Genomic DNA, 55565 nt, shown 5'->3' with positions numbered 1-55565 from the left:
ATCGCCAGCCACATGGGCGGCGGAGCGACGCTCAACCTCAACACGGCGCGTCCGCCGTTCGACGACGTCCGCGCCCGCCAGGCGCTGTACTACGCCCTCGATCGCAGCCTGCTCGCCGAGGCCTCCACGCCGAACACGCCGGTGGTCACCAACCTGTTCCCCGCGTCGTCACCCTTCTACGACGCCGCCTACGACCTTCCGGCCCAGAACCCCGAGGAGGCGCAGCGCCTGTTCGACGAACTGGCGGCCGAGGGCAAGCCGCTCGAATGGACGCTGACGGTGACGCCGTCGCCGTCGGAGACGGCGCTCGTCGACACGATCATCGCCCAGCTCGCCGAGTACGAGAACGTCTCGTTCGAAGCCCTCTTCCTGCAGCCGACGGAGCAGATCGCGGCGTCGACGTCGGGCGAGTACCAGGCGCTCAGCTGGGCCATGCAGGTCGTCAGCCCGATCCCGTCCGTGTACCAAGCGGTCCATCCCGAGGGTTACCTGAACCCGGGCAAGTGGAGCAACGACACCGTCGCCGGGGCCCTCGAGAACCTGCAGAGCGCCACGACGGTCGAGGAGCAGAAGGCGGTCTGGGACGTCGTCCAGGAGCAGATCATCGCCGACGTTCCCGTGATCTTCACCGGCCAGCAGATCAACACCGTCGGCTTCAGCGACGACTTCATCGTCCCCCGGACGATCAACATCGGAGCGTTCCCACTGTGGGAAGAGGTCGGCTACCGGTGACGTCGTAGGGTGGGGCCGGCCGCGGCCGGCCCCGTCCTCGTCACGTCACGGGCACCTCGGGTTCTCCCGACCGCGGTCCGGCTGCGAGACTCGGCGGATGCCCCGTGCCACCGTGACCTCGACTCGTACCGGCAACGACGCCGGCACGATCGACCTCGAGTACGACACGTTCGGATCGCCGGACGACCCTGCCTTGCTCCTCGTCATGGGTTTCACGGCCCAGATGACGGCGTGGGAGCCGGCGTTCTGCGAACGGCTGGCGGCCGCCGGCCGTCACGTGATCCGCTTCGACAACCGTGACTGCGGACTGTCGGGGAAGCTCGACGGCGTGACCGTCGACAGCGGCGCCGTGCTGAGCGCGTCGCTCAGCGGCTCGCCCGTCCCGGAGGTGCCGTACGACCTCTCGGACATGGCCAACGACGCCGTGGGGCTCCTCGACGTGCTCGGCATCGACAAGGCTCACGTCGCCGGGGCGTCGATGGGTGGCATGATCGCCCAGACCATCGCCATCGACCATCCCGACCGGGTGCTGTCGCTGACGTCGATCATGAGCGCGCCCGGCGACCAGCGCGTCGGCAAGCCGTCGCCGGAAGCGCTCGAGGTACTGCTGTCGCCTCCGCCGGCCGACCGCGACGCCTACATCGCCAACTCCGAGCGCACCACCGTGTGGTGCTCGAAGCGGTACGCCGACGTCGACCGCATCCGCGAGCGGGCCGCCGCGGCCTACGACCGCTCGTTCTACCCCGAGGGTGCGCCCCGCCAGCTGGCCGCCATCTACGCCAGCGGCGATCGAGCCACCGCGCTGGCCGGGCTCGACGTGCCCGCGCTCGTCGTCCACGGCCGCGACGACACGCTGATCACGCCCGACGGCGGCGAGGCGACGGCGGCGGCGATCCCCGGCTCGGCGCTCCTCTACCTCAGCGACATGGGCCACGACCTTCCCGAACCCCTCTGGCCGGTGATCACTGCGGCGATGCTCGCCCTCTGACGCCCCGGCACCCCCTGACCTCACGTTCTTCCCCCCGCTCCCGAAAGGAACCGCTTCCCATGACCGCCAACGTCACACGCACGGGCCCCCTCGCCGGCTACAAGGTGATCGAGATCGCCGGCATCGGACCCGGCCCCTTCGCCGCCATGCTGCTCGCCGACATGGGCGCCGAGGTGGTCCGGGTCGAGCGCGCCCAGGCCGTCGCCAGCGAGCTCCCTGATGGTCCCGGCGCCGACATCTCGGCCCGAGGCCGCCGCAGCATCGGCATCGATCTCAAACAGCCCGACGGCGTTGCGGCCCTCCTCGACCTGGTCGAGTCGGCCGACGCCCTCACCGAGGGTTTCCGGCCCGGCGTGATGGAGCGTCTCGGCGTCGGGCCCGACGAGTGCCTCGCCCGGAACCCGAAGCTCGTCTACGGCCGGATGACGGGCTGGGGCCAGGACGGTCCGTACGCGCAGGCCGCCGGGCACGACATCAACTACATCTCCCTGGCTGGTGCGCTGGCGCACATCCGGCGCGAGGGGCAGGCGCCGGTGCCGCCGCTGAACCTCGTCGGCGACTTCGGCGGCGGCGGGATGTTCCTCGCCTTCGGCGTGGTCTGCGGCATCCTCGAGGCTCAGCGCAGCGGCAAGGGCCAGGTCATCGACACGGCGATGGTGGACGGCACGGCGGCGCTGATGACGATGTTCTGGTCGTTCCGCGGCTCGGCGTTCTTCGACGACAACGCCCCCGGGACCAACGTCCTCGACACCGGCGCGCCGTACTACGACGTGTACGAGTGCAGCGACGGGCTCTACGTGTCGATCGGCTCGATCGAGCCGCAGTTCTACGCCGAGCTGCTCGAACGGACGGGACTCGGCTCCGACCCCGCGTTCGCCGCCCAGAACGATCGCTCGGGCTGGCCGGCCCTCAAGCAGAAGGTGCGCGACCTGTTCCTCACCAAGACCCGCGCCGAGTGGTGCGAACTGCTGGAGATGACCGACGTGTGCTTCGCCCCGGTGCTGTCGATGGGCGACGCCGCAGCCCACCCGCACAACCAGGCGCGGGGCACGTTCGTGGAGTATGCCGGTCGGCTGCAGCCGGCGCCGGCGCCGCGGTTCAGCCGCACGAAGGCCGAGATCGACGCGCCCCCGCCGCATCCCGGTCAGGACACCCGTGACGTCCTCGCCGACTGGGGGTTCGCCGCCGACCGCATCGACGCCTTGGTGGCGTCAGGGGCCGTCGTCCAGGCGGGGTGACCCGCCGCCACCGTGAGCGGCGCGCCGGGTCCCGGGTCGGGCGCGGGTCGTCGGGGCAGAATGGACGCCGTTCACGACAGATCGGCGGACCCCCCATGGAAGCGACCAACCCACCCCGACTCCCTCGACGACCTCGCCGGCGCTGGCCGGTGGGTGTCGCCGTCACGCTGGGTGCCATCGTCGGCGCCGGTGCGCTCACCTCGGCGAGCGCACCGCCCGACGCCCCGACTGCGTCGACGGTGGCTCCGACGGCCGAGGCGGTCATCGACACGGCCGCCCCCGACGGCGCCACCGAGACGTCGGCACCTCCGGCATGTGTGGTGGGTGGCGGTGACACGGCACCCACCGACGCCGGGTCGGAGCCAGCGCCCGCGACCACGTCGACGGTCGCCCCGACGACGGCGGCTCCCACGACCGCCGCGCCGACGACGATTGCTCCGAGTAGCTCTGCGGCGCCGACGATCGACGTGCCGCTGCCCGCCGCGTCGCCGCCCGCCGACGGGTCGGTGCCGACCCCGCCGCCCGGGTCGGTCACGCCCGATCAGCAGATCGTCCTCGGCCGCGACGGCATCGGCCTCGGCCGCTTCTGCGACGACGCCGACACCGTGATCGCCGCCGTGACCGGCGTGCTCGGCGAGCCATCGGACGACACCGGCTGGTCCGATCCCCTCGCCGTCAGCAGCTGCGCCGGGACCGAGGTGCGCCGGGTCACCTGGGGTTCGCTCGACCTGTACTTCGGCGACACGTCCCGATTCGCCGAGGGTGTCCGCCACTTCTTCGGCTACGTCTACGGCAACCGCGACAGCCTCGAGGTCACGCCGCAGGGCCTCGCCACGCCCGAGGGCATCGGCGTCGGGAGCACCGTGCAGTACCTGCTGGCCAACTATCCCGACGCCCAGGTGTTCCCCGGCGAGGAGGGCATCGCCGATCCGGCGTTCTTCGTCGACGAGAACCTCGGCGGGTTTCTCACCGATCATGCGGCCGACGGCGTGGTCACCGTGCTGTTCGGCGGGGAGGACTGCGGGGTGTGATCGCCGCCCTCGTCGTCGCGCAGTGGCACGAGGTGCTGGCGTGGGTGCTCGTCGGCACCAACGCCGCAGCCGGAGCCTGGGCGCTCGCCGCCCACCAGTGGCCCCGGCTCCGCGGACGGCCGCTCTGGGCGGCGGTCATCGTCGCCCAGCTGATGACGTTCGCCCAGGCGATCACCGGGACGATCCTGATGGCGCGCTACGACATCGAGCCGGCGCGCCTGCACGCCCTGTACGGGTTCTCGGCCGTGATCGCCGTCGGCATCCTCTACAGCTACCGCACGAGCTCGTGGATGAAGGGCAAGGAGTACCTGCTCTATGGCGGCGGCTGCCTGTTCATCATGGGCCTCGGCCTCCGCGAGACCCTCGCCTTGGCGTAGTTTCGACCGCTTCCGTTCGCTCGTTCCTCGCTCACTGCAGCGGTCGAGTTTCGAAGAGCGGCTTCGCCGCACCCAGTTGCAGGCGGCGGCCGGCAAAGCCGGCCGTCCGCCGCATTGGGGGGCTACCGCCCCCCAAACCCCCCGACCTAGCCGTACCGCGACACGGAGGCCCACCGGATCCGGCCGCCGCGCGGTCGGTTGCTCAGTCCTCAGCGCGCCACGGATCGATGGGGGTGTCGAGGCCGCAGGCGGCCTCGATCGCCTCGGCGACGTCGAGGGCGAGGTCGTCGCGATGGCGGTCGGCGTTGACGAGCACGCCGACGGGCAGGCCGCCCACGAGACCGGCGGGCACGCAGACCGACGGGATGCCGAGCAGGTTGCCGGGGAGGACCGAGCGGGCCATCACGGTGATCGACGCCGAGGCCTCGGGCGACGAGATGTCGAATCCGTGCTCGAAGGGCAGTTCCGTCCACGTCGGGGTGAGAAGGACGTCGGCGGTGCCGGCGAACCACATCGCCCAATCACGCATCAGCGACTGCCGGGCCATCGCCGTCTGCAGCATCGCCGACAGATCGAGCGGCGTCACGAAGTCGGCACCGAGCGTGAGGAAGGTGCGGGCGTCGTCGGAGAGCATCGGCAGGAGCAGCTCGGCCACCGGAAACAGGTCGGCCATGAGCAGTCCCAGCCACACCGACCAGATCTCTTCGAATCGCGGGGGAGTGGCGTCGAACACGTCGTAGCCCGCCGCGACGAGGGCGTCGCCCGCACCGCGGACCACGCCGGCGACGCGCGGATCGGTGGTGCTCCCCGGCGGCTCGGCCAGCACGGCGACGCGGATCGGCCGGTCCGTCGGTCGCGGCGCCGGAGGGACCACCGGGATCGAGTTGGGATCGCGCGGATCACGCCCGGCGAGGATGCCGAGGGCGGTGCGGACGTCGCCGATGCGGCGTGCCATCGGTCCCTCCGACAGCATCGTCTGGCTGCCGAAGCCGCTGTCGGGTACGGGGATCGACGTGAAGAACGGCACGCTCGACTGCGTCGGCTTGATCGACGCGATGCCACAGCACGTGGCCGGGTTGCGCAGGGACCCGCCGATGTCGTTGCCGAGACCGAGCGGGCTCATCCCGCTCGCCAGCGCCGAGCCCTCACCGCCTGACGAGCCGCCGGTCGTACGGTCGGGGTGCCAGGGATTGCGGGTGAGGCCGAACAGGCCCGAGTCGGTGTGCAGGCGCAGGCCCATGTCGGGGCAGTTGGTGCGCCCGATCGGGATCGCACCGGCGGCCTTCATGCGTTCGGCGACGGGGGAGTCGGCCGTTGGGAGCGCATCGGCCAGGGCCACCATGCCCTGGTTGGTCGCCGACCCGACGAGGTCGATGTTCTGCTTCACCGTGATCGGCACGCCGTGCAACGGGCCGAGCGCGCCCCCACCCGCCGTCGTCCGGTCGGCGTCGGCGGCCGCCTCCAGCGCCGACTCGGCGAGCAGGGTGGTGATCGCGTTGAGCTGGGGATTGACCGCGGCGATGCGATCGAGATGGGCCTGGACCACCTCGGTGGACGAGACCTCCTTGCCAGCGATCATCGCCGCCAGTTCGTCCGAACCCTTCCGCCACAGATCGTCAATCATGGGCGGGCAGTCTCGCGCGGGCCGGAACCGGGCGATCACCCGGAGTTCCTGTACTGATCCCTCCTCGCCCGTGAGGAGGAATCAGTACAAGAAGATGACGATCAGCCGAGGCGGGAGGCGAGGGTGTCGACGGCGTCGGCGAGCTGCGCCGGGATGGCGTCGCCGAACTGGGCGTAGTGCTCGCGGATCTGCGGCAACGCCGCCTGCCAACCGGCCACGTCGACCGACAGGAGCGTGTCGAGGTCGTCGTCACTCACGTCGAGGCCGGTCGTGTCGAGGGCGTCGGCGGTCGGCAGTAGGCCGATCGGGGTCTCGGTGGCGCCGGTCGATCCGTTGACCCGCTCGAACACCCACTTGAGCACACGGCTGTTCTCGCCGTAGCCGGGCCAGAGGAAGCGGCCGTCCTCGTCGCGGCGGAACCAGTTGACGAAGAAGATCTGCGGGAGCTTCTCGGCGTCGGTGTTCTTGCCGACGCTGAGCCAGTGCGAGAAATAGTCGGCCATGTTGTACCCGCAGAACGGCAACATCGCCATCGGGTCGAAGCGCAGCTTGCCGACGGCGCCCTGCTGGGCCGCCGTGGTCTCCGACGCCATGATCGAACCGAGGAACACGCCGTGCTCCCAGTCGTAGGCCTGCGTCACCAGCGGCACCGTCGTGCGACGGCGACCGCCGAAGAGGATCGCCGAGATCGGCACGCCGGCCGGATCCTCCCACTCGGGGGCGATCGACGGGCACTGCGCGGCCGGTGCCGTGAAGCGGGCGTTCGGATGGGCGGCGGGGGTGTCCACCTCGGGCGTCCACGGGTTGCCGCGCCAGTCGGTGGCCCGGGCCGGAGCCTTGTCGGTCATGCCCTCCCACCAGACGTCAGCGTCGTCGGTGAGCGCCGTGTTGGTGAAGATCGAGTTGCCCCACAAGGTCTCCATGGCGTTGGCATTGGTGTCGTAACCGGTGCCGGGGGCGACACCGAAGAATCCGGCCTCCGGATTGATGGCGTACAGGCGGCCGTCGGCACCGAACTTCATCCAGCAGATGTCGTCACCGATCGTCTCGGCCTTCCAGCCGGGGATCGTCGGCACGAGCATCGCCAGGTTGGTCTTGCCGCACGCCGACGGGAACGCCGCAGCGATGTACTTCGACTCGCCCTCGGGATTGGTGAGCTTGAGGATGAGCATGTGCTCGGCCAGCCAGCCGTCGTCACGGGCCATCACCGAGGCGATGCGCAGGGCGAAGCACTTCTTGCCGAGGAGGGCGTTGCCGCCGTAGCCGGAGCCGTACGACATGATCTCGCGCGTCTCGGGGAAGTGGACGATGTACTTGTTGTCGGGGTTGCACGGCCATGCGACGTCGGCCTGGCCGGGCTCGAGGGGTGCGCCCACCGAGTGGACGCACGGGACGAACTTGCCGTCGGTGCCGATGACGTCGAGCGCGCCCTGACCCATGCGCGTCATGATCCGCATGTTGGTGGCCACGTAGGCAGAGTCGGTGAGCTGCACGCCGACGTGGGCGATGGGCGATCCGAGGGGGCCCATCGAGAACGGCACGACGTAGAGCGTGCGACCCTTCATCGCCCCGGTGTAGAGGCGGGTGAGCTCGGCGCGCATCTCGGCCGGGTCGCGCCAGTTGTTGGTCGGGCCGGCGTCGGCCTCGTTCGCCGAGCAGATGAACGTGCGGTCCTCCACGCGGGCCACGTCGCCGGGATCGGAGTGGGCCCAGTAGCTGTTCGGGCGCTTCTCGGCGTCCAGGGCAGTGAACGTCCCGGAAGCCACCAACTCACCGCACAGCCGCTCGTACTCCTCTGCGGAGCCGTCGCACCAGTAGACCGAGTCGGGCTCGAGCACCGCTGCCCACTCGTCGACCCAGGCCTGGAGCTTGCTGTGGCTGGTATGAGCACTCATCGCGTTTTGAACCCCGTCTCCGTTGACGTCTGTCCCACACCTTGGGACGACTACGGAAATCCTGCCGCGGATCGCCCCATGTTTGCGAATCCTTCCCGGGCGGGCAAGCTGCGCGTGACGAACGACCGGACCGCGCAGGACGTCGCGCTGAGCGCTCAGTCCTCGCCGGGTGTCTTCATGTCGACCTCGGACCCGAGGCGCAGCGCCGTGGCGCGACCGGCCTCGTCCAGGTCGAAGATCACTCGTTGGCCCTGGCGCAGCATCCGCAGCACCGAGCCGTCGAGGGCGTTGGGGCTCATCTCGTAGTCGGCGAGGTCGGTGTCACACATCAGCACACCGCTCCCGCTCACGGGGTCGTACGCCTTGACGACGCCTTGCATGGTGGATGCGCTCAGCTCGCCTTGACGATCTTGCCCGACTTGATGCAGCCGGTGCAGACGTTGACTCGCTTGGTGGAGCCGCTCACGATCGCGCGGACCCGCTGGATGTTCGGGTTCCAGCGCCGCTTCGTGCGCCGGTGCGAGTGCGACACCGACATACCCCACGAGGGCTTCTTGCCGCACACTTCACACACTGAGGCCATGGTCTTGGTTCTCCGTCACGAGTCCGGCCACTAGCCGGGCGATCACATTCGCTCGCCGGACGCCGGACCGACCCGGCGCAGCCGGGACGACGACGTGGTCGAACAGTCATCAGACGATATCGAAACGGAGCGCTGATACCACCTGCGCGACGCTGGCGCCATGTTCGCACGCACGCCGCAGCCTCCGTACGTGGCCGTCATCTTCTCGTCGTTGCGCACCGTCGACGACGACGCCGGGTACGCCGCCACGGCCGAGCGGATGGAGGAGCTCGCCGCCGGTCAACCCGGCTACCTGGGGATCGAGTCGAGCCGCGACCCCGCGACCCGCTTCGGGATCACTGTGTCGTACTGGCGCACGGAGGCCGACGCCCGCGCGTGGAAGGCCGTGGCCGAGCACGCCACCGCCCGGCGCATCGGACGGGAGCGGTGGTACGAGCACTACGAGACGCGCGTCGCCAGTGTCGAGCGCGCCTACGGGCCGGGGCCCGTCGGGACCGAGCCGCCGGGCGACTGAACCCGATCACTACGCTGTCGGGGTGCCCGTCGATCGCATCCCCGGCGCCGTCCCCACCAGCTCTTCGTCGATTCCGGACGGTCGGGCATGAGCGAGGCTGCGGTCATCGAGCACGTGGACGTCGAGGTCCTCCGCCGAACGATCACCGTGTTCCGCGACCTGCTGAGGACGCATCAGACGGCGATCAATCGCCTCAACGTCTACCCCGTCCCCGATGGGGACACCGGCACCAACATGTCCCGTACGCTCGATGCCGTCGTCACCGAGATGGACGGCGCCCGCGAGGGGATGGCCGCCACGTGCGACGCCATCAGCCACGGCGCGTTGATGGGCGCCCGCGGCAACAGCGGCGTCATCGTGTCGCAGATCCTCCGTGGGCTGGCCGCGACGTTCAAGCAGCACGAGGCGGCCGACGCGAAGGGGGCCGCGAGCGCCCTGAGGGCGGCCTCCGACGCGGCCTACCTCGCCGTGCTCAAGCCGGTCGAAGGGACCATCCTCACCGTCGTGCGGGAGAGCGCGGAGGCGGCCGAGGCGGCGGCAGCCAACGGCGCGCCGTCCTTGACCGCCGTGCTTCGCGCGGCGCGAGACGCCGGACGCGCGGCACTCGCCTCGACGCCCGAGCTGCTCCCCGTGCTCAAGGACGCCGGCGTCGTCGACGCCGGAGGAGCAGGGCTTCTGCTGCTCCTCGACGCCGCGCTCCACGTGGTGGACGGCGAGCCCCTACCCGCACCCGACCCGTCGCTGGAGGGTCTCGCCGCTGAGTCGTTCGAGGCCGTGGCCAGACGCTCGTCGGGGGTCGACGGGGAGCTGGACGTCAGCGAGCAGCGCTACGAGGTGATGTTCCTGTGCCACCTCGCCGACGAACAGATCGACACGTTCAAACACCGGTGGGGCGAGATCGGCGACTCGATCGTCGTGGTCGGCGGCGACGGCACGTGGAACTGCCACGTCCACACCAACGACATCGGGGCGGCGATCGAGGTGCCGCTCGCCCTCGACGGGCGGCCGTTCCAGATCCGCGTCACCGACCTCTTCGAAGAGGTGGCCGTCGAGCACGCTCAGCGCGAGGCAGCGATCACGGCGTCGGCGAACGGTGCCGGGGACACACCGCCGAGCGAGCTGCCCGCCGTCACGTGCGCCGTCGTCGCCGTGAGCAGCGGGAACGGCATCTCGGCGCTGTTCCGTGATCTGGGCGTGCAGGTCGTGGTGAAGGGTGGCCAGACGCTGAACCCATCGACGGCCGAGCTCCTCGAGGCCGTCGAGCGGGCCAACGCCCAGCACGTGATCCTCCTGCCTGGCAACAAGAACATCATCCCGGTGGCCGAGCAGGTCGACGCCCTCACCGCCAAGACCGTCCGTGTCGTGCCCACCAGGTCGATGCCCGAGGGGCTCGCCGCGCTGATCGCCTACGACCCCGAGCTCGACGCCCCGGGCAACGTGCTGCCGATGCGCCACGCCGCCGAGGCGATCGAGACCGGCGAGGTCACGCAGGCTGTGCGGGCCTCGAACACCGACGCCGGCCCGATCGCCGAGGGTGACTGGATGGGCATCGTCCGCGGTGAGGGCATCGTCGCCATCGCCCCCGACGCCGTCGCCGCCGCCAAGGCGCTGCTCGAGCATCTCGTCGGCGAGGGACGCGAACTGGTCACCGTGATCACGGGCGCCGGCGCCGTCGACGACGAGACAGCGGCGCTCGAGGAGTGGTTCGCCGGGCGCTTCCCCGACGTCGAGATGGAACACCACGAGGGCGGTCAACCGCTGTACCCCTACCTGTTCGGCGTCGAGTAGGCGTGGCCCGCGGATGTCGGAAACCGCTGCCGTGACGGCCCCGCTCACGCTCCGCGACTTCGCCGACATCGGCGTCGCCACGTTGAAGGGCGTCGGGCCGGTGAAGGCCAAGGCGCTGCACAGCATCGGCATCGACACCGTGCTCGACCTGCTGTCGACGTACCCGCGTCGCTGGGTCGACCGCACCAACGAAGCCCGCGTCGCCGATCTGCGCGTCGGTGAAGAGGCCCTCGTGCTCGTCACCGTGCGCCGGGTCTCCAGCCGCCGCACCCGCAATCGCCGGTCGCTTGTCGAGGCGGTGGTCGGCGACGGCACGGGTCGCATGCAGATCACGTTCTTCAACCAGCCGTGGCGGGAGCGGCAGCTCACGCCCGATCTCAACGTCGCGCTGTTCGGCAAGGTCGACGAGTTCCGCGGCGGCCTGCAGATGACGAACCCGATCGTCGACCTCATCGGCGACCGCACGGGGCGCATCGTGCCGATCTACCCGCAGAGCGAGAAGGCGCAGATCAACACGTGGGAGATCGCCGCGTGGGTCGAGGAGGCGCTGCGACGCTCGGCGCCGCGCGGCATCAGCGACCCGGTCCCGGCGTCGATCCGCGAGCGCCACGACCTCGTCGGCCGGGGCGAGGCACTTCACGACATCCACCTGCCCGATGCGATGGCCGTCAAGCACCGGGCGCGCCGCAGGCTGGCCTTCGACGAGCTGCTGCGCGTCCAGCTCGTGCTGGTCCGGCGCAAGCGCGAGATCGAGGCCAACTCCGTCGGGATCTCTCATCACGTCGAGGGCGAACTGGTGCGGCGGTTCCACACCGCGCTGCCGTACGAGCTCACCGGGGCCCAACGGCGAGTCATCGGAGAGATCGCCGCCGACCTCGTGTCCACGCAACCGATGCACCGGCTTCTGCAGGGCGACGTCGGGTCGGGCAAAACGGTGGTCGCCCTCACCGCCCTGCTCGCGGCCGTGCAGACCGGAGCGCAGGGAGCCCTCATGGCGCCGACGGAGGTGCTCGCCGAGCAGCACTTCGCCGGGGTCCGGGCACTGGTGGAGGGTCTGCGGGTGCCCGCCGACAACCTGTTCGGCGAACGCCAGCTGCGCGTCGAACTGCTCACGAACCGCGTCACGGGGGCGGCTCGCAAGGAACTCCTCGCCGACCTCGCCAGTGGGGAGATCGACATCGTGATCGGTACCCACGCGCTCATCCAGGGAGCCGTCGGGTTCCACCGCCTCGGCGTGGTCGTCGTCGACGAGCAGCACCGTTTCGGCGTCGAGCAGCGCGCGGCACTTCGGGACAAGGCCGGCGCCGCCGTCCCCGACGTCCTGGTGATGACGGCAACGCCGATCCCTCGCACCGCCGCGATGACCGTGTACGGCGATCTCGACGTGAGCGTCCTCGACGAATTGCCGCCGGGCCGGACACCGATCAAGACCTCGATCGCCAGCGCGCCGCTGGAGGTCGAAGGTGCGTGGGCCGACGTCCGGGAGGAGGTCGCCGCCGGTCGTCAGGCCTACGTGGTGTGCCCGCTGATCGAGGAGTCCGAGAAGCTCGAGGTGGCGTCGGCCGTCGAGACGTACGAGGAGCTGCAGGGCGGGCACCTGTACGGCCTCCGGCTCGGTCTGCTCCACGGCCGCATGGCGAGCGCCGACAAGGACGACGTGATGGGCCAGTTCCGCCGCGGTGAGCTCGACGTGCTCGTCGCGACGACGGTCATCGAGGTCGGTGTCGACGTCCCCAACGCGACCGTGATGGTCATCCTCGACGCCGAGCGGTTCGGGATCGCCCAGCTGCACCAGTTGCGGGGGCGGGTCGGGCGAGGCGCCGCCGAGTCGCGCTGCTGGCTGCTCAGCACGCCGGACGAGGACGGCACCATCAGCGCCAGGGTGGAGGCGATCAAGTCGACGACCGACGGGTTCGAACTGGCCGAGATCGATCTGCACCTGCGGGGTGAGGGCACCATCATGAACTCGGCGCAGAAGGGCCGCAGCGACCTGCGGCTGGCGTCGCTCCGCCACGACGAGGAGCTGATCCGCCTCGCCCGCGAGGCGGCCTTCGAGATCGTCGACGCCGACCCCGATCTGTCCGGTCACCCCGAACTGGCCGACGAGCTCGAGCTGCTGTTCACCGAGCAGGACGCCGAGTTCCTCGCCAGCTCGTAGCCCTCAAAAGCTTGCTGCCAGGACACCCAGCCTGAGGGTTCCGGGGCGTAACAGCCGGGACCGTGTCACCGGCGACGGGTACGATCACGGACAGTGGTGCACCCCCATCCGGTTCAGGGCCAGCCGGGCGAGCGCGGCCCCGACGCGCCCGAGCCGCTCCTCGAGCGAGCTCGGGAGTGGTCGGCGTTGACGTCGGTCCTCGATGCCGTCGGCGAGGGACGGGGCGGCATGATCACGGTCACCGGACCGGCGGGGATCGGCAAGACGCGGCTCGTCGTCGGCGCACTGCGGGAGGCGAAACGGCGTGGTTTCACGGTCCTGTCGGCAGTCGGCGGCAGCCTGGAGCAGGAGTTCGCCTACGGCGCCGTCCGGCAGCTCTTCGACACGTTCGTGGCCCGCTCGCCCGGCGCCGACGCCTTGTTCGCCGACGGTGCGGCGGCCGCCGCCGCCCTGTTCGGCCGGTCGTCCGCGTTCGACGCAGCCGAGGCGGCCGCTCCCGGCGCCGTTCTCCACGGCCTCTACTGGTTGACCGTGGCGATCGCCGAGTCGCCACGGCCGCTCGTGCTCGTGTGCGACGACGTCCACTGGTTCGACCCGCCGTCGCTGCGTTTCCTCAGTCATCTCGCCCCGCGGGCCGCCGAGATCCCGGTGGCGATCGTCGTCGGCTCCCGACCGCCCGTGCCGGGCCCGGACGGTGAGGTGCTCCGCCGCCTGCTCGCCCACCCCGACGTGGTCCCGCTCACCCCGGCGCCGCTGAGTCCCATCGCCGTGGCCGAGTTGGTGGGCACGACGTTGGCGCCGTCGCCCGTGACGCGGCGCGGGGGCAGCGGTGAGACGGCCGACTTCTGCGACGTCGTCGTCGAGCAGACCGGCGGCAACCCGTTCCTCGTCGGGGAGTTGCTGAAGGCGGCGAGCCGAGCCGACGTCACGCCCGACTCGTCGGGTGCCCGCCGCCTGCGCGACATCGACGCCGCTGGGGCGGTCGTGTCGCGCATCGGCAACCTGTCGTCCGACGCCCTCGAGGTCGCCCGATCGGTCGCCGTGCTCGGCGCCGATGCGCACGTGCGGCACGTCGCGGCGCTCACCGGGCGCAGCCCCGATGCGGTCGGCGAGGCAGCCGATGCGCTGCTGATCGCCGACGTGCTGCGAGCCGACCGGCCGCTGGCGTTCGTCCACCCGCTGGTCGAGGACGCTGTGTACCGCGGCATCCTGCCCGGCGACCGGTCGAGCCGTCATCGTGCGGCCGCCCAGTGCCTCCGCGCCGAGGGCGCCGGGCCCGAGCGCATCGCCCGGCACCTCATGGTGGCCGAGCCGGTCGGCGATCCCGACGTCGTCGACGTGCTCGACGCCTCGGCGCGGATCGCCATCGATCAGGGCGCCACCGACGTGGCGATCGCCCAGCTCCGCCGGGCCCTCGCCGAACCGGCGTCCCCGGAGCGTGCGCTCGGGATCGCCCTACGGCTCGGCGCCGCCGAGTCGTTCATCCTCGACCCGGGAGCGATCGAGCATCTCGGCCTCGCCGTGCAACGCCTGACCGACCCCAAGGTGCGCGTCCAGCTGGCGACGGCTCGAGCCGTCACCCAGGCGATGCACGGTCGGGCCGCCGATGCCGTGGCCGACCTCGATGCCCTCGCCGCCGAGCTTCCGAGGGAGCCGGCACTCCATCTGGCGCTCGTCGCCGCTCACGCGTTCGTGGGCACCATCGGCCCCGTCGCTGCCGGCCTGGTGCGCGACCGGGTGGCCGAGCTGATGTCGCTCGTGACGCCTGAGTCCGACGCCGACCCGTCGATCCTCGGGATCCGCGCGTACCACGGTGCGTGCCTCGGTGAGCCGGCGGACGACGTCGCCTATCTCGCCGCTCGCGCCCTCGCCTCGCTCGACAGCGACGGCGGCGCCGACCCGATGCTCCCCGTGTGGTTCCACCTGCCGCTCTGCGCGCTGGTGATGGCCGATCGCGACGACGACGCAGCGACCATCATCGACCGGCACCTCACGGCGGCGCGGCGGCGTGGCGCGCCGGCGCTCGTCGGCATCGTGCTCTTCCTCCGTGCCCTGATCGCCTTCCGGGCCGGCGACCTCGACGACGCCGCCACCGACGCCCAGACGTCGCTCGATCTGGCCATCGCCCACCGCCTCGATCACCTCGTGCCGGGCGCGCTGGCCGTGCTGGTGGACGTGGTGCGTGAGCGCGACGACCTCGGCGGCGCCGAGGCGCTGCTCGCCGACCACGGCTACGACACCGGTGACGGCGACTCTGTGTTCCACCTCTTCCTGCTCTTCGCCCGGGGCCGCCTGCACGGCGCCCGCGAACGGTGGAACGAAGCGTTCGCCGATCTCGAACGGGGCCTCGAACGCTCGCAGGAGGCGGGGATCGTGTCGCCCGGCCTCGTGTCCTGGCGCGTGAACATCGCGTTCGCCTCGTTCTTGGCCGGTCGGCTCGCCGAGGCCCGGGAGCTGGCTCGCGTAGCCCTCGACGAGGCCGAGCGTTTCGGCGCGCCACGGCCCCGCGCCGAAGCCCACCGGCTGCTGGTCACCACGGACGGCACGTCGGGCACCGACGACGGAGCGCTCGTGGTGTCGGAGTTCGCCAAGCTCGGCGCGCGGCTCGAAGAAGCGCGAACCCTGCTGTCGGTCGCCCGGTCCCCGTCCATCCTCGGCACACCGGAGGAGCAGCGCCTCGTCGCCGAGGCCCTGCAGATCGCCGAGCGCTGCGGTGCCACGCGCCTCGTCTCCATCGCGTCGAGCACGCTGCGCGGCCTCGGCGCGTCACGCAAACTGCGGCCGATGAGCGGGGTCGGCGCCCTCACGGCGAGCGAGCGACGCACCTCCATGCTCGCTGCTGCCGGACGGACCAATCGCGAGATCGCCGAGGAACTATTCGTGTCGGTGAAGACGGTCGAGACGCACCTCGCCCACACGTATCAGAAGCTCGGCATCACGTCGCGCAGCGAGCTCTCCTCGGCGCTCCGCGGCTGACGCGTCAGCGCCCGCCGCGCATCTCGGCGTACCTGGCGGTGGCCGCCTCGCCGGCGCCCGACGCCGCCGGATCGTAAGCATCGTCGATGAGCCGTCGCGGGTGGAGCCCGTTGACGTGTCCCATGAAGGGTGGGTGGATGCTGTAGCCGAGCATCGCCTGGAGACGCGGCGAGAAGGCGGCGGCTCCGTCGCCGGTGGCGAGCACGTGCTGCTCCTGCTGGCGCGCCCACGGCTCGCAGTACTGCGGCGTGATCGCCAACCGCGGTCGAGCCGATCGGTTGGCCCCGCCCCGGTGCCAGAGCGTCCCCGAGAACACCACCACCGAGCCGGCCGTCATGACGACGGGGGTCGTCGCGGTGTCGGGGCCGGGCACCTCGTCACCCCAACGATGGCTCCCGGCGATCACCTCGGTGGCCCCGTTCTCCTCGGTGAAGTCGTCGATCGCCCAGATCGCGCTCACGCTGATCGCCGGACGCGGGCGGGGGAGCGGATAGAAGGAGTCGTCGAAGTGCAGTTGCTGGGCGGTCTCGCCGGGCCACAGGTTGATGGCGAGGTTCGCCGACAGCAGGTAGTTGGGCATCAGCAGGCGGTCGAGCATGGCGACCACCCGCTCGTGCTCGACCAGCGTGGCCACCGACGGCGCCTTGGCGAGCAGGGCATAGACCCGGTTCGTCCGGAAGCCTTCGAAGTCGTTGCGCCCGAGCAGCCGGCTCTCGTCGAGATGCGGCTCGAGCTCGGCGCGGATCGTGTCGAGCTCGGCATCGGTGACCGCACCCGGGATCACCACGAAGCCGTCGCGTTCGTACCGCGCCAGATCGTCGGCGAGTTGGCCGGCAGGGTTGCCGGCGCGTTCAGCCGTCATCGCCATCGTGCTCCTCGGGAAGGACGAGGTCCCATCGGTCGAGGCAGTCCTCGCAGCGGTAGGCGACGATGTCGCCGGGCTCCCATGCGGGCGGCTCGGGCCGCGGCTTGGTGAGAAGATGGGCCCGTCCGCCGCAGTCGACGCACACGATCGTCTGCTCCGGTTCGACCATGCCCGGAGCGTAGGCCACGACTGCGTCGTGTCAATGCCGTGTCAAGTGAGCGCACGCGCGCCCGTATCCTGCCGCGGATGCGCATCGTGGCTGGAGAACTGAGGGGCCGCAAGCTCGTGGCCCCCGAGACGGCCCACGGGCAGCCGATCACCACGCGCCCCACCACCGACCGGGTCCGCGAGGCGGTGTTCAACGCGCTCGGCAGCCTCGATGTCGTCGTCGGCGCCACCGTCGTCGACCTCTACGCCGGCAGCGGTGCCCTGGGTATCGAGGCGCTGTCGCGGGGCGCAGCGCACTGCACCTTCGTCGAGAACGACCGGGCCGCGCTGTCGGCGATTCACGCCAACATCGCCGCCCTCGGTCTGGGCGACCGGACCCGCGTCATGAACGGCAATGCAACGGTCATGGCCTCGCGCGTGCGCGCCGACATCGCCTTCGCCGACCCGCCGTACACGTTCGACGAGTGGCCGGCGCTGCTCGACGCCGTGGACGCCGAGCTCCTCGTGGCCGAATCGCCGCGTGTCGTCGACGCAGCGCCCGGTTGGGAACAGGGTCGGACGAAGCGCTACGGACGCACGTGGGTGACCTTCCTCCACCGGGTCGGCGAGGGCTCCGACCGGGTGCGGCCGGACGCAGGCGGCCAACTACCGTAGGCGCCCGATGCTCGCGCTCTATCCGGGAAGCTTCGACCCGATCCACTTGGGCCATCTCGACGTCATCGGACAGGCCGTCGAGCTGTTCGGCGACGTCGTCGTCGCCGTGATGCACAACCACGAGAAGCCGTCGGGGACGTTCCCGGTCGACGAACGCGTCGCGTTGATCGAGGCGAGCGCAGCGGAAGCGGGCATCGCCGACCGCGTCACCGTCACGACACACAGTGGCCTGGCCGTCGACGCGGTCACCGCCGCCGGCGCCGATTTCCTCGTCAAGGGCCTGCGCAACGCGGCCGACTTCGAGATCGAACAGCAGATGGCACTCACCAACTACTCGGTGACCGGCGTCCGTACGGTGTACCTGCCCTGTGGCACGGACAGGGGTTTCATCAGTAGCCGCTTCGTGCGGGAGATTGCGCTGTACGGTGGTGCGATCGGTCATCTCGTGCCCGGCCCCGTCGCCCGCGCGCTGACCGAGCGGTTCCCAGCGAATCGCTGACGTTCCGGTTGAAGGCACCATGAGAAACGACGACGACGACCGCTACTACGACGATTACGACGACATCGACGACGACGACTACCCCGAGCCGGCGCCGGTCGGCTACGTCGGCGATGCCGAGACGTTGATCCGTCGGTGCGTCGACATCATCGCCAACGCACCCAAGATGCCGTTGTCGTCGTCGCCTCGCGTCGACGCCGACGAACTGATCGAGCTGCTCCAGGACGCCCTCGACCGCCTGCCCGACGAGCTGCGTCAGGCCCGTTGGATGCTCAAGGAACGCCAGGAGTTCGTCTCCAAGACCCGCCGCGAGGCCGAGGAGATCCTCGAGGCCGCCCGCGTCCGGGCCGAACGGATGGTGCAGCGCACCGAGGTCGTCCGGGCGGCCGAGCAGCGGGCCCGCCAGGTGATGGAGACGGCCGAGACCGACTCCCGCCGGCTCCGTCACGAGACCGAAGACTTCCTCGACCAGCGGTTGGGCAGCTTCGAGATCCTCCTCGACAAGCTGCAGAAGACCGTCGGCGCCGGTCGCCAGCGACTGTCCATCGGCGCACCGCCCCCGCCGACGGGCGAGGTGGAGATCGACGATCCCACCAAGGGCTTCTTCGACCAGGACGGCTGACGTCGTGCCGGCCCCGCGCCTCCTCATCAACGTCGCCGAGCTGCAGCGAGAGCCGGGCGGCTCCAAGCACGTCGTCGACGCGGTCGACGCCACCGACGTCGACGCCGCGCACCCGGCGATCAGCGGCCCGGTCGGTGTCGACGTGACGATCGAGTCGACCGTCGGCGACCTGCTGCTCCACGGCACGATCGACGTTCCGTGGCTCGGTGTCTGCCGTCGCTGCCTCGAGCCGTTGGCCCGCACCCTGCACGTCGAGGTCGACGAGCGGTACTCCGAGGACCCGGCCCACGTCGAGTCCGGCGAGGCGGCCCCGGTCGTCCGTGGTCAGATCGACCTGCGCGACCTGGTGCGCGACGAGGTGCTGCTCGCCCTCGACGCCGAGCAGGTGTGCCGACCCGATTGCGCCGGCCTGTGCCCGACGTGCGGTCACAACCTCAACGACGGTCCGTGCGGCTGCGACGCCCCCGCGGTCGACGATCGTTGGTCGGCCCTCGATGCCCTCCGCGTGGCCGACGAAACCCCCGATCAGGACCCTGACCCCCGCTCGTAGCCGTTCGGCGAGAGAGCTTGTAGCCTGGCGCAGCCCGATTTCTAGCGCTGGCTGAGACGCCCGGAGACCAAGATGGCCGTTCCCAAGAAGAAGATGTCGAAGTCGAAGAGCCGCAAGCGGCGCGCCAGCGCCTGGAAGCTCGACGTCCCCGCCCGCAGCGTGTGCCCGCGGTGCGGCACCGCCAAGGTCCCCCACACCGTGTGTGGCGCCTGCGGTTGGTACAAGGACCGCGTCGCGGTAGACGTCGCCTGACGTTTCGTCCTCGGCGAGCGTCGTCGCTGCGCTCCTCGCTCGCCTGCGGCGAGTTGATTTGAGCTCGCTTCGCTCGCACCGAAGAATTGAAAGAAGGCGGCGGCGGAGCAAGCTCCGCTCATCGCCGCATCGGAGGGGGAATCCCCCTCCGAACCTCCCCCTTCGGCGCCGGATCGTTGGTCATCTCGCGACCGGTCTCCATCGGCGCGTTGACTGTTCGGGTCCGATGGCTGCTGCTGCGACGTCTGATCGTTCCTGATTGAAATGGCACACTCCTGGGCATGAGTCTTCCGATTGCCGTTGATGCGCTCGGCGGCGACAGGGCGCCCGGCGAGATCCTCGCCGGTGTACGCCGTGCCGTCGACGACGGCATCGCCGTCGTGCTGGTCGGTCCGCCCGACCTCGAACACGACCCCGACATCGAGCTGATCCCGGCCAGCGAGGTGATCTCGATGGACGAGGAGCCCGGCTCGGCCGTCCGCACGAAGAAGGATTCCACGCTCGTCCGCGCCGCCGAGGCGGTGCGTGACGGCAAGGCCTCGGCGATGATCTCGGCCGGCAACACGGGCGCCACGATGGCGTCGGCCCTCCTGCGCATGGGCCGGATCAAGGGGGTCAAGCGTCCCGCCATCGCCACGCCGATCCCCGTTCCCGGCTCGACGCCGACCGTGCTGCTCGACGCCGGTGCCAACGCCGAGGTGCAGCCCGACTGGCTCGTCCAGTTCGCTCAGATGGGCACGGTGTACGCCAGGGAGCGTTTCGGCATCGAGTCGCCCCGCGTCGGCCTGCTGTCGATCGGCGAGGAGCCCGGCAAGGGCGACACGCTCCGCAAGGAGGCCTTCCCGCTGCTCTCGGAAGCCTCGGGCATCAACTTCATCGGCAACGTCGAGGGACGCGACGTGATGAGCGATGCCGTCGACGTCGCCGTGACCGACGGCTTCACCGGCAACGTCACGCTGAAGACCCTCGAGGGCGGGATGAAGGCCGTCATCTCGGCGTTGCTCTCCGCCTTCGCCGAGCCCGCGTATCGCGAGCATGCCGAGGCCCTGCTGCCCGCCCTCGCTCCGCTGTACGAGACCCTCAACCCCGACACCTACGGCGGCGCCGTGCTGCTCGGGGTCGATGGCGTGTGCATCATCTCCCACGGGTCCACGGGAGCGACGGCGATGCGCAACGCCATCGGGGTCGCCGCCGAGATGGTCGCCCACGACATGGTCGGCAAGATCCGCGCCATCACGTCCTGACCGTCAGCCGTCGGCCGCCGGGCCCGACCCCCGCTCGCAACAACCGTGGCGACGTCAGTGCCCGAGTCGTTCGGCCGCAGCCCGCCAGAACGTCTCGAGGAGTCCCACCTCCGTCGGGCCGGAGATCTCCACCTGCATGAGCAGGATGGCGATGCTCCCGTCGGCGGGCACGACATACGCCGAGGTTCCGGTCCCACCGACCCAGCCGAACCGCCCGGGGACGTTCCACGGCGCGCGGCGAGCGATGTCGACGCTGCCGCCGAACCCCCAGGACTGCCCATCGAGGAACGTCGGGTTCGTGGCGCGTACGTCGGCGGTCAGCTGGTCGGACATCATCGCCGCGACCAGGCTGCGAGGCAGGACGGGGTCGCCACCCGCGAGCAGCATGCGCTGGAACGCCAGGAGGTCGCCGGCCGAGGAGATCATCCCGCCCGCACCCGACGCGAAGGCAGGTGGGCTGGCCCACTGTCCGCCGGCATCGTCGACGAGGCCGAGATGGCCGGCCTCGTCGCGGCGGTACAGGCCGGTGACGCGGCCTCCCGCTGCCGCCGGGTACGTGAATCCCGTGTCGCGCATCCCCAGCGGGTCGAGGATCCGCTCGGCGACGTAGTCGGCGAAGGGGCGCCCGGTGGCCCGCTCGGCGAGTATGCCGAGCACGTCGTAGGGAGTGTTGTACGTGAACCCCTCACCTGGCTGGTGGACGAGCGGCAACTGGCCCAGCCGCGCCATCCACTCGTCCGGCGGGGGAAACTCCTGCGGTCGAGGCGGGCCCTGGTGCAGATGTTCGAAGAGCTCGGCGGCGATGGGGACCGACGTGTCCGACGGCAGGCCGTGCCCGTTGGTCGACCGGAGCAGATCGGCGACCGTGATCGCCCGGGAGGCGGGGACGACGTCATCGAGCGGACCCGCCGGCTCACGCAGCACCAGCGGCGCAGCCAGTTCCGGAAGCAGGTCGGCAACGGGATCGGCGAGGGCGATCAGCCCATCGGCCACGAGCGCCAGCACGGCTGCGGCGGTCACCTGCTTGCTCACCGACGCGATGCGGAACAGCGAGTCGGCCTGCATCGCAGGGCCTCCGACGTGCTGATGCCCGAGTACGACGGTGTCGACGTCGCCCGCCACCGCGACGAGCGCGACCAGGCCGGGAACGTCCCCCTCGTCGACATGACGTGCGAGCGAGTGGGCGAGCGGAGTCACGTCCGCACCTGAGCAGGCGCACTCGCGACGGTGACGGCGACCACGCTCAGAACCGGTGGCTCGTATGGCTGAACGTCCCCTTGCCGAACGCCAGCACCTTCGACGGCCGCACGGCGAAGACGAGCGCCTCGCCGTCCTCGTGGCGGAACACGTCGCTGTCCGCCTCGAACTGCCATTGACCGTCCCACTTGCCCCGCCACGCCTCGGCGAGACGGGCCAACCGGTCGCCGCCGGTGACCCGTTCGGCGACACCTTCGACGACGACATCGAGGCCGCTCTCCCATCGGTTGCAGCCCGTCGTGAGGATCACGTTCGGGTTGGTGCGCAGGTTGACGGACTTCTGCTCCTCGGCCCCGGTGGAGAAGTGCAGCGCCCCGTCCAGCCACACGGCGACGAGCGGAGTGGAGTGCGGTCGACCATCGGCGCGGACGGTGGTGATCCAGAAGAGCTGAGCCTCGGCGAGCACCCGCTCGGTGTCGGCCCAGGCGGTCGGATGTGCGTCCGCATCGCTGAAGCGGGCATCGAGCGCTGTGGTCGGTTCGGTCACGGTGGCGGCTCCCCTCGGCGCGGTGCCCCGGTCGGTCCGGGGTCCGTTCCGTCATCGAGACAATCGCAGAAATCGATCGGCGCGCGGTCGCGCCCCGCGGCCGACCGCCTGGTTACGATCGGTGCCGATGTCCGCTGACAGTTCCGCCCAGGGCGCCATCGGCCGCGACGAGATCCTCGGGATCGTTCGCGACCGACTCGCCGACATTCTCGAGATCGATCCGTCGTCGATCAGCGAGGGCCAGTCCTTCGTCGACGACCTCGACGCCGACTCGCTCGCCCTGATCGAGCTCGTCGAGGCGCTCGAGGAGGAGTTGAGTGAGCGCACCACCGGATTCCGCATCGACGACGAGGATCTCGCCGATCTCAAGACCGTTCGCGACGCCGTCGACTACGTGCACGAGCGCACCCGTGGGGACGCCTGACGAGGCTGCGGCGGCCTCCGACAACGCAAACCTCTCCACCTCCGGCGACGCGCTCGTCGCCCGTATCGGCTACGACATCGCCGACCGCGACCTGCTCGACGAGGCGATGTCCCATCGTTCGTGGTGCGCCGAGAACCCCGGCCATCCGAGCAACGAGCGCCTGGAATTCCTCGGTGACGCCGTCCTCGGCTGGGTGACGGCCGATCTCGCCTACCGTCGCTATCCGATGATGAGCGAGGGCGAGCTCACCGGGATCCGCAAGGGAGTCGTCAACGCGACGGCGCTCTCGGAGCTCGCGGGAGAACTCGGTCTCGGCCCGTTCATCAAGCTCGGCAAGGGCGAGTCGGCGGCCGGCGGCGCCCGCAAGCCGTCGATCCTCGCCGACGCGATGGAAGCCCTGATCGGGGCCCTCTACCTCGACCGGGGATCGAGCATCGCCTACCAGTTCGTCGACCGGATGCTCGGCGATCGCATCGCGTCGACGGCCCAGCGGCTCGACCAGCTCGACTACAAGTCGACGCTGCAGGAGCTGTTGGCCGGCTCGGGCCGTCCGACGCCGACGTACGAGCTGAGCGACAGCGGTCCCGACCACGACAAACGCTTCGTCGCCGTGGTTCTCGTCGGCGGCCAGGTGTACGGGCGGGGCGAGGGACGCTCCAAGCGCGTCGCCGAGCAAGCAGCTGCTGCCGAGGCGACCCGAGCGCTCCAGGCCTGAGGTCGTCTGCATGCCTGAGCTCCCCGAAGTCGAAACCGTTCGCCGCGGGCTGGAGCGCACCGTGGTGGGGCGGCTCATCACCCGCGCCGAGGTCGGGCGGCAACGAACGGTGCGGCGCACCTCGGCCGACGCCGTGATCAACGGCCTCACCGGTGCGACGGTGCTCGCCGCCCAACGGCGCGGCAAGTACCTGCTCGCCCCGCTCGACACCGGCGACACGCTGATGGTCCACCTGCGGATGACGGGCCAGCTCCTCCTGTCGGAACCCGGCGCTGGTCGACCGCCCCACACGCACGTGGTGATGCACCTCGCCGGTCAGGAGGCCTCGGGGCACCCGCCCGCCGAGCTGTGGTTCGTCGATCCGCGGACGTTCGGCGAGGTCGTCGTCTTCGACCCCGAGCACGCCGATGTGGAAGTGCCCGAGCTCGCCGGCCTCGGGCTCGACCCGCTCGCCGACGAGTGGGGCCCGACCGAACTGGGCACCCTGCTCCGGCGCCGGACCACCCATCTCAAGCCGTTGCTCCTCGACCAGCACGTGGTCGCCGGCATCGGCAACATCTACGCCGACGAGATCCTCCATGCCGCCCGCCTGCATCCCGACCTGCCGGGAACGGCGTTGCGTCACCGCGACGTCGTGCGGATCTATGACGAGATGCAACGCATCCTCAACGCCTCGGTCCGTGCCGGCGGCTCGACGCTGCGCGACGCCCAGTACGTCGACCTGATGGGGGCCGGCGGCTCCTACCAGGACGACCACCGCGTGTACGGCCGGGCAGGGGAGCGCTGCATCACCTGCGGGCGCGGCGTCGTCCGGCGCCTGGTGCACTCCGGCCGGTCCACGCACTACTGCCCGGTGTGCCAGCGCCCGCGAGCACCCCGGCCGGGCCCGGTCCGCGCCGGCCGCGCCATCCGACACACGGCGGGTACCAGCCGGTAGCTTCGCGGTCGCCGTGTTCCTCAAATCGCTCACCATCAAGGGGTTCAAGTCGTTCGCCGATGCCGCGACGCTCGAGCTCGAGCCCGGCGTCACGGTGGTCGTCGGTCCCAACGGATCCGGCAAGTCCAACGTCGTCGACGCGATCGCGTGGGTGCTCGGAGCGCAGGCGCCTTCGATGGTCCGCAGCCAGAAGATGGACGATGTCATCTTCGCCGGCACGGCCACCCGGCAGGCACTCGGCCGCGCCGAGGTCACGCTGACCATCGACAACTCGGCCCGGCTCCTCCCCAGCGAGTTCACCGAGATCGCCATCCGGCGCACGCTCTTTCGCAGCGGCGACAGCGAGTACGCGATCAACAACGTGCCGTGCCGCCTGCTCGACGTCCAAGAGCTGCTGTCCGACGCCGGCGTCGGACGCCAGCAGCACGTCATCATCAGCCAGGGGCAGATCGACGCCGTGCTCAACGCCCGGCCCGAGGACCGCAGGGCGATCATCGAGGAAGCCGCCGGCGTCCTCAAGTACCGCAAGCGCAAGGAGAAGGCCGAGCGCCGTCTCGAGGCGACCGAGGCCAGCCTCCTGCGTGTGCAGGACCTGCTTCGAGAGGTGCGGCGCCAGCTACGGCCCCTCGAGCGGCAGGCCGAAGCGGCCAAGCGGCACGGCGAGCTCGTCGAGGAGCTCCGGGCACTGCGCATCTTCGTCGCCGGGCGGGAGATCGGTGCGCTGCGCGCCAAGCTCACGTCGCTGGCCGCCGCCCGCAACCAGTCGGGCGCCGACGAGACCACGCTGAAGGCCGAACTGGCCCAGCTCGACGCCGACATCGTCGTCCTCAGCGCCGAGCTGTCGGCTCGCGGCGCCGACGACGTGAGTGACCGCCTCGCCCGGACCGACCAGCTGCGTGAGCGGGCCCGGGGCCTGATGGCGCTCATCGCCGAGCGCTCGCGAGGACTCGAGCGCGATCGCGGCCAGTTGCTCGACGAAGGAGTGGTCGCCTCCCTCGAAGCCGACGCGGCGCGCTTTCGCGACGAGCTCGACGAGGTCAACTCGGCCATCGCCCGCTCCGTCCCCGACGTCGAGGAGCTCGAGGCCGACGAGGCGGCCTTCGCCGTCGACCGCGAAGAGACGCTCGCCTCGATCGATCCGACCCCGTCGGCGTCGGCGTCGAGCGCCCTGGCCGAGGTGCGCGGCGAACTGCGGTCCCGCCGCTCCGCCGCCGACCGCGTCGAGGCCGAGCTGCGCAAGGGGCAGGCCCGGCGCGACCAGCTCAACGCTCGCGTCGTCCAGCTCGATCGGCTCCGTGCGCAGTACCGCGACGACTGCTCGGCCACCGAGGCGCTCGAGGGCCCGCTCATCGCCGACATCGAGACGGCCGAACTGCGCGTCGCCGAGCTCGAGGTGGCGTTCGAAGCAGCCACGGCCCGGCGCCAACAGGCCGCAGAGGCGGCGTCCAGCGCCGTGGCCCGCGTCGACGCGCTCCAGATGGCGCTCGACGCCGCCCGGGCCCGGGCCGGTGCCGAACACTTGGCCGGCCACGAGGGCGTCGTCGGCACGCTGCTCGAACTGATCCGCATCGAACCCGGCTGGGAGGCGGCGGTGGAAGCGGCGCTGGGCGAGGCCCTCGCCGCCGTCGTGGCCACCGACGTCGACGCGGCCACCAGGGCGCTGCAGGCGTTGCAGGAGTCGTCGACGGCCGGTGCCGTGCTGGCGCTGGGCGTCAACCCGAGGTTCGTCGCCCTGAGCGCCAGCCGCATCGAACACGGCGCCGGCCAGGCGGTGCGTCCCCACGTGAGCGCCGATCGAGAGGACGTCGGCCGGCTGCTCGACGTCCTCCTGGCCACGGCCACCAGGGTCGCCGGGGTCAGCGAGGCCATCGAGGCCGCCGTCCGCGATCCGTCAGCCGTCATCGTCACCGACGACGGCGACCGGTTCGGCGCCAGCGGCTGGCGGGTCGGGGCCGCCGCGGCCGGCGGTGTCACGGCGGCTGCCATCGAGGAGGCCATGAATCAGCGCGACGCCACGCAGGCCGAGATGGCCGCGGCCGTCGCCGACCACGATCGGCTCGCCGCCGAACTCACTGCGGCCCGTCGCACCGAAGCGGACGTCGCCGCCCGGCTCGACGCCAACGACTCGAAGTTCGCCGCCGCGTCCGAGGGGCTGGCCCGCACCCAGACCGATCTGCGCGAGGCCCAGGTCGAGCTCGAGCCGCTCGACGGCCGGCTCGCCGAGCTCGCCCAGTCGCTCGACGGTGAGCGGACGCGCATCGCCGAGCTCGAAGCGCTGATGCCGGCGCTCGAAGCCGACGAGTCGGCCGAGGCCGCCGCCGCCCGCAATCGGCAGGAGGTCCGCGCCGCCATCGAGGCCCGTGCTGCCGTGCTCACCGGCCGCCGCCGCGACCTCGAGGTGCGTCTCGCCGGCCTGCGCGAGCGTTCCGAGTTCCTCGAGAAGCGGCTCGAGGAGACCGAGCGCCGGCTGGCGGCCGACGCCGAGGCGCGCGTCGTCGCCGAGCAGCGCCGCACGGTCATCGAGCGTTCGCTGACGGCCCTGTCGCGGCTGTCCAACTTCGTCGAGGCCCGCCGGCACGTCGTCGAGGCGCACTACGAGATGCTCGCCGAACAGCGCCGCCGTCAGAGCGACCAGGTCAAGGATCTCTCCGGACGGCTCGACGCCAAACGCTCGCGCCGGGTCGAGGCCGAACGCCAGCTCGACGAGGTCCGCGAACGTGCTCGCCGGGCCGACGTCGACGAGGCCGAGGCTCGCCTGCGGCTCGAGACGGCCGTCGAGATGCTCCGACACGATCTCGACGTCGAGCCCGAGACCGCCGAGGCGGCCGAGCAGCCTCCGTTGCCCGACGGCGTGAGCGCCCCGGCCCGCGTCCGCGAGCTCGACCGTGAGCTGCGACTGCTGGGGCCGATCAACCCGCTCGCCCTCGAGGAGTTCACCGAGCTGCAGCAGCGCCACACGTTCCTCGAGGAACAGCTCGAAGACGTCCGCACCACCCGGCGCGAGCTCAGCCGGGTCATCAAGGCGGTCGACCAGGAGATCCAGTCCGTGTTCGCCTCGGCCTACACCGACGTCAGCGGCCACTTCGCGTCGCTGTTCGGTGGGCTGTTCCCCGGCGGCAGCGGACGCCTGATCCTCACCCAGCCCGAAGATCTGCTCAACACGGGCATCGAGGTCGAAGCCAAGCCGGGCGGCAAGAACGTCAAGAAGCTGTCGCTGCTGTCCGGCGGCGAGCGTTCGCTGACGGCGTTGGCGTTCCTGTTCGCCGTGTTCCGGAGCCGACCGTCGCCGTTCTACGTGATGGACGAGGTCGAGGCCGCGCTCGACGACGTCAACCTCCATCGCTTCCTCGGCCTCGTCGCCGAGTTCCGCTCCGAAGCACAGCTGCTGATCGTGAGCCACCAGAAGCGCACGATGGAGGCCGGCGACTGCCTCTTCGGCGTCACGATGCAGCCCGGCGGCTCCTCCAAGGTGATCGCCGAACGCGTCACCGTCTGACGCATCGAGCCGAGGTCGGCTGACTCTGGCCGACTCCGGCTGCGTGCGGTCCGGCTGACCGCGCGCACCGGTAGGGTCGAGCGACGATGGCCTGGATCTACATCGTCCTGATCGCCGTCGTCATCCTCTTCGGGATCGGCGTCGTCGTCTGGAATCGCCGGCGCAACGCGGGCGCTGTCGCCCCTCCGAGCGCGCCCACCCGCACGGTCGATCGGCCACCGCCGGCGACCCCGCCGATTCGCCCCGGCCAACCGGACGGCCAGCGGGGATCGCCGTCGTCGACGGCGGTGCTCGAGGGTCCCACTCCGGACGGCGTCGTGGCCGAGCCCGAGGTGGTCGAGCCGGAGGCGCCCGTCGAGGAGCCGGTCGAGGTTCCCTCGCTGCGCAGCCGCATGTCCCGTGCCCGGGCCGCCCTCGCCGGTGTGTTCAGCGGCGTCCGGGGGCGCAAGGGCATCACCGACGAGACGTGGGACGACCTCGAGGAGGCACTGCTGCGGGCCGACGTGGGCATCGGTGTGACCACCGAACTGCTCGACGGCCTGCGCGCCCAGGTGAAGGCCAAGTCGATCACCGAGCCCGACGACCTTCTCGACGCCCTGCGTGAGGAGATGAAGAGCCGCCTCGCCGGGTCCGATCGCGAGCTGCACTTCGATCCCGAGGCCAAGCCCAACGTGTGGCTGTTCGTCGGCGTCAATGGCGTCGGCAAGACGACCAGCATCGGCAAGGTCGGCAGTCAGCAGACCCACAACGGGCGGTCGGTCCTGATGGCCGCCGGTGACACCTTTCGCGCCGCCGCCGCCGAGCAACTCGCCACGTGGGCCGAGCGGTCGGGCGTCGAGCTCGTGCGTGGCAACGAGGGTGGCGACCCGAGCGCCGTCGTGTTCGACGCCGTCGAGCGGGCCGCTTCGCGGGACGTCGACCTCGTGCTCGCCGACACGGCCGGGCGTCTCCACACCAAGACCAACCTGATGGAAGAGCTGCGCAAGGTCCGGCGGGTCGCCGAGAAGGGCGCCGGCACGGTCACCGAGGCGCTGCTCGTCATCGACGCCACCACCGGCCAGAACGGCTTGGCCCAGGCCCGCGAGTTCGGCGACGCCACGTCGCTCACCGGCGTCGTGCTCACCAAGCTCGACGGTTCGGCCAAGGGCGGCATCGTGTTCGCCGTGGAGACCGAGCTGGGCATCCCCGTGAAGCTCGTCGGTCTCGGCGAGACGATCGCCGACCTCGCCCCCTTCGACCCCGACGAGTTCGTCGACGCCCTCTTCTGACCCGCCCGCCGGATTCGTTCTGCTGGCGCGAGAAGGCCGTGCCACGGCCTTTGTGCTCCACCAGACCGCGGGTGGATGTTCTGCTGGCGCGAGTAGGCCGTGCCACGGACTTTCTGCTCCACCAGAACGCCGGTGAATGCTCTGCTGGCGCGAGAAGGCGGTGCGAGGGCGTTCTCGCGCCAGCAGAGGGATGGGTCAGGCCGCAGCGGCGGCGGCGAGGGCGGCTCGGGTCTGAGCGACGACGAAGTCCGGATCGGTGGTGACGTGGTCGTAGGTGAACTCGTAGACCACGTGTCCGGCCGCCACGAGGGCGTTGCGGCGGGACGCGTCGCGGTTCATCTGCGACTTCGTTCGGTGGAACCGGTAGCCCAGGAGCTCGACGACCAGCCGGGTGCCCGGGAACGTGCAGTCGACCCGCACGGCGTGGTCCTTCGTCCGGGCGAGGATCACCTGCGTCTCGGGACGGGGGAGACCGGCCCGTCGGAGGAGACGGAGGTACTCCCGCTCCAACCAGCTCGCCCCGCCCGCCGTGATCTCGAGCCGCTCGAGCACGCGCAACAGGAGTGGGATGCCGTAGCGCCCCTTCGAGCGCAGGGCGCCGATGCGCCGATGCAGGAGGTCCTCGCTCCCGAGTCCGTCGGCCACCAGGTGTTCGCTGGCGCCGGCGAGTTGTGCCCACGAGGCGTGCCGGGCGAGGTCGATGACGGTTCGCACCGGACTCGTGACGGCGATGCCGTCGACCTCCTCGCAGTCGATGGGATCGATGTACTCGGATCGGTGCACGACCACGCCGTTGCGGCGCACGTTGCGGTCGCTGCCGACGAGGACGTGGAACGGCCGGCGCAACGAGAAGCCCGGCATGCCGTGCAGGGCGGCGGCCGTCGGTCCGCAGACTCGCACGTCGCCGCCGATGTCGAGCAGTACCTCCACCAACTGCCCTTTCAGGGTGTTCGGGGTCCCGGCAACACGGAAGCTGTTGGGACCGGTTTGTTCGAGGGCGCCGCTCATGACTCGGCTCCGAAGCTGGCGGTTGGACAGGCCGGCGTCAGTGGCCTGCGCGCGTGAGAACGCGCCCAGCTGACCAGTGGTGAGTGCCGCGATGCGGCGTTCTGTCGTGGTCATGCCGGCCAGTCAAGCCAACCTCTGTCACAGGGTTTTCGGGAAGCCGGACGACCGCATCGACCGGAGCACTTCTGCTGGAGCCAGAAGGCCGTGGCAAGGCGTAGTCGCGCCAGCAGAACGGGCGGCGGGCTTCTGGTGGAGCCAGAAGGCCGTGGCGCGGCGTTGTCGCGCCAGCAGAACGGGCGGCGGGCTTCTGCTGGAGCCAGAAGGCCGTGGCGCGGTGTTTTCGCGCCAGCAGAAGATTGCGGAGCTAGTCGCCGACGACGGGGGCGAGCTCGCCGGTGTCCGGACCGCCGTGGCGCGGGCGCACGTAGCGGGTCGGCACGATGCCCTGACCCCGGGTCGTCACCAGCACGACGACGATCGTGCCGAGGGCGGTGAGGGCCCCACCGCCGATCAACGTCCATCGGGCGCCGAGGTGATCGGCGACCCAACCGAGCAGCGGTGCGCCGGCCGGCGTGCCGCCCATGAAGATCATCATGTAGAGCGCCATCACCCGACCGCGCATCGCGGCGTCGGTGGCCATCTGCACGAACGAGTTGGCGGCCGTGACGACGGTGAGCCCGGCGAACCCGCAGACGGGGAGGAACAGGGCGAAGGTGAGGTACGACGGCATCAGGCCGGCGACGATCTCCGACACCCCGAAGGCGAGCGCCGAGACGACGACGAGCCGCTGGCGTGACGACGTCCGCCGCGCCGCCACGAGCGCGCCGGCGAGCGAACCGATGGCCAGCACCGAGCCGAGGATGCCGTACTCACCGGCACCCATGCCGTAGACCTCGGTCGCCATCAGCGCCGTGGTGAGCTGGAAGTTGAGCCCGAACGTGCCGGCGCAGAACACGACTCCGAGGACGAGGAGGATGTCGGGCCGGTTGCGGACGTAGCGCAGCCCGTCGCCGAGCTGACCCCTGGCCCGCCGCAGCAGGGGCGACGGGTGCATCTCCTCGGAGCGCATCAGTGACAGCGAGTAGAGGACCGACACGTAGCTGATGGCGTTGAGGAGGATCACCCAGCCCGTCGCCCGGACACCCGAGCCGAGGAGGGCGATCACCGCACCGGCGACGGCCGGGCCGATCATGCGGGCGAGGTTGAACGACGCCGAGTTGAGGCCGACGGCGTTGACGATCATCGACGGCTCGACCATCTCGTTGACGAAGGCCTGACGCGCCGGCGAGTCGAACGCCGTCGCCGTGCCGAACACGAAGGCGAGCACGTATACGTGCCACGTCTGGACCACCCCGGAGATGGCGAGCACGCCGAGCGCAGCCGCGCTGATGCCCATGGCGACCTGGGTGACCATGAGGACCCGGCGCTTCGGGAACCGATCGGCGACCACGCCGGCCATCGGCGAGAACAGCAGCATCGGCAGGAACTGCAGCCCGGTGGTGATGCCGAGGGCGGCTCCGCTGTCGGTGAGCTTGAGGACCAGCCAGTCCTGGGCGACGCGCTGCATCCAGGTGCCGACGTTCGACACGAGCGATCCGGTGGCGAACAGGCGATAGTTGCGCACCCGGAGGGCGGTGAACGTGCGGTTGGCCCAGACCTTGGCGGCGACGGCTTTCACGACTGAGCCAGCCTGTCGAGCAGCGGCGCAGCGGCCTCGAGCAGGGCCCGGTCGGCGGAGGACAGGTCACGGAGGTGCTCACGCAGCCAGTCGTCCCGGCGGCGGCGGGTGTCGGCGAGCACCCCGAGAGCGGAGTCGGTGAGCTTGACGATGACCTGTCGCCCGTCGTTGTCGTTGGTGCAGCGCGCGACGAGCCCGGCCTCCTCGAGGAACGTCACGGTGCGCGTCATCGACGGCGGCTTGACCCGTTCGTGGTTCGCCAGCTCACCGATGGTGAGCGCGCCCTCGCGGGCGATGGTTCCCAGCACCGACAGCTGGGTGAGCGTCAGGTCGCCGTCGCGCTCGAGCCGCAGACGCCGGCTGAGGCGCAGCACTCCGACCCGCAAGGCGGCGATCAGGTCGTCGTGGATCTCGTGGTCGGTCCGGTCGGGCGGATCGCTCCGGAGCTCGACGTCGCCGCCGTCGGGGGGAATGGCGGCGGCGACGGAACTCACATTTCGTTAGTATAGGTCATTACCTCGGCGAAACAACTCGCCAAGCGGCACGTCGGCCAGGCAGAACAGGCCGGGGGAGAGGCGCGCCACGGGACGCCCGCCCAGTACCCTCGAACCACCATGTTCGAGAACCTGTCTTCCCGGCTCGACGGGGTCGTCAAGCGGCTCCGCGGCAAGGGCCGTCTCACCGAGGCCGACGTCGACGAGATGCTGCGGGAGATCCGCACCGCCCTCCTCGAGGCCGATGTCAACGTCGGCGTCACCCGCGAGGTGGTCGCCCGGATTCGGGAGCAGGCCGTCGGCATGGCGCGGTCGCAGGCGCTCGACCCCGGTCAGCAGGTCGTCAAGATCGTCAACGGCGAGCTGACGCGCATCCTCGGTGGCGAGACCCTCAAGATCACCTACGCCAGCCGCCCGCCGACGGTGGTGCTGATGGCCGGTCTCCAGGGTTCCGGCAAGACCACCGCGGCCGCCAAGCTCGCCCGCTGGTTCAAGGCCCAGGGCCGCAACCCGCTGCTCGTCGGCGCCGACCTGCAGCGCCCGGCGGCCGTCGAACAGCTCCGCACGCTCGCCAGCCGCATCGACGTCCCCGTGTTCTCCGAGCCGGGCGACCCCGTGCTCACCTCGGCACGCGGCCTCGCCGAGGCCCGGCGCCTCGGCCGCGACGTGCTCATCGTCGACACCGCCGGCCGTCTGGCGATCGACGCGGAGATGATGGAGCAGGTCCGCCTCATCTCGGGTGCCGTCTCGCCGAACTACACGTTCCTCGTCATCGACGCGATGACCGGTCAGGACGCGGTCAACACGGCGGTGGCGTTCAACGACACCCTCGCCCTCGACGGCGTGATCCTCTCCAAGCTCGACGGCGACGCCCGCGGCGGCGCCGCGCTGAGCGTGAAGGAGGTCATCGGCAAGCCGATCGCATTCGCGTCGACGGGGGAGAAGCTCGACGCCTTCGAGCAGTTCCACCCCGACCGCATGGCCGGCCGGATCCTCGGCATGGGCGACATGCTCACGCTGATCGAGCAGGCCGAGCAGGCGTTCGAGAAGGACCAGGCCGAAGAGGCCGCGGCGAAGTTGATGGAGGGGCAGTTCACCCTCGACGACTTCCTCGAACAGATGCAGCAGCTCAAGAAGATGGGCCCGCTCGGCGGCATCCTCGGGATGATGCCCGGCATGCCCAAGGAGCTGAAGGGCGCCAAGATCGACGACGACGACCTCAAGCCCATCGAGGCGATCATCCGGTCGATGACGCCACTCGAGCGCGCCGAGCCGCAGATCATCAACGGCTCCCGTCGCAACCGCATCGCCCTCGGCTCGGGAACCACGCCGAGCGACATCAACCGCCTCGTGAAGCAGTTCACCGAGATGCAGAAGATGATGAAGCGCTTCGGGATGGCCGCGGGTGGCGGCAAGAAGGGCAAGAAGGGCAAGCGCCGTGGCGCGCTCGCCGGTCTCGGGGGACTCGGTGGGCTCGGCGGCGGTCTCGGTGGGCCGGGAGGTTTCCCCGACCTCGATCAGCTGGCGGCGGGATTGCCCGACGGATTCGGCGAGCCGCCGCGATAACCTTGCCCGGTTCATTTCTCGCAGCAGACGAGACGAGTGATTGAGAGTGTGTGACCAATGGCAGTGAAGCTGCGCCTCACCCGTGTCGGCAAGACCAAGCAGCCGCAGTACCGCATCGTGGCGGCCGACGCCCGTTCGCCCCGCGACGGCCGATTCATCGAGATCCTCGGTCATTACAACCCGCGTACCGAGCCATCGACGATCTCGATCGACAACGACAAGGCCGCCAAGTGGCTGAGCCAGGGGGCCCAGCCCACCGATCGCGTCCGCAAGTTGCTCGAGATCTCGGGCGCCATCGCCCCGTCCGGCAAGTCCGCGGCCGGCGCCTGAGGTCGCGGTGAGCGACATCACGGCCGAGCCCGACGACAACTCCGGCGACGACAACGTCGACCACCAGACTGACGACGCCAGCCGATCCGGCGCGCCCACCGCTGCCGCGGTGCTCGAGCACATCGTGCGCTCGATCGTCGACGATCCCGACGCCGTCCACGTCGAGGCCACCCCTGACCGGGGCAAGATCCGCCTCGACGTACGGGTCGGCCCCGGCGACCTCGGCCGGGTCATCGGCCGTCGCGGTCGTACGGCGCAGAGCGTCCGCACGGTCGTGCGCGCCGCGGCCACCCGCGACGACACCGAAGTCGACATCGAATTCTTGGACTGATCGTCCTCGGCGGCATCGTCGCTTCGCTCCTCGCCGCCTGCGGCGAGGTCTGAGTTGGGCCCCCGGGCCCCGGCAAAGCCAGGCCCGGGGGCACCGAAGAACTTCTATGGCGTCATCTCGGCTCACGGCCCTCTCGGGGTCTTCCATCCCCACTGCCCTCCTCGTCGGCGCGTTGAATGACGCGCGACGGGTCCTCTTCGGCGCGTTGAGCGCCTCGCGGCGGGTCTTCTTCGGCGCGTTGCGCACCCTCGACCGCTCGTCGGGGATCTCACTACGGTTCGTCAGGTGAGCGCCGTTCCGGACGGGCTTCTCGAGGTCGGGCACATTCGGCGCGCCCACGGAGTGCGCGGCGAGATGTCGGTCGAGCTGTCCACCGAGCGCCTCGAGCGGGTCACACCCGGGGCCCGGTGGTTCACCCGCGGGGAGTGGATGGAGGTGACGTCGGCCCGCCCGCACCAGGACCGCTGGCTCGTCACGCTCGCCGGCGTCTCCGACCGCACGGGCGCCCAGCGGCTCACCAACGCGGCGATCTACGCCGAGCCGATCGACGACCCCGACGAGCTGTGGGTCCATCGCCTGATCGGCGCCCGGGTCGTCGACACCGCCGGCCGTGACGTCGGCCGGTGCACCGCCGTCGTCTCCAACCCGGCCGCCGACCTGCTCGAACTCGACGACGGCCGGCTCGTCCCGGTCGTGTTCGTCACGTCGCTCGATGCCTCGACCGCCGGCGACGTCGTCACGATCGACCCACCCGAGGGCCTCCTCGACCTATGACGCTGCGCATCGACGTGCTGTCGATCTTCCCCGCCGCGGTCGACGGGTTCTGCTCGGCGGCCCTGCTCGGCAAGGCGCGCGCCAACGGGCACGTCGACCTGCGTCTCCACGACCTGCGCGACTACACCACCGACGTGCATCGCTCCGTCGACGACGCCCCGTTCGGAGGTGGCGCCGGGATGCTGATGAAGGCCGAGCCGATCTTCGCCGCGGTGGAAGCGGTCGAGCCGCCCCGCCCGCTGCTCCTGCTCGGCCCCGGCGGGCGCCGTTTCGATCAGGACACGGCCGCCGAGCTCGCCGCCGGCGACGGCTTCAGCCTGCTCTGCGGGCGCTACGAGGGCATCGACCACCGTGTGCGCGAACACCTCGCCGACGGCGAGCTCAGCATCGGCGACGTCGTCCTCGCCGGGGGAGAGGCCGCCGCGTGCGTCGTGATCGAGGCCGTCACGCGGCTGCTGCCCGGGGTGATGGGCAACGACGTCAGTGCGATCACGGAGAGCTTCGGTGAGCGGCGGTTGCTCGAGGAGCCCCACTACACCCGCCCGGCCGACTTCCGCGGCTGGATGGTGCCGGCGGAGCTGCTGAGCGGCAACCACGCCCTGATCGAGCGCTGGCGTCACGCCCAGGCCCTCCATCGCACGCTCGCCCACCGGCCCGACCTCATCGAGGCGCGCGGCGGACTCACCGACAACGACCGAGCGCTGTTGGAAGAGTTCCCTGCCGTCCCGTATCCTTGATCGGCCGCCGCTCCGGCGCCTTCGACAGCCGCCGCCCCGGCGCCATCGACACAGCACCACTCAGGACGTACGCCATGAAAGCCACCGACTTCATCGACAGCGACCAGCTTCGCGACGACATCCCCGCGTTCGCGCCGGGCGACGAGCTGAAGGTGCACGTTCGCGTCGTCGAGGGCAGCAAGGAGCGTGTCCAGGTGTTCCAGGGCGACGTGATCGCCCGCCAGGGTGGCGGCCTGCAGGAGACCTACACGGTCCGCAAGCTCAGCTACGGCGTCGGCGTCGAGCGCACGTTCCCGCTGCACACACCCACGGTCACCAAGATCGAGGTCGTCAAGCGGGGCGACGTCCGCCGGGCCAAGCTGTACTACCTGCGCGACCGCAAGGGCAAGGCCGCCAAGATCCGCGAGAAGCGCGAGTTCTGACACACACGGGGGCGTCACCCTCCGAGGACCCCCCGAAGACTGGCGACCTCACGTCGTTGGACTGACCGAGCCGTCGGAGCCGCTGGCATCCGCATCGGGCAGACGGCCCCACATCGAGCGCAGCGGCGCTCCGGACTGTTCCGACGAACATAAGGGGTTCTGGCATGCGCGCTCATCTGGCGCTCGGTCGCGACGGCGAAGACCTCGCCGCCGCGTGGTATCGCGCCCACGGCTTCACCGTCGTCGACCGCAACTGGCGCACGACGTTCGGTGAGATCGATCTCGTGGCCCGACGCGGCTCCACGCTGGTGGTGAGCGAGGTGAAAACACGACGTCGCGGCGACTACGGCTCACCGGCGCTCGCCGTCGGCCCCGCGAAGCAGCGTCGCCTTCGGCGGCTCGCCGCGGCGTGGCTGCGTGAGCATCCGCACCGGAGGTTCTACGACGTGCGGTTCGACGTCGTCGCCGTCACGGGCCTCGGCTCCGACGCCACCATCGACGTGTATCCCGCGGCCTTCTGACCGTTCAGCCGGCGAAGCCCCACACCAACAAGGCGATGGCGGCGACGATGCACACGGTGACGAGCACGTAGTCGAACGGTCGCGCCTTGAACTTGCGGTAGGGGTTGAATCCCACGGTGCGGGTCGCTCCTCGGGCCGGACGGTTGATGCCGGCCCCAACGGTAACGGCCGGCTCCGTCCGAACCCTGCGGCCCGTCGTTCACTACGTTGAGGCTCATGACGACCACGGCTCGCGCTGCAGTTCTGTTCGGTACCGACCGCCCGTGGGAGGTGCGCGAGATCGAGGTCCACGACCCCAAGGCCGGCGAGGTCCTCGTGCGGTGGAAGGCAGCCGGCATGTGCCACAGCGACGAGCACTTCGTCACCGGCGACATGGTGCCGAGCGACGATCTGCTCGCCATGGTCGGGGTCGAGTCGTTCTTCCCGATCATCGGCGGCCACGAGGGTGCCGGCGTGGTCGAGGCCGTGGGCCCCGGCGTGACGTCGGTCGAGGTGGGCGACCACGTGTCGGCGAGCTTCGTCCCCTCATGCGGGCGGTGCCGGTACTGCCTCACCGGCCGGGCCAACATCTGCGACGCAGGGGCCGGCACGCTGATGGGCGGGATGATCACCGACGGGACCCACCGTCACTTCGTCGACGGCCAGCCGGTCACGTTGATGGCCAAGCTCGGGACGTTCGCCGAGCTCACGTGCGTCTCGGAGATGTCGGTCATCAAGGTCGACAAGGACCTTCCCCTCGAGTGCGTGTGCCTCGTGTCGTGCGGCGTGGCCACGGGGTGGGGTTCGGCCACGAACCGCGCCGACGTGGCGCCCGGCGACACCGTGGTGGTCGTCGGCGTCGGCGGCATCGGCATGAACGCCGTGCAGGGCGCCAAGGCGGCCGGCGCGGCCCGCGTGATCGCCGTCGACCCTGTCGAGTTCAAGCGCGAGAAGGCGATGGAGTTCGGGGCCACCCACACGTTCGCCTCGATGGAGGACGCCCTGGGCGAGGTGACCGAGCTGACGCGGGGCCAGATGGCCGACAAGGTGATCCTCACGCCGAGCGTCATGTACGGCGACCTGATGGCCATGGCCCAGACCCTCACCTGCAAGGGCGGCACGATGGTGGTCACCGCGGTGGCGCCGATGAACCAGGAAGAGTCGTCGATCAACCTGTTCAACCTCGCCATGTTCAACAAGGAGGTGAAGGGCACGATCTTCGGGTCGCTGAGCCCCCGCTACGACATCCCGCGCCTCCTCGAGCTGTACCGCAGCGGTTCGCTGCTCCTTGACGAGCTCATCACTCGCCGGTACCCGCTCGACGAGATCAACACCGGCTATCAGGCGATGCGTGACGGGGAGAACCTCCGCGGCGTCATCGTGTACGACTGATTCGGTTCGGCCTGCCCCGATCGCGCGAGGTCGGCCGCCTACGCTGGCGGCCGTGAGGAAGCGCGCGGCGATGCTGCTGCTGGCTGGTGCATCAGCCGTGGTCCCGGGCGTCGCCGCGGCCCAGGTCCCTCCCGACGCGCCGCCGTCTCGCCAGCCGTTCATCGTCGTCCCCGACGGCTGCCCCATCCAGCAGCTGGCCGACGTGGTGTTCGTCGGCACGGTCACCGACCGAGACTTCCGCACCGTGCGCTTCCGCATCGACCAGATCCGCGCCGGCGACATGGGCGCCTACGCCAGCCAACTGCCCGACGGAAACTTCTACGTCGACGTGCGGTACGGCGTCGACGCGAAGTACCTCGACGACGGTGGTCAGTTCCTCGTTGGTGCGTCACGACCGGAGAACAGCACGACCGGCTACCTCGAGTCGAAGGTCGCCGAGCGGCCGGCTCCGATCGGCGACGACGAGGTGATCGGTGCTGACGAGAGCGATCTCGTCTGCCCCGAGGTGGACGACCCCAACGTCACCCTGCACACCGACGGCAGCAGCGTCGACTCGGGATTGTTCACGCCGCTGCTCGACGATCGCGGTGGCCTGCTGCGAGCGGTGCTCGTCGCCGTCGGTTCCGTCCTCGGCGGTGTGCTCGCCCTCGCAGCCGTCCGGTGGATACTCACCGGGTTCGGGCGAGGCGTCGAGTCGCTCGGCCGGCCCCGCAACCAGGCGCCGAGGCTGCCGCGATCGTGAGCGTCAGGCTCGAGCCGCGGTGGCCAACGAGCGCAGCTCGCTGACCGCGGCGCCCAGCCCGTCCGGGTGCCGGAACAGCGCGCTGCCGGCCACCAACACGTTGGCCCCCGCCGCGGCCGCGCCGGCGACGGTGTCGGCGGCGATGCCGCCGTCCACCTCGATGTGCACCTCGTCGGCACGCCCGGCCGCCTCGAGCATCGCCTGCACCTCGCGGATCTTCGGCTCCATCGTCGCGATGTAGCGCTGCCCGCCGAACCCGGGATTGACCGTCATGACGAGGACGAGGTCGACGAGGTCGAGCACGTGGGCGATCGCCGACGGTGGCGTGGCCGGATTGAGGGCGACCGCAGCCGAGGCGCCGAGCTCGGCGATGTTGCCGAGCGTGCGGTGCAGGTGGGTGGTCGCCTCGGCGTGGACGATCAGGCGGGAGCACCCGGCCTCCACGTAGTGCCGGGCCATCGCGTCGGGGGTCCAGACCATGAGATGGGCCTCGAACGGGAGGTCGGTGCGGTCGCGCGTGGAGGCGATCACGTCCGGGCCGAACGTCAGGTTGGGGACGAACTGGCCGTCCATCACGTCCCACTGGATCAGGTCGACCCCCGCCTGGGCGAGCGCCTCGACCGCATCACCGAGGCGGGAGAAATCAGCGGGCAGAACCGACGGGGCGATCATCACCGGGCGCGTCACCCACAGGACCGTAGCGTTCGGAGCACCGACCGCACCGTGCCCGTCGACCGGACGCGCGCCGAGTGAACCGCAGCCGGCCCTATCATGCGCGGATGCCGACGCTGGTCCTCTCGCCCGATCGCTTCGCCGCGGGCGGCGAAGCGATCGCCCGTGACAGCGACGGCCGGGTCGTGTTCATCCGTGGGGCGTTGCCCGGTGAGACCGTGGTCGCCGAGGTCACCCACGAGAAGCGCGACTGGGCCCGCGCCCACGTGGTGGACGTGACGACGGCGTCGCCGGATCGCGTCAGCCCACCATGCCCGTCCCGCCTCGCCGGCTGTGGCGGCTGCGGCTGGTTGCACATCAGCCACGACGCCCAGCGGGCAGCCAAGGTCGCCATCGTGACCGACGCCCTGCGGCGCATCGGCGGCATCGCCGAGCCGATTGTCGAGCTCGGGGGGACGGTGCCGTCCGAGGGGTACCGCACCACGATCCGCGTGTCGGCCGGTCCCGACGGTGTCGCCGGGTTCCGCGCCGAGCAATCGCACGACGTGATCCCGGCGCCTGCTTGTCTCGTCGCTCATCCCGCGCTGCGCGAGCTCGTCGCCGGGGTCACTCTCGATCCGCAGGTCGAGCTGACCATGCGCTACTCGGTGGCCGACGGCGTCGCCGGCGCCCGGTGGGACAAGGCCAAGGGCGCCGTACGGGGCCTGTCGCCCGACGTGCTGCGGGGCAGCAAGGCCGTCATGTACGAGGAGGTCGCCGGCCGGCGGCTGCGCGTGTCTCTCGGCTCGTTCTTCCAGTCGGGACCGCAGGCCGCCGCTCTGCTCGTCCGCACGGTGGCCAAGGCCGCCCCCGAACTGGCCGATGCCTCGGTCATCGTCGATGCTTACGCCGGGATCGGGATGTTCGCTGCGTGTCTGACGTCCGAGGACGTCCCGGTGATCGCCATCGAGACCTCACGCTCGGCCGTCGACGACGCCTACGAGAACCTCGCCGGCCGTCGCGGGGAGATCGTTCGCGGCGAGGTCGGTGGCTGGCATGCGCCGACCGACGTGGCGATCGACGTGGTCGTCGCCGATCCGGCGCGCAGCGGGCTCGGTGCGCCGGGTACCGCGGCGCTCGTCCGGACCGGGGCGCCGGTGCTGGTGTTGGTGAGCTGTGACCCGGCGTCACTCGGACGCGACGCCAAGCTGCTCGCCAAGGCCGGCTACCGCCACGAGCAGTCGACCGTCGTCGACACCTTCCCGCACACCACGCACGTCGAGACGGTCAGCCGCTTCACGCTCTGATCGCCGCCGCAGCGACGACCGCGCTAGCGGAGCGTGCGAGCAACCCGGTCGAGGAACTTCTCGCGCGCGTCGGCACCGGCTCGGTCGAGGTCGTACATCGCCAGCCACTTGGTGCGGGCCAACGGGTGGCACAGCGCGCGCAGCGATCGGGTGACCGTGCGCTTGCCGGCCTCGCCCTCCAGGGCGTTGATGCGCTTGGTGGAACCGTGGGTGGTGACGGCGGTGACGCGCCGCACGTTCTTCAAGCGGGCGTGGACCCGGTTGGCACCGGCCGGCATCTCCCAGGCCACCCCGCGCACCCAGACCCGGTCCATCCACCCCTTCAGCACGGCGGGCTGGCCGCTCCACCACGTCGGGTACACGAGTACGAGGTGTTCGCACCAGTGCAGGTCCTCGGCATACCCCTCGAGTCCCGCCGGTGCGCCCGGCTCCCGGTGCGCCTTGCGCTCGTCGGCGCTCATCGCCGGGTCGAAGCCTTCGGCGTAGAGATCGCGTAGGCGCACCTCGTGGCCTCCGTCTCGGAGCGCGGCCACAGCACGGTCGTTGACCGCGGCGAGGAACGAGTCGGGATTCGGATGGCAGTAGACGACCAGGGTCTTCACGCCCCGCTCGCCTTGATCTTGGACATCCGGTGCTCGACGCGATCGAGGAATGCCCGGCGCTCGTTGTCACCGGTGGTGTCGATGGAGTACAGGCCGAGCCACGTGGTGGCGGTCCCGCCGCCGCAGCTGAGCCGCAGGGCCCGCGTGAGGATCCGCCGACCGTTGTCGTTGACGAGCTTCACGTAGGTCCACGGCGAGCCATAGGTGCTCACCCCGACGATGCGACGCACGTGCTGCATCGCCGGGCGGACCTTGCCGCCCTCGTCGAACGTGAAGGCCACCCCTGGTACGAGCACCCGTTCCAGCCAGCCCTTCAGCACGGCGGGCAGCCCGCTCCACCACGTCGGGTACACGAACACCAGCGTGTCGGCGGCCCGGACGAGCTCGCCGTGCTCACGCACGAGCGGGTCGATGGGAGGATCGCCGGCCTGGTACGCCGCCAGGTCCTCCCGGCTCATCGCCGCGTCGAACCCGATCCCGTACAGGTCGAGCGTGGTCACCGTGTGTCCGGCGGCCTTCAGCCCGTTCGCAGCGGCCGCGGCGACCGCTGCGGTGTAGCTGTCAGCGCACGGGTGCGCGGTGACGATGAGCGCGCTCATCGGCGGCGCCCGGCGTTCGCGCTGTCGGCTGGAACAGACATCACGCGAACGGTAGCGAGCGGCCGGCTCCGGGTGAATGCGCGACGTGTGACGATCATGTGCGCGCCAATCGCGCGATGAGCCGGGCCTTCACCTGCGGCCACTCTTCGTCGGTGATCGAGAACAGGGCCGTCCGGCGCGGTCGCCCCTCCTCACCGGGGTGTGTCGACGGCCGGGAGTTGCGCAGGATCCCCTCGAAACGGGCGCCGATGCCCTCGATCGCCGTCCTGCTGCGCTCGTTGCGCTCGTCGGTGGCCAGGGCCACCCGGAACACACCCCACGTCTCGAACGCGTTGGTCAGCATCAGCAGCTTGGACTCGGTGTTGGCACCGCTGCGTTGCACGTCGGCCGCCAGCCACGTGCCGCCGATCTCCACCTCGTCCGGCTCGGGACGTCCCCGCCAGTTGCGGATGTCGAGATAACGCGTGCAGCCGATCAGCCGCCCCGACGACACGAGGCGCTGGGCGAACGGCACCGAGACGCCGGCGTCGCGCTGTTGGAGCACGCGCCGGATGTAGTCCCGCATGGCGTCCTCGCCGTCGGGGACCTCGGTGAAGCCATACGTGTCCCGGCCCACGGCCGATGCCGCGGCGAGTCCGGCGGCCAACGACGTGTCGAGCGGGATCAGCTCGATGATGGATCCGGTCAGGGGACCGGTGGTGGAAGCGAGCGTCACCCCTCGAACGGTACTGCCGCCTCCGGGCCGCCCGTGTGTGGCTTCGGTGTCCTGGAGCACCGTCCTCCCGAGTCGTCGGCCTGCGGGTTCAAGCGGTACGACTATCGGGTGCCCGTCGTCGATGATTCCCCGATCCTGCCCCCTGATCCGCCGGGGTTGGTCCTGCTTCACGACCGGGAGTACCGCGTGCGGTCGTACCTGATGGAGGTCGAGGGTGGCCGCCACCTCCTGCTCCGTGGCGCGGTCCGTGACCAGAAGCCGGCCGGGCTGTACCTCGCCGAGGACCCCGACCCGCTCACCATCCACCACATGCAGGTCGAGATGGAGGTCGCCTTCCCGTCGATGGAGATCGTCGCCGCCAACGTGCTGTTCGAATCGCATCCCCACACCGAGTGCCTGTCGATCGTCGACCACTACGGCAAGCTCGTCGGCCTGTCGATCGCCCGCGGCTTCAACAACCGGGTGCGGGAGCTGTTCGGTGGGCCGCGCGGATGCACCCACACGACGGCGCTGCTGCTGGCGATGGCGCCGGTGGCGATCCAGTCGATCTGGTCGATGTCGATGCATGACGGCATGCGCGACGGTCTCGCCGAGCCGGACGGGGCGTGGACGGTCTCGGCCGAGCAAAGAGAGATGATGCTCAGGCCGAACCTCAACTCGTGTCACGTGTGGGACGAGGAGGGGCCGATCGTCGCCGGGATCCGGGCCGGACAGGCGATCGGGGAGCCCATCACCATCACCGAGCGCCGGGAACGGTTGCGGCCGCGCCGGTCGGACACGGGGCCGGGACGCGACTGAGCCCTCGAGGCGGCTGGGCGCCACCTCGAGGGCTGGAGTCGCGTTCTCAGCGGGTCACCCCCGGAAGGGCTGGATGCCGTCGGCCGGGATGGTGCCGAGACGGCCGGCGTTGAAGTCGTCCACCGCCTGCTGCAGTTCGGCCCTGGTGTTCATCACGAAGGGGCCGTAGGCGGCCACCGGCTCGCGGATCGGCTGTCCGCCGAGCAGGAGCACGTCGAGGCGTTCTCCGGCGTCGGCGGTGAGCATCACGGTGTCACCGGCGTCGAAGACGGCGAGCTGACCGAGCGCGACCGGCGCCTGCTCGTCGCCGGCGCTGCCCCGGCCCGACAGCACGTAGGCGAGGGCGTTGAAATCGGGCCGCCAGGGGAGCTCGAGCCGACCGCCGGGCTCCACGGTCACGTGGGCCATGACGATCGGTGTGTGGGTGGACCCCGGACCGTGGTGCGTCGTGACGGCGTCGGTGACGTCGCCGGCGATCAGCCGGACGAGCGCCCCGCCGTCGGCCGAGGCCAACAGGGTGATGGCGCCGCCTTCGAGGTTCTGATACCGAGGATCGATCATCTTGTCCTTGGCCGGGAGGTTGACCCACAGCTGGATGCCGTGGAACAGCCCGCCGGACATCACCAGCTCCTCGGGCGGGGTCTCGATGTGGAGGATCCCCTTGCCGGCGGTCATCCACTGGGTGGCCCCGTTCTCGATGACGCCGCCACCGCCGTGCGAGTCCTGATGGAGGAACGTGCCCTCGATCATGTACGTGACCGTCTCGAACCCGCGGTGGGGGTGCCACGGCGTCCCCTTGGGCTCGCCGGGGGCATAGTCGATCTCGCCCATCTGGTCCATGTGGATGAACGGGTCGAGGGCGCTCAGGTCGACGCCGGCGAAGGCCCGGCGCACGGGGAATCCTTCGCCTTCGACGCCTCGCGGTGCGGTGGTGACCGAACGCACGGGTCGGGGCCGGGACCCGGGAACGGGCGCCACGGCGGGAACGGTGGTGATGTCTGCGGTGACTGCGGCCATGAGCGTCCTCCTTGCTCTGGGTCTGGCGGGGTCAAACCCTTGCTGCTGCACTTATTGTAGCAGGGAATAGTTGCGAACGCAAGCGATCGGCCGACCCGCCCTCTTCACTCGGCTCAGCTCTACCCTTGGGCTCGTGTCCGTGCCTGGTCCTGCGTCCGGCTCGGCGGCCGGGCCGCCGCTCGATCGTCGACTTGCCCGGCTCGTGGAGGAACTGGAGGAGGCCGGCCTCGGGCTCGACCCACTGAGCCGCACCGATACCTTGGCCGTCGCCGAGATCGACTACGCCCTGCGTCCGAAGGTGCACGAGCGGCGGGTGCCGAGCTACGGCGCGATCATCGAACCCGCGGGCGACCCGGCTTCCTGGAGCGTGGCCACGGCACTCGACATCGAGCGGAGACCGGTCACCGATCGGTCGGTGGGTTCCTCCCGGGCCTATGCGGACGGCGTCTCGAGCTGGTTGATCCGCCGAACGCACGGCGATGACGAGTGGGCGATCTTCGACCGCCCTGCGGGCTCGGAGCGCGACCTCGTCGTCCTCGCCGAGGCGATGCAGGGAATGGTCGTCCAGCGACACCCATCGGGGATCGTCCGGGTGGTCAACGCCGGGGGAGTGTTCCGCTGGGACGGCCGCCGGTGGCAGCACCAGCCGCTCGTGTCGGCATGGATCGACATGGTCGGTGTTTGCGAGGTGTACGGGCACCGCGACGTGCTCGAGACCCTGCTCGAGTTCGCCGTCCACGACCTCGGGGCCCGGGGTATCGGCGCCACGCTCGTCTACCACCCCGACACCAGCCTCGAGGCGAGCTTCGACCGTCGTCTCCCCACGCCGCCGCCGCTGCACGTCATGCATCCGGCCGATCTCGCTCCGTTGCGCCACGTGCTCGGGCAGGTCGACGGCGCCGCGCTGTTCGACGACGACGGCACGCTCGAGCAGATCGGCGTACGCCTCGTGCCCAGCGCCAGCGCCGAGGCCGAGGTGGAGGGCTTCCGGGGGACGCGACACACGTCCGCGCGGCGCTACAGCTTCGACGACCCGACGGCCACGGTCGTGGTGGTCAGCGAGGACGGGCCGGTCACCGTCCTGCGGGCCGGCAAGATCCTCGGCGCCTCGGCCCCGGAGTGATGCGGCGTCCCGGCGCCGCAGCCGGTGTGACGGCGGTCGGTCCTCGGAAGCGATGGTGGCGAATCGACGCCGGCATGGCAGACTATCTCCCCGCATGGTGGGCGTAGCTCAGCTCGGTTAGAGCGCCAGGTTGTGGCCCTGGAGGTCGGGGGTTCAAGTCCCCTCGCTCACCCCATTCGAATGCCGCAGGTCCGGATGTGTACGGGACGCACCATCGTCCCGTACACTTCCGGCCCGCAGCCCGGCTCCGGCCGGGAAGGCGCCTCTAGCTCAATGGCAGAGCAGCGGACTCTTAATCCGTTGGTTCTGGGTTCGACTCCCAGGGGGCGCACCACAAAACCCCAGCTCAGAGACCAGATTCTGAGGGGTTTCGGCCGAGCCGGTCACGGTCTGTCACTACGGTGTCACTACCAGCAGTCGGCGTGCCGTTCGCCGCAGATATGCGTGACGGCGGTATCGGTCACCTTTCTGGAGGGACGCGCTGCAGCCCTCCGCCGGCGTTGCTCCACGACGCTGACGGAGGGCTGCGGTGATCGCCACTGGGAAGCGGCGATCTGCGGGGCCGGCAGGACTCGAACCTGCGACTGCCGGTTTTGGAGACCGGTGCTGTTGCCTCGTGAGCCACGACCCCGTGGCGTCACCGGGCCGGGGAGGGGTGCCCGGCAACGACGATTACACAATGCCCGAACGGGGTGACAGGCCTCGCCGAGGTTTCGGTCAGGCGGCCGCCTCAGCGCCGTCAGGGGACTCCGTGATGCCGTTGGCCTTGGCGACCTCGTCGGCCACCCAGTCGATCGCCTCGGCGGCTCTGGACGCCGGTACGTCGCCGGGTAGGCCGAACGTCTCCTTGAACCGCCACTTCACCTGCTTCATCGTCTCTGCGTCGGTGATCGAGTTCATCTGCTCGAGCAGCCGGGCGGCCTGCTCGGCGGTCACCGTCTGAACGACTTCGCGGGGCCGTTCGTCGTCGGACGGCTTGACGGCCACCGACTCACCGAAGCTGCCCTCGTCGGGGGCGAGCATGTCGAGCACCTGGCCGAGCGGGTTCGCTGCGTCGAGCTTCAACCCCTTGGCGGGGAGTTGCACCTCCATCGAGCGGACCTCGGTGAACCAGGCGCTGTGATCGGGCCGCACCTCGACATGGGCGGTCACCGTCGCCGGCAGGCTCTTGTGGGCCTGCAGCGACACGACCTTGTTCTTCGTCGGCTGGCCGTTGACGACCTCGGCGACGATGTCGGCGCGCACCAGGATCACGCCGACGACGTGCGGCGCCGTCTTGAGCGGCCCGACGATGCCGCCCCACGTGTTCGCAGCGTCGTTCCAGTAGTTCATCGACACGTCGACCTCGAAGTCGGGGTCCTTGGCGAGCTCGGCCCGGTTCTTCCTCGAGCCACGGGCCCGGTGAGTCGCTCGATCCTTGAGCCCTTCCCACACCTCGGTGCCGGAGTCGATGATGACGGCGTTCAGCTTGCCGTCGGCGGGCCGCTGGCTCACGCACCACTTCACCGAGTCGGTCAGGTTCGACCACGACGAGCCCCACTCGAGCACGTCGTAGCAGCCCAGCGCCCCGTACTCGTCGGCCGAGCCTTCGCCGAGGTCGATCACCCAGCAGTGGTCGATGCGTTCGGACAGGCCAAGCTTGTAGCCGACGACGGACTTGCCGGCCTTCGGCGGGCCCGACACCATGATGAGCGGCGCCGCAGGGACCCCGGTGGGCGGTCGGACGGTCGGGGTGAATGTCATGAGGGTTCCTTTCGATGGCGGCGGGGCTTCCCTCCCCGCCGACGGGTTACTTGACGTGGTAGTGACGTCCGCGGTACCCGCCAGGGGTGACACGGAGGCCGGGGACGATCTCACCGGTCGACCGGTCGACGACGGTGCCGTCGTCGTTGATCGCGATCAGCGCCTCGAGCGACTTGCGGGCTTCGGTCTTGGCGACCTGGATCGGCGGCGGCTCGGGCTGGCGGAGGGCGTCGGGAGCGTTGTCCTTGGCCCAGGTGATGAACGCCGACTCGTCGTGGTAGGTCCACGCGTCCTGGGCCTTCGACGACGACAGCGTGCCGGTCGGCAGCTTGATCGTCGCCTTGCCGTCCTCGGCGTAGCGGGCGGCGTGCCACAGGCGCAGCACCGTCTCGATGTGGTCGCGCTCGGCCTCGAGCGGTTCGAGGTGGCCGTTGCGGGCGTCGACGAGCTTGTCGATCGCCCGCTGGTACATGTCGGCGGCTTCGGCGATGTCTTCGCCGAGCCGGTGGTACTGGTGGACGAGTTCGGCGGCCCGGTCGACGCCGATCGGACCTTCGTCGGCGTCGTTGAGCGGGTCGCCGCCCATCACCTCGTCGATGATCGAGCGGACGTCGTCGAACAGCGTCATGCCGGCATCCCGAGTTCGGCGAGCACCTGGCCTGCGTCGATCGACGCCTGGTCGGCGGTCATGCCGGCTGGCGGGAAGCCGTCACGGCGAAGCCAGTCGAGCAGGCCTTCGGCTGCGGCGCGACTGTTCTCGGGGTCGTGGTCGGTGTCGTGCATCAGCCTGATGGCGGCGTCGGGGTCCATCAGAACGCTCCAATCGTGGTGACTTCGCCGAGCCGGTCGTGTGCTTCGACGACGGCGGCCGCGGCGAGCGCCGACGTGGAGAACACCTGGCCGAGCGCGTGCGCCTGCTGGCCGAGCCGAGGCTGGTCGTAGCGGCGGGCCTCGGCCTTCCATCGGTACTCGGCGGTCTGGACGACCGTGCCGACCTGGTGGCCGTCGCGCACGACGGCGAGCACGACCCGTCCGGTCACCGACTCGTAGGCGACCTCGAGCTTCACGCCGCCGCGGCGTCGGGTGCGGACATCGGCGACGTCGATGCCGTCGAACGGTTCGACCGCTTCGTACGCGGCGTCGCGCACGAGCGTGACGAGCTCGTCGGCGACGGTGATCGGAGGGATGCAGTCGTCGGGGTCCGGCATCGTGACTCCTGGGAGGAGCACTCGGTCGAGGACTGCGGGGTCGTCGACGTCGAGGTCGATCTGGATGATCGTCATCGGGTTCCTTTCAGCGTCCGGGCTTCCCTTCCCGGAGTGGTGGTTGACCTCTATAACTGTAGCTGATTCGACGACAGAAGGCAAGGCCCCCGCAGTGGCGGTCCGTCGAAAGGAACCCGGGGGTGGAGCGGAGCTCAACACCCGGAAATCCCGGACCGGCTGCGGGGGCCTCTGGCCTGACAATCCAAATTGGGAAGTAGGACTGCTCGGCTGAGAACCACTCTACCGAGGGCTACGCCACCGATCGCGACCGCACCTTGCCGCCGTGGATTGCCTGGTGGGCCTTGGCCTCGTCGAGGGTGGGGAAGACGGCGTCGAACATCCGGTTGGCCGTGCCCATGACGACGTACTCGACTGTCGCCGCCCGCGCCGGAGGGGTGGTTGCCGGCGCGGGCGGAGCGCCGCAGCAGGAACGCGCTGGCCTGGCCATCACGCTGCCTTGGCGAAGCTCGCCGGGGTGAGGCGTGCGGTCTCGTCGGTGGCCCAACGTGCCGCGAGGCCGGCCTTGGCGATGGCGAGAGCGGCGGTCAGGGCGACGAGGGCGATGGTCTGCCAGGCCGACGTGGAGAACAGTTCGAAGCCGGCGGCGGTGGCGGCGCCGGCGAGCGTGATGACGAAGGTCCAGAATGCCCGGACGGCCATGTCGGCTGCCCAGCTGGTCGGTGTCGGGATCCACGATTCGAACGCCTGCTTGATGACGTTGAAGGCGCCGGGTATCAATGCGGCGACGAGGCCCTTCCACCATTCGGCGTCGTCGAGGACGGCGCCGGCGGCGATGACGAACACGATCGCCGCTTGGACGATCGTGGAGATGGCACGCTCAGCGGTGTCGCGGAGCCAAACGGTGAACGTCATGTCGGACCTCCTTCGGGTCGCACATCATGATACGTGAGACGCATCAGCCGTTGTGGTAGATCGCGCACGTGCCGACGTTGACGTTCGGTGACAGCCCGACGGTGTGCCGGCTGTTGATCTGGTAGTGGGGGGCGACGTTTCCGTAGCCGGACACCAGGTTCGTTTCGGGCGCCCACAGGCACAGGCCGCGGTAGCTGCCGGCGATCAACAGGTCGGCCCACGAGTTCGGCAGCGTGAACGTCTCGATCGTGTTGCGGGCGGCGTTCTGGCGGTGGCCGCCGGCGATCGCGGTGTCGAAGGTGCCGTCGCCGGCGTGCAGCTGCTTATGCAGGTAGATGCCGGTCAACGATTCGCCGGCGGCGCCGGCGACGCGTCGGTAGAAGAACGTCTGGAACAGGGTGACGTCGACCGAGTAGCCGATCACCGACGGGGAGAGCAGCGCGGCGAACTGGTTGCCGTAGCCGTAGACGCCGTAGTTCATGCCGGCCGGGCTGTATCCCTGGAAGATGTCGTCAGCGTCGTTGCGCCACACGCCATTGCGCCACGTGTTCGACGTGGTCGCGTGGATCATCAGCGGGTTGGCCCGCTTGATCCGTGAGGGCGAGTCCTCCCAGCCTGAGACGCCGGAGTCGTTCTCGGCACGCACCCAGCAGAAGTACGCGGCGTTGGCGGCGTACTGGCCCGCCGTGCCAACGGCGAGCGACGTCGAGCTCGTTGTCGTCTCGCCGATCAGCACGCCGTCGCTGGCTCGATAGACCCGGACGCGGTAGAGCTCGGCGTTGGTGACCGCGTTCCACGACGCGACAAACCGGCCGGACGTGAACCGGCCGTTCACTCCGGTCGGCACGGTGGGTGGAGCGACCGCGGGTTGTGTCGCCGTGGTGATGTCCGAGACCGAGGCCCGTCCCGTGGCTGCGAACGAGCAGGTGAATCGGTACACGATGCCGGGGGTGGCGCCCGACGCGCCGATCGTCATGGAGTAGGCGTTCGTCTGGCCCGATCTCGGGTTGACGGTCGATACGACACCGGCTGGCTGTGTCCCGTTCGAGTGCCGTAGGAACGACACGGCACTCGACGTCACCTGGTAGTAGCCAGGCTGTGCTCGGCTCGGTCCGACGTTCGGCCGCGACACCGTGACGTTGTACCGGTAGACGAAGTTCACCCACGACCCGCCCGTCACGGCGATGTACGGCTTCTGCATCCCGGTGACGAGAGCGAACGTCGCTGACCACGGCGAGACCCCTGATGGGTTCTTCGCCCGGACCCGCCACTCGTGGAGCGTCTGGCCCCACATGCCGGTCATGGCGCGCATGTTCGCTGTCGTGTCGGCCTCGATCGGCGTCCACGCGCTCACGCCGCTGCCAGCGTTGTAGCGGTACTCGAGGTCGTAGGTCTCGGCGAACTGCGGCGCGGACCAGTGAATGTCGATCTCGTAGCGGTCCGCGGTGGCGTTGTAGGTGAGGCCGGCCGCGGAGATGGCCGGGGAGCCGACGTGCTCCTTGGTCGGTCCGGTTGTGAACGACACGATGTTGGACCACGGGCCGGTCCCGGCGAACGTCGTGGCCCGGATACGGAACTGGTAGCTCATCCGGCCCGTCAGCAACCAGCCGGCGGACGGCGGCGGATCAGTGGACGCGAAGAACAACATCCAGTCGCCGAGCGCGCCACCTTCGGGCCCGTAGCGGTACTCGACTCGATAGATCGGCGAGTATGGCAACGTGTCCCACGTCAGCGTGGTGACGTACCGGTCGGGGCCGGCCGAGTAGACAGGGGTCACCGTGAATCCGGTGACTTGCGGGGTCGGTTCGGGCCACTGCCGTTCCAGCGCGCCGTTGACGACGCGGTGCACGGCGTTGAGCATCACCCAGTCCTCGGCGACCGGATCCCAGGTGTACGGGTCGACGGGCACCCAGGCGCCGTCGCCGGATCTGTCGAGGATCACGACGGGCCTCCTACGTGGTTGGCTGGAACCAGGTCAGCCCTTCGACGGGGTCTGGCGGCGGCGTCGTGCCGCGGTAGATCGTCTCTCGGGCGAGGACGCGGCGGTCCCGGATCTGTGCGTTGCCGACCGCCGGTAGCCCGGACGGGACGGTGATCTCGGCGAGCAGGATCGCCGTGGGCGGCAGCGCGGGCGGTGCCGGGGTCGCGGATGCGACGCCTGGGATGACGCGGGGCCGCACGATCGGGTCGACGCCGGGGTCGGTTCCTCCGGCTTGGATGTCGAACACCTGAACCACGACCGAGTCGATGCGGCTGTTCGTGGCCGGTGGCAGCGTGACGGGCAGGTTGATCTTGGCGTGGTTGGCCGCGAAGTAGGAGCCCTGGTTGGGTTCGTCGTCGCCGGCGATGACGACACCGCCCGCGGCGAGGTCGACCGAGTAGTTCGCGCCTTCTTCGCGCTGCGTCACTCGGCACGGCGTCTGCCAGAGTTTGGTCCAGACGACGCCTTCCTCGCCGAACGCGGCGACGAGCCAGCGATCCAGCCGGGCCGGGTAGTCCTCGTTCTGCAGCCACAGCGCGAGGTCGAACGCCACGTCAGACTCCGAGCCGGGCGATGAACGTGCAGCCGTCCTCGATGGTGCGACGGCCGTACTGGCCGTCGACGGTCGCTTGGTACAGATCGCTCGTCCACGTCTTCATTCGTTCCTGGAGCCAGCGGACCGCCTGCCGTGTCGCCGGTCCGTAGACACCGTCGACGGTGGCGTCGTACCAGCCGGGCTCGTAGCTCTTGAGCCAGGTCTGCAGCTGCTCCACGGCGTCACCGCGCGACCCTTCCGACAGCGTCGACGCCGGCAACGGGCACGCGCGGGCGGTGGCGACGATCTGGTTGGGCTGCAGCGGCGTGTCGACGGTGGCGTCGTTGGCGTCGAGCACCTCGTCGAGCGGCACACCGACGCCGCGGGCGACGGCCCACCAGCCTTCGCCGGCGAGCACCTTGAACGAGCGACCGGGTACGGCGAGCGTCTGACCGGCGAAGATCGTGGCCCGCGTGTTCGTCCGATTGACGACGACGAGTTCGCCCATGTCGACGCCGAGCTTCCGGGAGATACCCCACCACGAGTCACCTGACACCACCGTGTACACGGCGACACCGGCTCCCGGCGCCGGCGCCGGCGGGGGCGCCGTGGGAGGCGGGCTTGTCTGCCGGTGGGTCGCGAGGTAGCTCGACGTCGTCCAACCGGACGCGCCGGTCGAGTTGCGGGCCAGCACGCGGACGCGCGCCTCGGTGTTGTTGGCAACGGCAACGTCGGCCGACAGAACGTCGCCCTGCGTGGTGCCGGCGTCGACCCACTGGCCCGACTTCGCCTTCGTCTCGACCTGCAGGAAGTACTCGAACACGTCGCTCGTGCCCGGGTCGTCGGGCGCCGACCATGACGCCGTCACCGTGCCGGAGCGCGGCTTGCTCAGCTGCGCAGTGCGGGGAGGGTTCGGGACGCGGCCTGGTGCCGGTCCCGGGGCGGGGCCGGGGTCGGGATCGCCGAGCCCAATGACGAGACGACGGAACTCGTCGTCGTCCCACGTCCACGCGGGCGGCGCGCTGGTGCCGCCGAGCGACGGCATCGACGGTGTCGGCCCTGCGGGGTCGATCTTGCGGCCGGGACAGCTGGGCTCGCAGTAGCCGGCGTGTCCGTAGACGTCGCGGGCGGGATCGAGCCCGAGCTTGCGGCACAGCAGCCGCACGAGGCGCAGGTAGTTGCGCAGCTGCACCTCTGGCCAGACCCCACCGATGCCGTCGTTGTGGGCCTCGATCGAGACCATGTAGAGGTTGCCCTGGTTGAGCGGGATCGTGCCGCGCGAGCAGTGCAGCGGGCCGCCCTTGCCTTGGGTGTTCGTCGCTCCGGCAGCGATCACCCTGATGTGGCCATTGGCGTAGAGGTGGATCGCGCCGATCGGCGCGTCGTTGGCATTGACGGCGTGGGACACCTGGCCGGCCGCAGAACCGCCGCCGGCGGTGTGGTGGGTGCCGATCGCCAGCACACGCTCGTAGCCGCCGGTTGAGCGGTGCCGGGTCATCCAGCCGGGCTCGAACGAGAACTCGTCGTCGTCGAACTCTTCGGCAAGCCAGTCGTCGAGGTCGAGCAGGTAGACCGCGCCCATCAGCTGTCACCGCCTTCCGGGTGCATCTCGGCGACGAGCGCCTTCATCGCGGCCTTCTGTTCGGCGGGGTCGTCGAGCGCGTTGATCTGGTCGAACCGGGCCTGCAGCGCGCTGACGGCGTCGACGTCGATGTCGTCGAGCGTCGGGTCGCCGTCGGCGAACGAGTCGCCAACATCGCCGAACTCACTGTCCTCCTGATCCATCAACGACCTCCGTAGACATGATGATGTGCAATAAGCATACGTCTGGAGAGACGCCTGCTACGGGGACCAACCCGGTTCAGGGGAGGGCCCAGGCTCCGTGGACGAAGGTGAATCCGTTATTGGGCAGCGTCCCAGCGAAGTTGACCAACTGAATGACGCCAGCCGCCGTCACCTCGAGACGGGTGGGGTCGGCGCTCGTCGAGTTCGTCACCCCAACCGTGCCGACCGGTCGGAATTCGGCCGGTACGGTGCCGACGGTGATGAACGTGCCCGACACCGCGGCGCCTTCGCGGTAGGCGAGCCCGTTCATCACGCAGAGCGAGCCGACGCGTGTGACACGGGCCGACACGTAACTCCCGCCATAGTTACGCCAACCGGCAGCGAAAGTGATCGCTTCGGAGGCTTGGGGGACACCGCCGCGTTGCCGTTCGAGCTCGTGGAGGCGGCTGTCGAAGCCTTTGAGAATCTCTGCCCACTCGTCGGCACGGTCGAGGCGCATCAGCCCGCTCCTGGCTCGGCTCGTAGGCCGAGCGTGACGACCTCGCCGCCGTCGACGTCGACCTTGTACTGGATCTGCTCAACGCGGCACGGGCCGCCGAAGTTGAGCCGGCCGCGCATCACTTGCAACGTGACGATGTCGCCGAGCTCGAGCAGCAGTTCGTCCCATTTGCCCGGAGCGATCGTCGCTTCGAACCACGACCGTGGGTTCGACCGCCTCTCCAGTTCGCCTTCTGCGTGCTCTTGGACGGTTTCCTGCAGCTTCACCGAGTTCGAGGAGCCCTCCCATTCCCAACGGCCGCGCGGATCGGGCAGCGCGTCGACCGTGACGGGCACGGTGTGGTCGGGGTCGCCGTAGAACGTGACGACGTTGCGGAACTCGCTGGCCGTCGATCGACGGCGAAGCCTGGCGACGTTGGCTCGGTAGGCGAGCACCTTCGTCGTCAGCTGCTCGCGACGCGGATTCCAAATCCACAGGCCGAGGTTGTTGTCGATGTGCCAGTCGAAGCCGTTGATGACTTCGGACAGCTGGTCGATGCGTTCGCCAATCAGGTCGCCGGTCTCGTAGGTTCGGTCGCGCGTGATGCCGCCGTCGCCGTTCGACGCCATCAGGATGCCGAGATCGCCCGAGTCGTAGCTTTGGGTCCAGGCGATCAGGGTGGACACGATGACGCCCTGAGACATGCCCGTGAAGGTGATGTTGTTGTGCAGCTGCCGCGAGCGGAGCAGCTGCCGGTAGTCGACGGCGGTGACGGCC

59 protein-coding genes and 3 tRNA genes (2 of these 62 only partly in view) are annotated in these 55565 nt (G+C 70.3%); 34 read left to right on the top strand and 28 right to left on the bottom strand.

The features are described from left to right. From DN771_RS06130 to DN771_RS29310, 5 genes are all read left to right on the top strand, one after another. Positions 1 to 732, top strand: partial view of an ABC transporter substrate-binding protein gene (locus tag DN771_RS06130; protein WP_162941600.1) — the 3' end only. The gene continues 876 nt to the left of window position 1, outside the view; the window shows 732 of its 1608 coding nt (coding positions 877-1608); its start codon lies off the left edge, out of view; it ends in the stop codon at positions 730 to 732. 97 nt (positions 733 to 829) lie between these two features. Further along, entirely contained in the window at positions 830 to 1720 is an 891-nt protein-coding gene (locus tag DN771_RS06125) for an alpha/beta fold hydrolase (protein ID WP_116996458.1), read from the top strand. A gap of 59 nt (positions 1721 to 1779) precedes the next feature. Then, positions 1780 to 2958 carry a CaiB/BaiF CoA transferase family protein gene (locus tag DN771_RS06120; RefSeq protein ID WP_116996457.1) on the top strand — a complete coding sequence of 393 codons (1179 nt, stop codon included), beginning with the start codon at positions 1780 to 1782 and terminating at the stop codon, positions 2956 to 2958. Positions 2959 to 3053: 95 nt separating this feature from the next. Next, positions 3054 to 3989: a hypothetical protein gene (locus tag DN771_RS06115; RefSeq protein WP_162941599.1), complete on the top strand. Its 936-nt coding sequence runs from the start codon at positions 3054 to 3056 to the stop codon at positions 3987 to 3989. Further along, positions 3986 to 4366: a hypothetical protein gene (locus tag DN771_RS29310; RefSeq protein ID WP_162941598.1), complete on the top strand. Its 381-nt coding sequence runs from the start codon at positions 3986 to 3988 to the stop codon at positions 4364 to 4366. The genes DN771_RS06115 and DN771_RS29310 overlap by 4 nt, the downstream gene beginning before the upstream one ends. A 202-nt stretch (positions 4367 to 4568) precedes the next feature. On the opposite strand, the gene DN771_RS06100 is transcribed toward DN771_RS29310, so the two are convergent. From DN771_RS06100 to rpmB, 4 genes are all read right to left on the bottom strand, one after another. Continuing rightward, positions 4569 to 5990, bottom strand: a complete 1422-nt coding sequence (locus DN771_RS06100) for an amidase (protein WP_205528440.1) — start codon at positions 5988 to 5990, stop codon at positions 4569 to 4571. A 101-nt stretch (positions 5991 to 6091) separates the two neighbouring features. Then, positions 6092 to 7885, bottom strand: a complete 1794-nt coding sequence (locus DN771_RS06095) for a phosphoenolpyruvate carboxykinase (GTP) (protein ID WP_116996453.1) — start codon at positions 7883 to 7885, stop codon at positions 6092 to 6094. A 155-nt stretch (positions 7886 to 8040) separates the two neighbouring features. Continuing rightward, positions 8041 to 8265 (bottom strand): hypothetical protein, encoded by a 225-nt coding sequence (locus tag DN771_RS06090; protein ID WP_116996452.1) that lies wholly within the window; start codon positions 8263 to 8265, stop codon positions 8041 to 8043. A gap of 11 nt (positions 8266 to 8276) precedes the next feature. Continuing rightward, complete coding sequence (gene rpmB, locus DN771_RS06085; protein ID WP_116996451.1) at positions 8277 to 8468, bottom strand: 50S ribosomal protein L28; 192 nt, start codon at positions 8466 to 8468, stop codon at positions 8277 to 8279. A gap of 160 nt (positions 8469 to 8628) precedes the next feature. Between rpmB and DN771_RS06080 the strand changes: the two genes are divergently transcribed. The 4 genes from DN771_RS06080 to DN771_RS30830 all read left to right on the top strand — a co-directional run bounded on the left by DN771_RS06080 (position 8629) and on the right by DN771_RS30830 (position 15904). Beyond that, the gene (locus DN771_RS06080) at positions 8629 to 8982 is read left to right on the top strand and encodes an antibiotic biosynthesis monooxygenase family protein (RefSeq protein WP_116996450.1); all 354 of its coding nucleotides are present in this window, start codon (positions 8629 to 8631) and stop codon (positions 8980 to 8982) included. Positions 8983 to 9069: 87 nt separating this feature from the next. Then, the gene (locus DN771_RS06075) at positions 9070 to 10770 is read left to right on the top strand and encodes a DAK2 domain-containing protein (RefSeq protein WP_116996449.1); all 1701 of its coding nucleotides are present in this window, start codon (positions 9070 to 9072) and stop codon (positions 10768 to 10770) included. A gap of 13 nt (positions 10771 to 10783) precedes the next feature. After that, positions 10784 to 12928: an ATP-dependent DNA helicase RecG gene (recG, locus tag DN771_RS06070; RefSeq protein WP_116996448.1), complete on the top strand. Its 2145-nt coding sequence runs from the start codon at positions 10784 to 10786 to the stop codon at positions 12926 to 12928. A 93-nt stretch (positions 12929 to 13021) separates the two neighbouring features. Continuing rightward, positions 13022 to 15904 (top strand): helix-turn-helix transcriptional regulator, encoded by a 2883-nt coding sequence (locus DN771_RS30830; RefSeq protein WP_116996447.1) that lies wholly within the window; start codon positions 13022 to 13024, stop codon positions 15902 to 15904. Positions 15905 to 15908: 4 nt separating this feature from the next. Here the strand turns inward: DN771_RS30830 and DN771_RS06060 are convergent, their stop codons facing one another. Both DN771_RS06060 and DN771_RS29305 read right to left on the bottom strand, forming a co-directional pair. Next, on the bottom strand, positions 15909 to 16766 hold the full coding sequence (locus DN771_RS06060; protein ID WP_162941597.1) for a phytanoyl-CoA dioxygenase family protein: 858 nt from the start codon (positions 16764 to 16766) through the stop codon (positions 15909 to 15911). Further along, complete coding sequence (locus tag DN771_RS29305; protein WP_162941596.1) at positions 16756 to 16938, bottom strand: hypothetical protein; 183 nt, start codon at positions 16936 to 16938, stop codon at positions 16756 to 16758. The genes DN771_RS06060 and DN771_RS29305 overlap by 11 nt, the downstream gene beginning before the upstream one ends. A gap of 38 nt (positions 16939 to 16976) precedes the next feature. On the opposite strand from DN771_RS29305, the gene rsmD reads away from it, so the two are divergent. From rsmD to plsX, 6 genes are all read left to right on the top strand, one after another. After that, complete coding sequence (gene rsmD / locus DN771_RS06055) at positions 16977 to 17591, top strand: 16S rRNA (guanine(966)-N(2))-methyltransferase RsmD (protein ID WP_276113530.1); 615 nt, start codon at positions 16977 to 16979, stop codon at positions 17589 to 17591. A gap of 7 nt (positions 17592 to 17598) precedes the next feature. Further along, positions 17599 to 18090: a pantetheine-phosphate adenylyltransferase gene (gene coaD / locus DN771_RS06050; protein WP_116996444.1), complete on the top strand. Its 492-nt coding sequence runs from the start codon at positions 17599 to 17601 to the stop codon at positions 18088 to 18090. 19 nt (positions 18091 to 18109) lie between these two features. Further along, positions 18110 to 18712, top strand: coding sequence for an ATP synthase subunit B family protein (locus DN771_RS06045; RefSeq protein WP_116996443.1), 603 nt, complete (start codon positions 18110 to 18112; stop codon positions 18710 to 18712). A gap of 4 nt (positions 18713 to 18716) precedes the next feature. Continuing rightward, positions 18717 to 19262, top strand: a complete 546-nt coding sequence (locus DN771_RS06040; RefSeq protein WP_162941595.1) for a YceD family protein — start codon at positions 18717 to 18719, stop codon at positions 19260 to 19262. Between the two features lie 72 nt (positions 19263 to 19334). After that, positions 19335 to 19514, top strand: a complete 180-nt coding sequence (gene rpmF, locus DN771_RS06035; protein ID WP_116996441.1) for a 50S ribosomal protein L32 — start codon at positions 19335 to 19337, stop codon at positions 19512 to 19514. A gap of 281 nt (positions 19515 to 19795) precedes the next feature. Further along, a complete protein-coding gene (gene plsX / locus DN771_RS06030; protein ID WP_116996440.1) occupies positions 19796 to 20758 on the top strand; it encodes a phosphate acyltransferase PlsX in 963 nt (320 codons plus the stop codon). A gap of 54 nt (positions 20759 to 20812) precedes the next feature. Here the strand turns inward: plsX and DN771_RS06025 are convergent, their stop codons facing one another. Continuing rightward, complete coding sequence (locus DN771_RS06025) at positions 20813 to 21955, bottom strand: serine hydrolase domain-containing protein (protein ID WP_116996439.1); 1143 nt, start codon at positions 21953 to 21955, stop codon at positions 20813 to 20815. Between the two features lie 46 nt (positions 21956 to 22001). Further along, entirely contained in the window at positions 22002 to 22502 is a 501-nt protein-coding gene (locus DN771_RS06020; protein WP_116996438.1) for a pyridoxamine 5'-phosphate oxidase family protein, read from the bottom strand. Positions 22503 to 22629: 127 nt separating this feature from the next. On the opposite strand from DN771_RS06020, the gene DN771_RS06015 reads away from it, so the two are divergent. The 5 genes from DN771_RS06015 to ftsY all read left to right on the top strand — a co-directional run bounded on the left by DN771_RS06015 (position 22630) and on the right by ftsY (position 29342). Continuing rightward, a complete protein-coding gene (locus DN771_RS06015; RefSeq protein ID WP_116996577.1) occupies positions 22630 to 22926 on the top strand; it encodes an acyl carrier protein in 297 nt (98 codons plus the stop codon). After that, a complete protein-coding gene (gene rnc / locus DN771_RS06010) occupies positions 22913 to 23641 on the top strand; it encodes a ribonuclease III (protein WP_205528439.1) in 729 nt (242 codons plus the stop codon). The genes DN771_RS06015 and rnc overlap by 14 nt, the downstream gene beginning before the upstream one ends. Before the next feature lie 10 nt (positions 23642 to 23651). Then, positions 23652 to 24578: a bifunctional DNA-formamidopyrimidine glycosylase/DNA-(apurinic or apyrimidinic site) lyase gene (mutM, locus tag DN771_RS06005; RefSeq protein ID WP_116996437.1), complete on the top strand. Its 927-nt coding sequence runs from the start codon at positions 23652 to 23654 to the stop codon at positions 24576 to 24578. Between the two features lie 13 nt (positions 24579 to 24591). Next, a complete protein-coding gene (smc, locus tag DN771_RS06000) occupies positions 24592 to 28074 on the top strand; it encodes a chromosome segregation protein SMC (protein ID WP_116996436.1) in 3483 nt (1160 codons plus the stop codon). A gap of 86 nt (positions 28075 to 28160) precedes the next feature. Beyond that, positions 28161 to 29342 carry a signal recognition particle-docking protein FtsY gene (gene ftsY / locus DN771_RS05995; RefSeq protein WP_116996435.1) on the top strand — a complete coding sequence of 394 codons (1182 nt, stop codon included), beginning with the start codon at positions 28161 to 28163 and terminating at the stop codon, positions 29340 to 29342. A 195-nt stretch (positions 29343 to 29537) separates the two neighbouring features. Here ftsY and DN771_RS05990 read toward each other — a convergent pair whose 3' ends face one another. From DN771_RS05990 to DN771_RS05980, 3 genes are all read right to left on the bottom strand, one after another. Then, positions 29538 to 30464: a DUF559 domain-containing protein gene (locus DN771_RS05990; RefSeq protein WP_116996434.1), complete on the bottom strand. Its 927-nt coding sequence runs from the start codon at positions 30462 to 30464 to the stop codon at positions 29538 to 29540. Between the two features lie 250 nt (positions 30465 to 30714). Next, a complete protein-coding gene (locus DN771_RS05985; protein WP_116996433.1) occupies positions 30715 to 32028 on the bottom strand; it encodes an MFS transporter in 1314 nt (437 codons plus the stop codon). After that, complete coding sequence (locus tag DN771_RS05980; protein WP_205528438.1) at positions 32025 to 32522, bottom strand: MarR family transcriptional regulator; 498 nt, start codon at positions 32520 to 32522, stop codon at positions 32025 to 32027. Before DN771_RS05980 ends, DN771_RS05985 begins: the two co-directional genes overlap by 4 nt. Before the next feature lie 120 nt (positions 32523 to 32642). On the opposite strand from DN771_RS05980, the gene ffh reads away from it, so the two are divergent. From ffh to DN771_RS05930, 9 genes are all read left to right on the top strand, one after another. Beyond that, positions 32643 to 34088 (top strand): signal recognition particle protein, encoded by a 1446-nt coding sequence (ffh, locus tag DN771_RS05975; RefSeq protein WP_116996432.1) that lies wholly within the window; start codon positions 32643 to 32645, stop codon positions 34086 to 34088. A gap of 57 nt (positions 34089 to 34145) precedes the next feature. Continuing rightward, entirely contained in the window at positions 34146 to 34418 is a 273-nt protein-coding gene (rpsP, locus tag DN771_RS05970) for a 30S ribosomal protein S16 (protein ID WP_116996431.1), read from the top strand. A 7-nt stretch (positions 34419 to 34425) separates the two neighbouring features. Next, positions 34426 to 34749: a KH domain-containing protein gene (locus DN771_RS05965; RefSeq protein WP_227462282.1), complete on the top strand. Its 324-nt coding sequence runs from the start codon at positions 34426 to 34428 to the stop codon at positions 34747 to 34749. Between the two features lie 285 nt (positions 34750 to 35034). Beyond that, on the top strand, positions 35035 to 35523 hold the full coding sequence (gene rimM / locus DN771_RS05955; RefSeq protein WP_116996429.1) for a ribosome maturation factor RimM: 489 nt from the start codon (positions 35035 to 35037) through the stop codon (positions 35521 to 35523). Then, positions 35520 to 36260 carry a tRNA (guanosine(37)-N1)-methyltransferase TrmD gene (gene trmD, locus DN771_RS05950; RefSeq protein ID WP_227462281.1) on the top strand — a complete coding sequence of 247 codons (741 nt, stop codon included), beginning with the start codon at positions 35520 to 35522 and terminating at the stop codon, positions 36258 to 36260. Before rimM ends, trmD begins: the two co-directional genes overlap by 4 nt. A gap of 74 nt (positions 36261 to 36334) precedes the next feature. Beyond that, positions 36335 to 36682 carry a 50S ribosomal protein L19 gene (rplS, locus tag DN771_RS05945; RefSeq protein WP_116996428.1) on the top strand — a complete coding sequence of 116 codons (348 nt, stop codon included), beginning with the start codon at positions 36335 to 36337 and terminating at the stop codon, positions 36680 to 36682. Between the two features lie 164 nt (positions 36683 to 36846). Then, complete coding sequence (locus DN771_RS05940) at positions 36847 to 37203, top strand: YraN family protein (RefSeq protein WP_116996427.1); 357 nt, start codon at positions 36847 to 36849, stop codon at positions 37201 to 37203. A gap of 216 nt (positions 37204 to 37419) precedes the next feature. After that, entirely contained in the window at positions 37420 to 38574 is a 1155-nt protein-coding gene (locus DN771_RS05935; RefSeq protein ID WP_116996426.1) for an NDMA-dependent alcohol dehydrogenase, read from the top strand. Between the two features lie 52 nt (positions 38575 to 38626). Then, a complete protein-coding gene (locus DN771_RS05930; RefSeq protein WP_116996425.1) occupies positions 38627 to 39316 on the top strand; it encodes a hypothetical protein in 690 nt (229 codons plus the stop codon). 3 nt (positions 39317 to 39319) lie between these two features. Here the strand turns inward: DN771_RS05930 and rpe are convergent, their stop codons facing one another. Continuing rightward, positions 39320 to 39988: a ribulose-phosphate 3-epimerase gene (gene rpe, locus DN771_RS05925; RefSeq protein WP_116996424.1), complete on the bottom strand. Its 669-nt coding sequence runs from the start codon at positions 39986 to 39988 to the stop codon at positions 39320 to 39322. A gap of 107 nt (positions 39989 to 40095) precedes the next feature. On the opposite strand from rpe, the gene DN771_RS05920 reads away from it, so the two are divergent. Beyond that, on the top strand, positions 40096 to 41274 hold the full coding sequence (locus tag DN771_RS05920) for a class I SAM-dependent RNA methyltransferase (protein ID WP_162941594.1): 1179 nt from the start codon (positions 40096 to 40098) through the stop codon (positions 41272 to 41274). A gap of 23 nt (positions 41275 to 41297) precedes the next feature. Here the strand turns inward: DN771_RS05920 and DN771_RS05915 are convergent, their stop codons facing one another. The 3 genes from DN771_RS05915 to DN771_RS05905 all read right to left on the bottom strand — a co-directional run bounded on the left by DN771_RS05915 (position 41298) and on the right by DN771_RS05905 (position 43190). After that, complete coding sequence (locus tag DN771_RS05915) at positions 41298 to 41876, bottom strand: NAD(P)H-dependent oxidoreductase (protein ID WP_116996422.1); 579 nt, start codon at positions 41874 to 41876, stop codon at positions 41298 to 41300. Beyond that, on the bottom strand, positions 41873 to 42475 hold the full coding sequence (locus DN771_RS05910) for an NAD(P)H-dependent oxidoreductase (protein WP_116996421.1): 603 nt from the start codon (positions 42473 to 42475) through the stop codon (positions 41873 to 41875). Before DN771_RS05910 ends, DN771_RS05915 begins: the two co-directional genes overlap by 4 nt. Positions 42476 to 42569: 94 nt before the next feature. Then, the gene (locus tag DN771_RS05905) at positions 42570 to 43190 is read right to left on the bottom strand and encodes a GNAT family N-acetyltransferase (RefSeq protein ID WP_116996420.1); all 621 of its coding nucleotides are present in this window, start codon (positions 43188 to 43190) and stop codon (positions 42570 to 42572) included. A gap of 108 nt (positions 43191 to 43298) precedes the next feature. Here DN771_RS05905 and DN771_RS05900 point away from each other — a divergent pair, with 108 nt between their 5' ends. Continuing rightward, positions 43299 to 43988 carry a DUF2889 domain-containing protein gene (locus DN771_RS05900; protein WP_162941593.1) on the top strand — a complete coding sequence of 230 codons (690 nt, stop codon included), beginning with the start codon at positions 43299 to 43301 and terminating at the stop codon, positions 43986 to 43988. A gap of 54 nt (positions 43989 to 44042) precedes the next feature. Here the strand turns inward: DN771_RS05900 and DN771_RS05895 are convergent, their stop codons facing one another. Continuing rightward, on the bottom strand, positions 44043 to 45005 hold the full coding sequence (locus DN771_RS05895) for a pirin family protein (protein ID WP_116996418.1): 963 nt from the start codon (positions 45003 to 45005) through the stop codon (positions 44043 to 44045). A gap of 133 nt (positions 45006 to 45138) precedes the next feature. Between DN771_RS05895 and DN771_RS05890 the strand changes: the two genes are divergently transcribed. The 3 genes from DN771_RS05890 (at position 45139) to DN771_RS05880 (ending at position 46462) form a co-directional block, all read left to right on the top strand. Beyond that, positions 45139 to 46128, top strand: a complete 990-nt coding sequence (locus DN771_RS05890) for a diadenylate cyclase (RefSeq protein ID WP_162941592.1) — start codon at positions 45139 to 45141, stop codon at positions 46126 to 46128. A gap of 97 nt (positions 46129 to 46225) precedes the next feature. Further along, positions 46226 to 46303: transfer RNA gene (locus DN771_RS05885), tRNA-His, on the top strand. 84 nt (positions 46304 to 46387) lie between these two features. Next, a tRNA-Lys gene (locus DN771_RS05880) sits at positions 46388 to 46462 on the top strand. 223 nt (positions 46463 to 46685) lie between these two features. On the opposite strand, the gene DN771_RS05875 is transcribed toward DN771_RS05880, so the two are convergent. From DN771_RS05875 to DN771_RS05820, 12 genes are all read right to left on the bottom strand, one after another. Continuing rightward, positions 46686 to 46759: transfer RNA gene (locus DN771_RS05875), tRNA-Trp, on the bottom strand. 86 nt (positions 46760 to 46845) lie between these two features. Further along, the gene (locus tag DN771_RS05870; RefSeq protein ID WP_116996416.1) at positions 46846 to 47871 is read right to left on the bottom strand and encodes a hypothetical protein; all 1026 of its coding nucleotides are present in this window, start codon (positions 47869 to 47871) and stop codon (positions 46846 to 46848) included. A gap of 46 nt (positions 47872 to 47917) precedes the next feature. Beyond that, positions 47918 to 48499: a host-nuclease inhibitor Gam family protein gene (locus tag DN771_RS05865; protein ID WP_116996415.1), complete on the bottom strand. Its 582-nt coding sequence runs from the start codon at positions 48497 to 48499 to the stop codon at positions 47918 to 47920. Continuing rightward, positions 48496 to 48681: a hypothetical protein gene (locus tag DN771_RS05860; RefSeq protein ID WP_116996414.1), complete on the bottom strand. Its 186-nt coding sequence runs from the start codon at positions 48679 to 48681 to the stop codon at positions 48496 to 48498. The genes DN771_RS05865 and DN771_RS05860 overlap by 4 nt, the downstream gene beginning before the upstream one ends. Next, entirely contained in the window at positions 48681 to 49154 is a 474-nt protein-coding gene (locus DN771_RS05855) for a hypothetical protein (RefSeq protein ID WP_116996413.1), read from the bottom strand. The genes DN771_RS05860 and DN771_RS05855 overlap by 1 nt, the downstream gene beginning before the upstream one ends. Before the next feature lie 429 nt (positions 49155 to 49583). Beyond that, a complete protein-coding gene (locus DN771_RS05850) occupies positions 49584 to 50009 on the bottom strand; it encodes a hypothetical protein (RefSeq protein ID WP_116996412.1) in 426 nt (141 codons plus the stop codon). 43 nt (positions 50010 to 50052) lie between these two features. Further along, positions 50053 to 51951, bottom strand: a complete 1899-nt coding sequence (locus DN771_RS05845) for a phage tail protein (protein WP_116996411.1) — start codon at positions 51949 to 51951, stop codon at positions 50053 to 50055. Between the two features lie 10 nt (positions 51952 to 51961). Then, the gene (locus DN771_RS05840; protein ID WP_116996410.1) at positions 51962 to 52543 is read right to left on the bottom strand and encodes a hypothetical protein; all 582 of its coding nucleotides are present in this window, start codon (positions 52541 to 52543) and stop codon (positions 51962 to 51964) included. A 1-nt stretch (position 52544) separates the two neighbouring features. Next, entirely contained in the window at positions 52545 to 54107 is a 1563-nt protein-coding gene (locus tag DN771_RS05835) for a LysM peptidoglycan-binding domain-containing protein (protein ID WP_116996409.1), read from the bottom strand. Continuing rightward, complete coding sequence (locus tag DN771_RS05830; RefSeq protein WP_116996408.1) at positions 54107 to 54310, bottom strand: hypothetical protein; 204 nt, start codon at positions 54308 to 54310, stop codon at positions 54107 to 54109. Before DN771_RS05830 ends, DN771_RS05835 begins: the two co-directional genes overlap by 1 nt. 76 nt (positions 54311 to 54386) lie before the next feature. Next, complete coding sequence (locus tag DN771_RS05825) at positions 54387 to 54809, bottom strand: hypothetical protein (RefSeq protein WP_116996407.1); 423 nt, start codon at positions 54807 to 54809, stop codon at positions 54387 to 54389. Beyond that, positions 54809 to 55565, bottom strand: the 3' portion of a protein-coding gene (locus DN771_RS05820) for a hypothetical protein (protein ID WP_116996406.1). 269 nt of this gene lie beyond the right edge of the window; 757 of the gene's 1026 nt are visible here — the last part of the coding sequence; the start codon falls outside the window, past its right edge; it ends in the stop codon at positions 54809 to 54811. The genes DN771_RS05825 and DN771_RS05820 overlap by 1 nt, the downstream gene beginning before the upstream one ends.

Source organism: Desertimonas flava, from assembly GCF_003426815.1.
In the GTDB taxonomy this organism is placed as follows: domain Bacteria; phylum Actinomycetota; class Acidimicrobiia; order Acidimicrobiales; family Ilumatobacteraceae; genus Desertimonas; species Desertimonas flava.
This window is presented reverse-complemented; position numbering and strand designations above follow the sequence as displayed.

Coding starts and splice junctions, on each gene's coding strand:
- DN771_RS05855 (WP_116996413.1), bottom strand. CDS start 49,154: ATGACGATCATCCAGATCGACCTCGACGTCGACGACCCCGCAGTCCTC.
- DN771_RS05865 (WP_116996415.1), bottom strand. CDS start 48,499: ATGACGCTGTTCGACGACGTCCGCTCGATCATCGACGAGGTGATGGGC.
- mutM (WP_116996437.1), top strand. CDS start 23,652: ATGCCTGAGCTCCCCGAAGTCGAAACCGTTCGCCGCGGGCTGGAGCGC.
- DN771_RS05870 (WP_116996416.1), bottom strand. CDS start 47,871: ATGACATTCACCCCGACCGTCCGACCGCCCACCGGGGTCCCTGCGGCG.
- DN771_RS05990 (WP_116996434.1), bottom strand. CDS start 30,464: ATGACCACGACAGAACGCCGCATCGCGGCACTCACCACTGGTCAGCTG.
- DN771_RS05940 (WP_116996427.1), top strand. CDS start 36,847: ATGCGCGCTCATCTGGCGCTCGGTCGCGACGGCGAAGACCTCGCCGCC.
- DN771_RS06115 (WP_162941599.1), top strand. CDS start 3,054: ATGGAAGCGACCAACCCACCCCGACTCCCTCGACGACCTCGCCGGCGC.
- rpsP (WP_116996431.1), top strand. CDS start 34,146: ATGGCAGTGAAGCTGCGCCTCACCCGTGTCGGCAAGACCAAGCAGCCG.
- DN771_RS05920 (WP_162941594.1), top strand. CDS start 40,096: ATGCCGACGCTGGTCCTCTCGCCCGATCGCTTCGCCGCGGGCGGCGAA.
- DN771_RS06125 (WP_116996458.1), top strand. CDS start 830: ATGCCCCGTGCCACCGTGACCTCGACTCGTACCGGCAACGACGCCGGC.
- plsX (WP_116996440.1), top strand. CDS start 19,796: ATGAGTCTTCCGATTGCCGTTGATGCGCTCGGCGGCGACAGGGCGCCC.
- DN771_RS06060 (WP_162941597.1), bottom strand. CDS start 16,766: ATGACGGCTGAACGCGCCGGCAACCCTGCCGGCCAACTCGCCGACGAT.
- DN771_RS05860 (WP_116996414.1), bottom strand. CDS start 48,681: ATGGACCCCGACGCCGCCATCAGGCTGATGCACGACACCGACCACGAC.
- rpmB (WP_116996451.1), bottom strand. CDS start 8,468: ATGGCCTCAGTGTGTGAAGTGTGCGGCAAGAAGCCCTCGTGGGGTATG.
- DN771_RS06090 (WP_116996452.1), bottom strand. CDS start 8,265: ATGCAAGGCGTCGTCAAGGCGTACGACCCCGTGAGCGGGAGCGGTGTG.
- DN771_RS05895 (WP_116996418.1), bottom strand. CDS start 45,005: ATGGCCGCAGTCACCGCAGACATCACCACCGTTCCCGCCGTGGCGCCC.
- DN771_RS05850 (WP_116996412.1), bottom strand. CDS start 50,009: ATGACGTTCACCGTTTGGCTCCGCGACACCGCTGAGCGTGCCATCTCC.
- DN771_RS05830 (WP_116996408.1), bottom strand. CDS start 54,310: ATGGATCAGGAGGACAGTGAGTTCGGCGATGTTGGCGACTCGTTCGCC.
- ftsY (WP_116996435.1), top strand. CDS start 28,161: ATGGCCTGGATCTACATCGTCCTGATCGCCGTCGTCATCCTCTTCGGG.
- DN771_RS06045 (WP_116996443.1), top strand. CDS start 18,110: ATGAGAAACGACGACGACGACCGCTACTACGACGATTACGACGACATC.
- DN771_RS29305 (WP_162941596.1), bottom strand. CDS start 16,938: ATGGTCGAACCGGAGCAGACGATCGTGTGCGTCGACTGCGGCGGACGG.
- rpe (WP_116996424.1), bottom strand. CDS start 39,988: ATGATCGCCCCGTCGGTTCTGCCCGCTGATTTCTCCCGCCTCGGTGAT.
- DN771_RS06120 (WP_116996457.1), top strand. CDS start 1,780: ATGACCGCCAACGTCACACGCACGGGCCCCCTCGCCGGCTACAAGGTG.
- recG (WP_116996448.1), top strand. CDS start 10,784: ATGTCGGAAACCGCTGCCGTGACGGCCCCGCTCACGCTCCGCGACTTC.
- DN771_RS05835 (WP_116996409.1), bottom strand. CDS start 54,107: ATGGGCGCGGTCTACCTGCTCGACCTCGACGACTGGCTTGCCGAAGAG.
- ffh (WP_116996432.1), top strand. CDS start 32,643: ATGTTCGAGAACCTGTCTTCCCGGCTCGACGGGGTCGTCAAGCGGCTC.
- rpmF (WP_116996441.1), top strand. CDS start 19,335: ATGGCCGTTCCCAAGAAGAAGATGTCGAAGTCGAAGAGCCGCAAGCGG.
- DN771_RS06015 (WP_116996577.1), top strand. CDS start 22,630: ATGTCCGCTGACAGTTCCGCCCAGGGCGCCATCGGCCGCGACGAGATC.
- DN771_RS06075 (WP_116996449.1), top strand. CDS start 9,070: ATGAGCGAGGCTGCGGTCATCGAGCACGTGGACGTCGAGGTCCTCCGC.
- DN771_RS05910 (WP_116996421.1), bottom strand. CDS start 42,475: ATGAGCGCGCTCATCGTCACCGCGCACCCGTGCGCTGACAGCTACACC.
- DN771_RS06100 (WP_205528440.1), bottom strand. CDS start 5,990: ATGATTGACGATCTGTGGCGGAAGGGTTCGGACGAACTGGCGGCGATG.
- coaD (WP_116996444.1), top strand. CDS start 17,599: ATGCTCGCGCTCTATCCGGGAAGCTTCGACCCGATCCACTTGGGCCAT.
- trmD (WP_227462281.1), top strand. CDS start 35,520: ATGACGCTGCGCATCGACGTGCTGTCGATCTTCCCCGCCGCGGTCGAC.
- DN771_RS06095 (WP_116996453.1), bottom strand. CDS start 7,885: ATGAGTGCTCATACCAGCCACAGCAAGCTCCAGGCCTGGGTCGACGAG.
- DN771_RS05825 (WP_116996407.1), bottom strand. CDS start 54,809: ATGCGCCTCGACCGTGCCGACGAGTGGGCAGAGATTCTCAAAGGCTTC.
- rplS (WP_116996428.1), top strand. CDS start 36,335: ATGAAAGCCACCGACTTCATCGACAGCGACCAGCTTCGCGACGACATC.
- DN771_RS06080 (WP_116996450.1), top strand. CDS start 8,629: ATGTTCGCACGCACGCCGCAGCCTCCGTACGTGGCCGTCATCTTCTCG.
- DN771_RS05935 (WP_116996426.1), top strand. CDS start 37,420: ATGACGACCACGGCTCGCGCTGCAGTTCTGTTCGGTACCGACCGCCCG.